General features: G+C 46.0%; 50 protein-coding genes and 1 pseudogene (1 of these 51 cut by a window edge). 18 read left to right on the plus strand and 33 right to left on the minus strand.

Going from position 1 to position 57,671, the window contains the following annotated elements; genetic code table 11:
* Positions 1 to 98 precede the first annotated feature (98 nt).
* From L1076_RS05890 to L1076_RS05900, 3 genes are read right to left on the minus strand one after another with little or no spacing between them, the layout of a single operon-like run.
* Complete coding sequence (locus L1076_RS05890; RefSeq protein ID WP_061035893.1) at positions 99 to 485, minus strand: GtrA family protein; 387 nt, start codon at positions 483 to 485, stop codon at positions 99 to 101.
* A gap of 4 nt (positions 486 to 489) precedes the next feature.
* Entirely contained in the window at positions 490 to 1,896 is a 1,407-nt protein-coding gene (locus L1076_RS05895) for a glycosyltransferase family 39 protein (RefSeq protein WP_063344526.1), read from the minus strand.
* Positions 1,897 to 1,898: 2 nt separating this feature from the next.
* The gene (locus tag L1076_RS05900) at positions 1,899 to 2,939 is read right to left on the minus strand and encodes a glycosyltransferase family 2 protein (RefSeq protein WP_237303345.1); all 1,041 of its coding nucleotides are present in this window, start codon (positions 2,937 to 2,939) and stop codon (positions 1,899 to 1,901) included.
* Positions 2,940 to 3,091: 152 nt separating this feature from the next.
* Between L1076_RS05900 and L1076_RS05905 the strand changes: the two genes are divergently transcribed.
* The gene (locus L1076_RS05905) at positions 3,092 to 3,769 is read left to right on the plus strand and encodes a response regulator transcription factor (protein ID WP_038871919.1); all 678 of its coding nucleotides are present in this window, start codon (positions 3,092 to 3,094) and stop codon (positions 3,767 to 3,769) included.
* Positions 3,766 to 5,064, plus strand: coding sequence for a HAMP domain-containing sensor histidine kinase (locus L1076_RS05910; RefSeq protein ID WP_237303346.1), 1,299 nt, complete (start codon positions 3,766 to 3,768; stop codon positions 5,062 to 5,064). Before L1076_RS05905 ends, L1076_RS05910 begins: the two co-directional genes overlap by 4 nt.
* Positions 5,065 to 5,174: 110 nt before the next feature.
* Here L1076_RS05910 and L1076_RS05915 read toward each other — a convergent pair whose 3' ends face one another.
* On the minus strand, positions 5,175 to 6,413 hold the full coding sequence (locus tag L1076_RS05915; RefSeq protein WP_237303347.1) for a leucine-rich repeat-containing protein kinase family protein: 1,239 nt from the start codon (positions 6,411 to 6,413) through the stop codon (positions 5,175 to 5,177).
* Positions 6,414 to 6,636: 223 nt separating this feature from the next.
* Here L1076_RS05915 and L1076_RS05920 point away from each other — a divergent pair, with 223 nt between their 5' ends.
* The 3 genes from L1076_RS05920 to L1076_RS05930 all read left to right on the plus strand — a co-directional run bounded on the left by L1076_RS05920 (position 6,637) and on the right by L1076_RS05930 (position 10,738).
* Positions 6,637 to 7,533, plus strand: a complete 897-nt coding sequence (locus L1076_RS05920) for a 1-aminocyclopropane-1-carboxylate deaminase/D-cysteine desulfhydrase (RefSeq protein WP_237303348.1) — start codon at positions 6,637 to 6,639, stop codon at positions 7,531 to 7,533.
* A 330-nt stretch (positions 7,534 to 7,863) separates the two neighbouring features.
* Positions 7,864 to 9,198, plus strand: a complete 1,335-nt coding sequence (locus L1076_RS05925; protein WP_237303349.1) for a LysM peptidoglycan-binding domain-containing protein — start codon at positions 7,864 to 7,866, stop codon at positions 9,196 to 9,198.
* Between the two features lie 97 nt (positions 9,199 to 9,295).
* Positions 9,296 to 10,738, plus strand: coding sequence for a hypothetical protein (locus L1076_RS05930; protein ID WP_237303350.1), 1,443 nt, complete (start codon positions 9,296 to 9,298; stop codon positions 10,736 to 10,738).
* A gap of 128 nt (positions 10,739 to 10,866) precedes the next feature.
* Here L1076_RS05930 and L1076_RS05935 read toward each other — a convergent pair whose 3' ends face one another.
* The 3 genes from L1076_RS05935 to L1076_RS05945 all read right to left on the minus strand — a co-directional run bounded on the left by L1076_RS05935 (position 10,867) and on the right by L1076_RS05945 (position 12,885).
* Positions 10,867 to 11,343 carry a GNAT family N-acetyltransferase gene (locus tag L1076_RS05935; RefSeq protein WP_237303545.1) on the minus strand — a complete coding sequence of 159 codons (477 nt, stop codon included), beginning with the start codon at positions 11,341 to 11,343 and terminating at the stop codon, positions 10,867 to 10,869.
* A gap of 21 nt (positions 11,344 to 11,364) precedes the next feature.
* Complete coding sequence (locus tag L1076_RS05940) at positions 11,365 to 11,907, minus strand: hydrolase (protein ID WP_237303351.1); 543 nt, start codon at positions 11,905 to 11,907, stop codon at positions 11,365 to 11,367.
* Positions 11,908 to 12,024: 117 nt separating this feature from the next.
* Positions 12,025 to 12,885 (minus strand): LysR family transcriptional regulator, encoded by an 861-nt coding sequence (locus L1076_RS05945; RefSeq protein WP_237303352.1) that lies wholly within the window; start codon positions 12,883 to 12,885, stop codon positions 12,025 to 12,027.
* Between the two features lie 114 nt (positions 12,886 to 12,999).
* On the opposite strand from L1076_RS05945, the gene L1076_RS05950 reads away from it, so the two are divergent.
* The 3 genes from L1076_RS05950 to L1076_RS05960 all read left to right on the plus strand — a co-directional run bounded on the left by L1076_RS05950 (position 13,000) and on the right by L1076_RS05960 (position 16,118).
* Positions 13,000 to 14,064: an HlyD family secretion protein gene (locus L1076_RS05950; protein ID WP_237303353.1), complete on the plus strand. Its 1,065-nt coding sequence runs from the start codon at positions 13,000 to 13,002 to the stop codon at positions 14,062 to 14,064.
* 9 nt (positions 14,065 to 14,073) lie between these two features.
* The gene (locus L1076_RS05955; protein WP_237303354.1) at positions 14,074 to 15,093 is read left to right on the plus strand and encodes a DUF2955 domain-containing protein; all 1,020 of its coding nucleotides are present in this window, start codon (positions 14,074 to 14,076) and stop codon (positions 15,091 to 15,093) included.
* Between the two features lie 521 nt (positions 15,094 to 15,614).
* On the plus strand, positions 15,615 to 16,118 hold the full coding sequence (locus L1076_RS05960) for an ankyrin repeat domain-containing protein (protein ID WP_050912727.1): 504 nt from the start codon (positions 15,615 to 15,617) through the stop codon (positions 16,116 to 16,118).
* A gap of 106 nt (positions 16,119 to 16,224) precedes the next feature.
* Here L1076_RS05960 and L1076_RS05965 read toward each other — a convergent pair whose 3' ends face one another.
* Both L1076_RS05965 and L1076_RS05970 read right to left on the minus strand, forming a co-directional pair.
* Entirely contained in the window at positions 16,225 to 17,253 is a 1,029-nt protein-coding gene (locus tag L1076_RS05965; protein WP_237303355.1) for a methionine synthase, read from the minus strand.
* Between the two features lie 30 nt (positions 17,254 to 17,283).
* Positions 17,284 to 18,258 carry a DUF1852 domain-containing protein gene (locus L1076_RS05970; protein ID WP_237303356.1) on the minus strand — a complete coding sequence of 325 codons (975 nt, stop codon included), beginning with the start codon at positions 18,256 to 18,258 and terminating at the stop codon, positions 17,284 to 17,286.
* Positions 18,259 to 18,534: 276 nt separating this feature from the next.
* Between L1076_RS05970 and L1076_RS05975 the strand changes: the two are divergent.
* Positions 18,535 to 18,774, plus strand: a pseudogene (locus L1076_RS05975) (amino acid transporter); the annotation flags it as partial.
* Between the two features lie 111 nt (positions 18,775 to 18,885).
* Here L1076_RS05975 and L1076_RS05980 read toward each other — a convergent pair.
* On the minus strand, positions 18,886 to 20,427 hold the full coding sequence (locus L1076_RS05980) for an HNH endonuclease (RefSeq protein ID WP_237303358.1): 1,542 nt from the start codon (positions 20,425 to 20,427) through the stop codon (positions 18,886 to 18,888).
* A 361-nt stretch (positions 20,428 to 20,788) separates the two neighbouring features.
* Between L1076_RS05980 and L1076_RS05985 the strand changes: the two genes are divergently transcribed.
* Positions 20,789 to 21,403, plus strand: coding sequence for a 3'-5' exonuclease (locus L1076_RS05985; protein ID WP_237303359.1), 615 nt, complete (start codon positions 20,789 to 20,791; stop codon positions 21,401 to 21,403).
* A gap of 65 nt (positions 21,404 to 21,468) precedes the next feature.
* Here L1076_RS05985 and L1076_RS05990 read toward each other — a convergent pair whose 3' ends face one another.
* The 9 genes from L1076_RS05990 to L1076_RS06030 form a co-directional block, all read right to left on the minus strand.
* The gene (locus tag L1076_RS05990) at positions 21,469 to 21,897 is read right to left on the minus strand and encodes a CesT family type III secretion system chaperone (RefSeq protein ID WP_237303360.1); all 429 of its coding nucleotides are present in this window, start codon (positions 21,895 to 21,897) and stop codon (positions 21,469 to 21,471) included.
* Positions 21,897 to 22,880: a YopT-type cysteine protease domain-containing protein gene (locus L1076_RS05995; RefSeq protein ID WP_237303361.1), complete on the minus strand. Its 984-nt coding sequence runs from the start codon at positions 22,878 to 22,880 to the stop codon at positions 21,897 to 21,899. Before L1076_RS05995 ends, L1076_RS05990 begins: the two co-directional genes overlap by 1 nt.
* A gap of 194 nt (positions 22,881 to 23,074) precedes the next feature.
* Positions 23,075 to 23,605 carry a hypothetical protein gene (locus L1076_RS06000; RefSeq protein ID WP_042602507.1) on the minus strand — a complete coding sequence of 177 codons (531 nt, stop codon included), beginning with the start codon at positions 23,603 to 23,605 and terminating at the stop codon, positions 23,075 to 23,077.
* Positions 23,606 to 23,736: 131 nt separating this feature from the next.
* Complete coding sequence (locus tag L1076_RS06005) at positions 23,737 to 24,429, minus strand: ABC transporter ATP-binding protein (RefSeq protein WP_042602506.1); 693 nt, start codon at positions 24,427 to 24,429, stop codon at positions 23,737 to 23,739.
* A 22-nt stretch (positions 24,430 to 24,451) separates the two neighbouring features.
* Positions 24,452 to 25,735, minus strand: coding sequence for an ABC transporter permease (locus L1076_RS06010; RefSeq protein ID WP_237303362.1), 1,284 nt, complete (start codon positions 25,733 to 25,735; stop codon positions 24,452 to 24,454).
* Between the two features lie 2 nt (positions 25,736 to 25,737).
* A complete protein-coding gene (locus tag L1076_RS06015) occupies positions 25,738 to 26,967 on the minus strand; it encodes an ABC transporter permease (protein ID WP_038880611.1) in 1,230 nt (409 codons plus the stop codon).
* A complete protein-coding gene (locus tag L1076_RS06020) occupies positions 26,964 to 28,235 on the minus strand; it encodes a TolC family protein (RefSeq protein ID WP_237303363.1) in 1,272 nt (423 codons plus the stop codon). Before L1076_RS06020 ends, L1076_RS06015 begins: the two co-directional genes overlap by 4 nt.
* Positions 28,228 to 29,364 (minus strand): efflux RND transporter periplasmic adaptor subunit, encoded by a 1,137-nt coding sequence (locus L1076_RS06025; protein ID WP_237303364.1) that lies wholly within the window; start codon positions 29,362 to 29,364, stop codon positions 28,228 to 28,230. Before L1076_RS06025 ends, L1076_RS06020 begins: the two co-directional genes overlap by 8 nt.
* 195 nt (positions 29,365 to 29,559) lie before the next feature.
* Positions 29,560 to 30,408: an MBL fold metallo-hydrolase gene (locus tag L1076_RS06030; protein WP_237303365.1), complete on the minus strand. Its 849-nt coding sequence runs from the start codon at positions 30,406 to 30,408 to the stop codon at positions 29,560 to 29,562.
* A 257-nt stretch (positions 30,409 to 30,665) separates the two neighbouring features.
* Between L1076_RS06030 and L1076_RS06035 the strand changes: the two genes are divergently transcribed.
* Both L1076_RS06035 and L1076_RS06040 read left to right on the plus strand, forming a co-directional pair.
* Complete coding sequence (locus L1076_RS06035) at positions 30,666 to 31,205, plus strand: TetR/AcrR family transcriptional regulator (RefSeq protein WP_063345790.1); 540 nt, start codon at positions 30,666 to 30,668, stop codon at positions 31,203 to 31,205.
* A gap of 107 nt (positions 31,206 to 31,312) precedes the next feature.
* The gene (locus tag L1076_RS06040; RefSeq protein ID WP_005438896.1) at positions 31,313 to 31,822 is read left to right on the plus strand and encodes a GNAT family N-acetyltransferase; all 510 of its coding nucleotides are present in this window, start codon (positions 31,313 to 31,315) and stop codon (positions 31,820 to 31,822) included.
* 54 nt (positions 31,823 to 31,876) lie between these two features.
* Here the strand turns inward: L1076_RS06040 and L1076_RS06045 are convergent, their stop codons facing one another.
* The 9 genes from L1076_RS06045 to L1076_RS06085 form a co-directional block, all read right to left on the minus strand.
* Positions 31,877 to 32,311, minus strand: a complete 435-nt coding sequence (locus tag L1076_RS06045) for a hypothetical protein (protein ID WP_038880619.1) — start codon at positions 32,309 to 32,311, stop codon at positions 31,877 to 31,879.
* A gap of 2 nt (positions 32,312 to 32,313) precedes the next feature.
* Positions 32,314 to 32,976, minus strand: a complete 663-nt coding sequence (locus L1076_RS06050) for a TIGR02594 family protein (RefSeq protein WP_237303366.1) — start codon at positions 32,974 to 32,976, stop codon at positions 32,314 to 32,316.
* 264 nt (positions 32,977 to 33,240) lie between these two features.
* Positions 33,241 to 33,786, minus strand: a complete 546-nt coding sequence (locus L1076_RS06055; protein WP_038880624.1) for a GNAT family protein — start codon at positions 33,784 to 33,786, stop codon at positions 33,241 to 33,243.
* 46 nt (positions 33,787 to 33,832) lie between these two features.
* Entirely contained in the window at positions 33,833 to 34,603 is a 771-nt protein-coding gene (locus L1076_RS06060) for a phospholipase A (RefSeq protein ID WP_237303546.1), read from the minus strand.
* A 67-nt stretch (positions 34,604 to 34,670) separates the two neighbouring features.
* Positions 34,671 to 35,105, minus strand: a complete 435-nt coding sequence (locus tag L1076_RS06065; protein WP_237303367.1) for a GNAT family N-acetyltransferase — start codon at positions 35,103 to 35,105, stop codon at positions 34,671 to 34,673.
* Positions 35,106 to 35,126: 21 nt separating this feature from the next.
* Positions 35,127 to 35,756 (minus strand): class I SAM-dependent methyltransferase, encoded by a 630-nt coding sequence (locus L1076_RS06070; protein WP_237303368.1) that lies wholly within the window; start codon positions 35,754 to 35,756, stop codon positions 35,127 to 35,129.
* Between the two features lie 105 nt (positions 35,757 to 35,861).
* Positions 35,862 to 36,374, minus strand: a complete 513-nt coding sequence (locus tag L1076_RS06075) for a protein disulfide oxidoreductase (RefSeq protein WP_039975310.1) — start codon at positions 36,372 to 36,374, stop codon at positions 35,862 to 35,864.
* Positions 36,371 to 38,482, minus strand: a complete 2,112-nt coding sequence (locus L1076_RS06080; protein ID WP_237303369.1) for a protein-disulfide reductase DsbD domain-containing protein — start codon at positions 38,480 to 38,482, stop codon at positions 36,371 to 36,373. Before L1076_RS06080 ends, L1076_RS06075 begins: the two co-directional genes overlap by 4 nt.
* 67 nt (positions 38,483 to 38,549) lie before the next feature.
* Complete coding sequence (locus L1076_RS06085; protein ID WP_237303370.1) at positions 38,550 to 38,948, minus strand: hypothetical protein; 399 nt, start codon at positions 38,946 to 38,948, stop codon at positions 38,550 to 38,552.
* A 139-nt stretch (positions 38,949 to 39,087) separates the two neighbouring features.
* On the opposite strand from L1076_RS06085, the gene L1076_RS06090 reads away from it, so the two are divergent.
* Entirely contained in the window at positions 39,088 to 39,993 is a 906-nt protein-coding gene (locus L1076_RS06090) for a LysR family transcriptional regulator (protein ID WP_039975308.1), read from the plus strand.
* Between the two features lie 67 nt (positions 39,994 to 40,060).
* On the opposite strand, the gene L1076_RS06095 is transcribed toward L1076_RS06090, so the two are convergent.
* The 3 genes from L1076_RS06095 to L1076_RS06105 all read right to left on the minus strand — a co-directional run bounded on the left by L1076_RS06095 (position 40,061) and on the right by L1076_RS06105 (position 47,260).
* The gene (locus L1076_RS06095; protein WP_237303371.1) at positions 40,061 to 43,195 is read right to left on the minus strand and encodes an HD domain-containing phosphohydrolase; all 3,135 of its coding nucleotides are present in this window, start codon (positions 43,193 to 43,195) and stop codon (positions 40,061 to 40,063) included.
* Between the two features lie 178 nt (positions 43,196 to 43,373).
* The gene (melB, locus tag L1076_RS06100; RefSeq protein WP_038870574.1) at positions 43,374 to 44,747 is read right to left on the minus strand and encodes a melibiose:sodium transporter MelB; all 1,374 of its coding nucleotides are present in this window, start codon (positions 44,745 to 44,747) and stop codon (positions 43,374 to 43,376) included.
* Between the two features lie 395 nt (positions 44,748 to 45,142).
* Positions 45,143 to 47,260, minus strand: coding sequence for an alpha-galactosidase (locus L1076_RS06105; protein ID WP_237303372.1), 2,118 nt, complete (start codon positions 47,258 to 47,260; stop codon positions 45,143 to 45,145).
* 834 nt (positions 47,261 to 48,094) lie between these two features.
* On the opposite strand from L1076_RS06105, the gene L1076_RS06110 reads away from it, so the two are divergent.
* From L1076_RS06110 to L1076_RS06120, 3 genes are all read left to right on the plus strand, one after another.
* Entirely contained in the window at positions 48,095 to 49,336 is a 1,242-nt protein-coding gene (locus tag L1076_RS06110; RefSeq protein WP_005438917.1) for a carbohydrate porin, read from the plus strand.
* A 69-nt stretch (positions 49,337 to 49,405) separates the two neighbouring features.
* Complete coding sequence (locus L1076_RS06115) at positions 49,406 to 50,281, plus strand: MalM family protein (protein ID WP_237303373.1); 876 nt, start codon at positions 49,406 to 49,408, stop codon at positions 50,279 to 50,281.
* 90 nt (positions 50,282 to 50,371) lie between these two features.
* Positions 50,372 to 53,464 (plus strand): beta-galactosidase, encoded by a 3,093-nt coding sequence (locus L1076_RS06120; protein WP_237303374.1) that lies wholly within the window; start codon positions 50,372 to 50,374, stop codon positions 53,462 to 53,464.
* 98 nt (positions 53,465 to 53,562) lie between these two features.
* Here the strand turns inward: L1076_RS06120 and L1076_RS06125 are convergent, their stop codons facing one another.
* Positions 53,563 to 54,162, minus strand: a complete 600-nt coding sequence (locus L1076_RS06125; RefSeq protein WP_005438923.1) for a response regulator — start codon at positions 54,160 to 54,162, stop codon at positions 53,563 to 53,565.
* A complete protein-coding gene (locus L1076_RS06130; RefSeq protein WP_237303375.1) occupies positions 54,155 to 56,047 on the minus strand; it encodes a sensor histidine kinase in 1,893 nt (630 codons plus the stop codon). Before L1076_RS06130 ends, L1076_RS06125 begins: the two co-directional genes overlap by 8 nt.
* Before the next feature lie 172 nt (positions 56,048 to 56,219).
* Here L1076_RS06130 and dsrO point away from each other — a divergent pair, with 172 nt between their 5' ends.
* Together dsrO and nrfD are read left to right on the plus strand one after the other, a co-directional pair.
* On the plus strand, positions 56,220 to 56,987 hold the full coding sequence (dsrO, locus tag L1076_RS06135) for a sulfate reduction electron transfer complex DsrMKJOP subunit DsrO (RefSeq protein ID WP_009706991.1): 768 nt from the start codon (positions 56,220 to 56,222) through the stop codon (positions 56,985 to 56,987).
* Positions 56,984 to 57,671, plus strand: partial view of an NrfD/PsrC family molybdoenzyme membrane anchor subunit gene (nrfD, locus tag L1076_RS06140; protein WP_237303376.1) — the 5' portion only. 410 nt of this gene lie beyond the right edge of the window; 688 of the gene's 1,098 nt are visible here — the first part of the coding sequence; it begins with the start codon at positions 56,984 to 56,986; its stop codon lies beyond the right edge, outside the window. The genes dsrO and nrfD overlap by 4 nt, the downstream gene beginning before the upstream one ends.

The following is a 57,671-nucleotide window of genomic DNA, read 5'->3' on the forward strand; positions in this document are numbered from 1 at the left end:
GTATTAGATTAGCCAAACCGTGACTTGAGTCACGTTTAATTTTCTTCATCTCCCTGTTTTTAATGTAGTTATTCAGTATTAAAGCAAATAAGCTAGGATCAATATTCGCTAAATACCCATTTTGTACTGAGTAAGTAGTTACTCATCATGCCTACCAATATTCCGAAAACCAACGCGACGTACACCATATAGTTTTGAGTCCCAAACATAAGCGTCAAACCTTTGAAAGCCGCAAAGTTCGGCACTGCACTAATACAAGCACTCACCATAAACTTTTGCCATTGAGCAAACGGATCGGTTTTTTCTGCTTGAGAGAAAGTCAACCAGCGATTGCCAAGCCAAGTCGTGGTTGCCGCAAACAAAAATGCTATCCCACGAGCCAGCATCAGCTCCAGACCAAACCAATGGAACAACAGCGAAAAGATAAGGGTGTCGACTATAAAGCCGACACCACCAACCAGAGCAAACCTGATTAATTTGTGCATTCCGTTACCCAATCACACAGGTGTAGAGTGAGCGTTTCGATTTTGCTGTGAACTCGTTGGTACAACTCAACGCATTTTCATGAATCATGCTATCCACTTGCTGCGATTTACCAATCAGGTGGAATTTCTTTAGATTGTTTAAGTCATTCTTATCTTCAAGTTTTTTCGCCTGACCATGACTATAGAACTGGCCTGAGAACGGGCGCTTACCAATATAAAAGACCGGAGCGTTGTCATTAATTTGCGCGAAGATGATGCGGTCGCTGCGGCTGTCTGCTTTGCCCATATTCAAAACCAACATCGCAATCATAAGCAGGGCTGGTAACACCGCCGCCGTTCCGGTCAACCATTTAAAATCGTGTTTATCCACCAGCATCGCAATTAAGATACCCAACGCAGGCACACCCGGTAGTACGTAAGCAGGCAAAATATTCCCAGCCATAGTGAACAAGATCATTGGGGAAATCAGCCAACACATCAGGAAGCTAAATAGGCCTTGATGATCAGTTTCAATGGCTTTGAGTACCTTACGACGTTTCCACGCCAAGATAGGCAATACAATTGACCAAGGCGCAGCCGACTGCAGCCAGAATACCCAGATCATCCCACGTGGTTGATCATGAGCAGAGCCATACAGGTCCCCTTCCCAACCGCTGACAACAAAACGCTTAAAGTGCTCACCAACAATAAAGTAATCAATAAAGCCCGGCGTTGCCATTTCTGCCATGATGTACCAAGGCAGAGCAACCGCCAGCATAAGCGCCAAACCCGATACGATAGGAAACCGCTGCCACAAGGCTTTAAAAGCGCCAAAGAAACCATGCTGAATTACAAGCCAAGGAAATACTGCGATGCCCATGATCACTATCGCTACGGGACCTTTTGCCAACAACCCACAAGCCAAACCAAAGAAACCGAGGTAACCCCACAATCGGCTGTGTTTGTCTTTGCCGAGCCAGCAATAGTAAAAGCCGACCATCGCCATGGTCATTGCCAACGTCAGTGCCATGTCGGTCATCACTGCGCCCGCCGCAATTGAAAAGATGCCGCACGTCGCCAATACCAACGCTGCGATGACTGCATTAAAGCCTGCGCGATGCGCCATGAAAGCAACAAAAACAATCGTCGCAACACCCGCTAACCAATGAGGCGCGCGCACTGCAAATTCATTCAATCCAAACAGCTCAATGCCGTAAGCACTCATCCACGTGAATAGGGGTGGTTTCCCCCAAAAAGGCACGCCGTAATCAAACTGTGGGGTAAGCCAATTGCCGGTTTCCACCATTAAGCGCGCCATTTCGCCGTAGCGGGCTTCTGTGGTGTCCATCAAAGGGTAAGCGGCAAGTGAAATAAGACGGAGTAAAAGAGCAAACGCCAACAACAACCACAGATGGGTTTTATTAATACTCATGATTACGCGGTTTCTCCCAGTTTAAACTTCATGGTTTGGATGGATTGATGTTTTGCAGGCTGCTCGTAAACAGACTGAACAAGATAAAGAGGACGTTGCTTGGTCTCGACAAAAATGCGGCCAATGTATTCGCCTAAAAGGCCAATCGACAGCAATTGCACACCGCCCAATGCAAGTTGGACGACCATCATGGATGGGTAGCCAGTGACAGGCTCACCAAACACAACGGTTTTCATCACAATGAATGCACCATAAATAAAAGCACTGACCGCCACTAAGGCACCAGCAAGTGTCGCTAAGCGCAAAGGGCGAATGGAAAACGAGGTAATGCCGTCCATTGCAAGGCCAATCAGCTTGAGGTAGTTCCACTTGGTTTCACCACAGAAACGAGCGTCACGTTCAAACTGAACCGTCACTTGCTTGAAACCAGGCCAAGAAAAAATGCCTTTCATGTATCGGTTACGCTCTGGCAGCGCATTGATGTGTTTAACCACTTTTGCGCTCAATAAACGGAAATCGCCCACGTTCTCCGGCACATCCAATTTCGCCATGCTGTTAAGCACTTTGTAAAAACAAGCGGCCGAGAAGCGTTTGAACCAAGTTTCACCGTGGCGTTCACTGCGCTGCATGTTCACTACGTCATACCCTTCACGCCATTTTGATACCATTTGCGGGATCAACTCAGGCGGGTCTTGCAAGTCGGCATCAATCACGATCACCGCTTCACCTTGGCAGTGCTCCAAACCCGCACTCATGGCGGACTCTTTGCCGAAGTTACGGCTTAATGCAATACAACGAACGTCGCTAGAAGATTGAGAAAAGCTTTGCGCGATCATTAGGCTGTCGTCTTTGCTACCATCGTCGACATAAACGATTTCGCAGCGTTCTGGCATTTCATCCAAAACGGCGGCTAAACGACGATGAAATTCAGGCAAGACTTCTTGCTCGTTAAAGAATGGCACCACAACAGACAAAACTGTTTTAGGCTCAGTGTGTTGGCTCACCTTTGAAAAGGTTGCAGCGTGAATGTTGAAGGTTGACATGCTACTCTTCCACTAAATCCGATGAATGAATCCAGTCTACAAACATCAATGTGAAAGAGATGTTGTTGACATCTTTTTCACGTTCTTAGTGAATAATGTTCGGTTAAGACGAAGTCTTATTTTCGAAAACCCGCCCACTTGGAGAGAAATACATGAAACGCGTACTTTTAGTCGAAGATAATCGAGAAATCGCAGGCATGTTGTTCGATTATTTCGAGTGTGCAGGTATGGAACTCGATTATGCAGACAACGGCGAGCTCGGCCTGAAACTGGCGATGGAAAACACCTTCGACATAATCTTGCTCGATCTCATGTTGCCACGCATGGATGGCCTGACCATGTGTAATAAACTTCGCGATGCGGGCAACAACACACCGGTACTTATGCTGACCGCACTTGATAGCCGTGACGATATGCTCAAAGGCTTCCAACACGGCGCCGATGACTATCTGACCAAACCTTTCGACCTGGATATTCTTGAAGCGCGCATGATGGCACTGATTCGTCGTTACCGTGGCACTGTCGCATCGAGCAAGTTGGAATACGGTGAAGTGTCTATCGACCAAAAAACGCGTAAAGCGTACCGCCAAGATAAACTGCTGGCGCTCAATCCAACCACTTACACCATTCTAGAAATGCTTGTAAAAAGCGCACCAGACGTGGTGACACGTGAAGAAATCGCCTTCCAACTTTGGCAAGAGAACGAGCCGAACAACGACGTTCTGCGCAGCCACATTTACCAGCTACGTAACCAACTCGATAAGCCATTTGAACAACATGTGCTGATCACCGTGCCGAAAGTTGGCTTTCGCTTGGAGCCAGATGCATGATCAATCGCTTACTTGCTAGCACGCAAAGCACACAAAGTATGACAGGGCGACTCGCTCTGTTTTTCTCTTTGGTGTCGGTCGTGATTGGCATTTTTTGTTTTCTGCTGATTACAGGCGCACTGCTTTGGTCTGAGGATCGTGTCGGTGAACGCCGTATCATGATCGATAAAAAAGAAGCCATCGAGCACTTTCAGTCTCACCCTGAGCAAGGCGTGATTAAACTCGACTTTCTCACTACCGCATACAATGACATCCAGCTCATACCAGAACAGTTCCAACAATACCTGATTGGAAAAAGCCGATTTTTAGACGAAGTGGGTGACGAGCCAAGCTCCAGAATGATCTACATGAGCACGTACACTTACAAAGGTGTCGAACACCCCATCATTCTGATTTCCTTAATCGATGAAATCGAAATTACCTCTGAAGAATTCATTATGGTCGTCGCCATGGTGCTTTCTATCGTTGCGGTTTTGATTTTCTTGTTTGGCAGTTTATTGCTCCGTCTGTCGCAACGTTTGATCGAACCAGTCAACACCCTGAAAAACCAGCTAGACCAACATCAAGGTGACCCTTCACAAACGTTCAATGTTCCAGACAGCTCAGCCAAAGAGTTCCAAGCCCTTGCCGATGAGTTGAATGAATACCGTCATAAAATTAATCAGGTCATCAAACGCGAACAAGCCTTTGCACGATACGCGAGCCATGAACTGCGCACACCCTTAACCGTGATGAAAGGCTCAAGCAGCTTACTGGCGAGAAGTGCGAACACGGATTTTCAGACCCGCCAAGTGAACCGAATTCAGGATGCGACGCAGCAAATGTCGACCATGGTGGATGCCCTACTCGGCTTAGTGCGTTATGAACGCAATGCGGACGATTCACCGGTGCGCAGTATCACCGAAGAAGAGCTGAAACAAATCATCTTCCAAAGCCAAGCTCAGGCGGATGAGAAAGCACTCAGCTTTGATGTACAGATCGACGGAAACCCAAAAACGCGCGCGACCAATGCTGTGTTGACCATTATTCTTGGCAACCTGATTCGCAACGGCATCGCCGCGACACCATCGGGATCAATTCATATCAGCATGGGGGAAAACACCATCTCGGTACGTGATGAAGGCGAAGGCTTTTCGACCATTCCACATTCTGATGGGCACGGATTGGGTTTGATGATTGTGGATGATTTATGCCAACGTTATGGCTGGCAATTTAAGATTGGTACACATCCAGAGGGTGGATGTGAGGCAATGATTGTTCTTGCGTCAGAGCATCAAGAGACTTGCTCAGAGTAACTTCCTCAGCACTTGATTCAATTAAGGGGTATCTCATTGGCTCAGTATTAAAACGAGCAATTCGATACCTCTTTCTATCGTCTGTCGACCTTTCGCAGTTAAATAAAGTCTTATGCCGCAAGCGCAGCGAGTCGATTGAATGCCTGTGATGCCGATTCCGACGCTTCACACACAGAAAACACATCTTCGATAAAGCACTTCAACGCTCTAGATTCAATGGCTCTGATTGCGGCTTGCTGCTCGTCTGATAAGTAACCGTAAATGCTCGCCGCACCAAAGTCGCCGAAGATCATCTCACCTTGCTCATTCACCAAAGTATTGTGCGCATACAAATCGCCATGGCACACCTTGTTGTCGTGCAGGTGATTAAATACGTCCACCATCTGCTCCACAATAGAATTGACTTGCTCGACTGTCAGTGTAAACCCTTGTGGGAATGTATCTCGAGTACAGGTTTCCAACGTTGGCGGCAAACCTAAGTTGTAGTAACTGTTTGGGATCAGCTCCATCACCAACGCCAGTTCATCGCCATCATCGACTTGTGCGATGGATTTCACCAAGTTGTTGTGATGTCCAGCTTGCAAACATGCTTCAAGTTCATCATGTGGGTAGCCGTCACTGGTCACTTCACCCTTGAACACTTTTACCGCTACTTCACTCGGGAAGTCGTATTGAACGTCAGTCCAGTTAGCATGAGAAATCACGCCACTCGCACCTTGCCCGAGAACATGGTTAAGTGAGTAACTTTTTGTGGTCACTCTCGGCACACTATTTAGCGACGATGGGTGCTTGCAGAATGGGTTACCTGCAAAAGCAAACCACGCCAACTTAGGCAGCTTCATCAACACATCAGGGAACTGCTCTAGCTGGTTCGCAGAGAGACGAATCAATTCCAAATTAACCAAGTTTTCCATGCTATTTGGCAGTTGCTTGATGCGATTGCCCGCCAGTGCAAGTTTTCTTAGGCGCGATCTTTCACCCAGACTGTTGGGGAGAACTTCAATCTCGTTATCGGTCAGAATAAGCCAACGTAACTGAGTTGGTAGTGAGGCTTCACTCACCACTTTGATCTTGTTGGTTTTAAACCCAACCATCTCAAGGTTTGGCAGCTTGCCCAACACCTCTGGCAGATGGATGAACTGGTTGTTGGAAGCAAAGATGATTTTTAGCTTGGTCAGCTGTTCCAGCTCTGGTGGTAAATCTGACAGTGCGTTGCCAGATAAATCTAACACTTCAAGCGTTTCTGCAAGCTCTAAGATTTCCATAGGAAACTCAGTTAGCCCTTCCGCCAACTTCAGTTGTTTCGTTCCTACTAATTGTCCTGTTTTTAATTGTTCTAGAGTTTGCAAAACCAAGCCTTCTGATTGAGTTGAAATAAGCGGCGTAGTCTACTTGCCTTGAGACAGAAAGGCGAGCCATGGAATTGAATTCCCTGAAATCAAAACAGCCAAAACATCAGGAATAACCGAAATGGTTGTACTGAAACCCAGACTTTTTATCTGGGTTTAATGGCGTTACACTACGCGCCCTTTTTAACGGCAAGGTCGCGTGGTTGGACACGTCAGCAGTAGCATGAAACTCTCTGAAAGCCCGATAACTCAACACAACTTCAACGGTCATACGTTTTTCCTTAAGCGTGATGACATGCTGCATTCTCACTTTTCTGGGAACAAAGCACGTAAGTTTATGGCATTGATGGAAACGCAGAACAGCGACATCAAAACCCTCATCAGTTATGGCTCTGCTCAATCCAATGCGATGTACTCGCTTGCCGCTCTGGCGCAAATCAAAGGCTGGAACTTCGAGTTCTACGTTCAACACATTCCGTCTTGGCTTAAAGACTCCCCTATCGGCAACTATCGAGGCGCGCTCGATTTAGGTATGAATATCACAGCGATGCAGGACATCGAGTCCACTTTGCATCCAACCGAGTATATCGAGCAAGTACGTGGGTTGGACGACACAACCTTGGTTGTCCCAGAAGGTGGAAAAGCGACAATTGCCGAAGCCGGGGTAAAACAACTGGCGCGTGAACTGCTTGATTGGACACGCCTTGAAGGCAAAAAACAGTTTGCCGTAGCGTTGCCATCGGGAACAGGAACCACCGCGTTGTACCTGAGTAAACACCTCAAGCCACATGGAATCGAAGTCCTTACCTGTGCTTGCGTAGGGGATACCGACTACCTGACTGAGCAATTCAATACACTGGAAACTGAAAACCACCCAACCATACTTTCGGTGCGCAATAAACACCATTTTGGCCGTTTATACCAAAGCGACTACGAAACCTGGAATGCCTTGTACGACCATACCAACCTCGAGTTTGACCTGCTTTATGATCCTTACATGTGGCAATGTTTGCAGCCGTGGTTAGCAGAAAACGAGGATAAAACGCTCATCTATATCCATCAAGGCGGGTTGCTTGGCAATGAGTCCATGCTGCCGAGATACCAAAGAGAGTTTGAATAAGCTTGTTAGTACTTCTAATAAGCCACAGCGCTAGTGAGTGATTAACAGTTATTGGTTATTAAGTTTTCGTCAATAATAACCAATAATTAGCGCTTCACGCTTTGCTAAAATAAACCTTAAATATATCTACCCTCCCTTCGCATTAATAATATTTATTGCATCACCTCCTCGCTTTAAAAAACATTATTATCATTAAATACCTTACCCTGCGTGACTTTCGTTCTGACTATAGATTTAGTAAGTAAGCAAAAGGAATTGGTTGTTTTGTCTATAGTGCGTTCTTTTATTTGCCGCTAAGCTATCACCAATTAAATTCAAGAGGCGATATTAATGAAGCGTCCAACATCAACACGTGTGAGGGGAGCTGGCTACGCGCCACTTATCGACCCAGTAACGTCTTCGTCAAGTAACCGCTCACGCACAAACTACTCATCAACGTCAAAGAACGCGACCCAAGCAAGCTACGGTGCGGTCGTTAGCAACAGTCAATCTCAAGCCGAGGCTGGATTCGAATGTCGAATAAAAATTCATGCTCCCAAAGATGACTTAAATACCCTGCAGTCTGGTGTTTTTTCTTTAGCGAAAACACAAAATGAACCGTTGATAAAACGCTGGAGCAAATTGGAGCAAAATCAACCATCACTCTGCACGGTGTTATCTGCCGAATGTTTCGAAGCCGAAGACAAAACCCTTTTACATGAACTTTTTCAAGACATCGGCCTGAATCAAAAATTTAAAATCACCCCCAAGCCAGTTGGTAGTGAATATATTAATGCTGAGTTCTTACCATTTATTCCAGCGGTAGAAACCAAGGGGTTATTAGGATGGGCAGCGCAAGGTTATTACTATTATTTCCATGATGGGAAGCTAATGTATGAAATGGCGATCCTAGGGAATGATAAATTCTCTTGGCAAGTGACGGCTTCTACGGCCAACGGCATGAAAGATGAGCTCATTAGCCCAAAAACGTTTAACATGATACTCGCCCCTGTCGCTATTGAAGGTAAGAAGGCAGCAGCGCAACATATTTTCTATCGTCGCGAAAAACTCACCAATGACGCGCTTGCAGAAATCAACCAAACTTGGCTCGATCAACACGCCACTTTAATCGATATTGCTGCACTTAAAGCTGTGGGGAAGCAGCCTTTGCTGCCACGAACCAAAGCAGCCACTGAATCGGACATTAAACCCGTCCACATAAAAAATCATAAGGTGAGAACAAAAGACGACGGAAAACAAGAATGGTGGACAGACATTGCTCCTCTCTACGGTTTGTCAGCAAAAGCGCTGCTCAAACTCAATCCGACGTTTGAAAGTGATCCTATTTCATTAAAAGTTGGCGATGTGCTAACGGTCAACATTACGCAGCCGGCTCAAGCAACGGGCAATTCTGACCAGAGTTGCCCACAGAACGACTTCATCGTCGGGCGTGCCTATCCGCTTGGGGATATTTGGGGAAAATATTCAAAGCGAGATGTATGGGGAGAGTATTGCGGTGCAAACCAACCATCAACCGTCATCAATATCTTTAACCATTCCAACTTGTCACAGAATACACCTGTGTTGAATGTACAGAAGGTGGAAAATCGGTTGTTACGTGTGGCCGTTTCTTTTATTGAAGACGACATACAACTGACGCATATAACCAGTGTATCAAAGGCTTAACGGCCGCCAGCTGCGCTCGAACAAAGCGCCTACCCAAACGCCAATACGATAAAAATCAGCCTATCATCGCCTGAATTTAAAAAAAGTGAACACGTTTATGTACGGTGAAAATAACCAACCGGCTTCTTCTTCAAGCCAAACAAAAAAAAGAAAAAATGACGCGTCTCACCACTCACAAGAAGGCGCTCCGGCGAAACGATTACGAGACGTTCAAAACTTAGCGAAGTGGAACGAGTTCCAACTCAACTGGCAAAACCACGTTGAAGAAAATAACTTGGCAATCCAAGACAGACCGCCAGAAGCGCTGATTCGTTTTAACTACCGTTATGTCGTTAACGACAACACCGGCGCATTGAAGTACGAGCCAGTCACCGTCGATCAAGTTCTAAATAACTATGATGAGCTAGAGCGCGTTTATTATCGCCGACAAATCAATGACCCAAGCCCAATGCAAACTCGGCAACAAAGCCGCGATTCTGCTTCGGAAAGCATGTCTCAATTTGATATTAAGATCCCACCTCAATCCAACTCAGGTACCGCGTTAATGGTACCTTCTGTCGGAATGCCGGAAGAGTTTAAATCCAAAGAAAAGCTGCAAGAGCTGTATTGGTACACTGAGGGGATGAGTCGCCCCGTCTATCTGTTCGTTCACCAAAGTGAGCTGAACTTATATCAAGAGCAAATGGGGACACTACTTCAAGCCGCTGGCGTAGGTTTGGTTGGGTGGTCATTCGAGTCCGGTACCGTTGGTTTCGGTGCAACAAGAAAAGCTGTCGTGGATTTTTGCAAACTCAACCACCTTAAAAAAATCACCATGATGGACTGCAACGTACTCATGTCTGAAATGGATCTAATCTCAGCCGCAGAAGAGGCAACATCAGAAGTCAAAGACGATACCACGCTGTATATTGCACTTGGCGTCACAAGTGGTGACACCTACGAGAAAGGCGCAAAAGCACCAAACAGCTTGCTCAATGAAGGGGCAGTAAAAGGCCGACCAATCGAACAGTTCACTATGCTCAACCACAATGTGTTGTTTGACCCTGCATTTATATCTTCTTCAGAAGATATTGATGTCTCCAACGAAATGAAGTTCTTCAACAGCATTGATCAGCAAAAATCCATTGCGTTAAAAGATCTGAAGCTACACCAAAAGCTCGATGACGAACTCGAAAGTCAGTATCCAAGAATCAACAAGCTGCGATTAAAGGCAACATCCAACGTTTACAATGACAAGTTTAAAGCACATCTGACTCAAATATCTGAGAACGAAAAAAACCTCGTCATTCAAGTGAAAACGGGTACAAAACCAAACGTACAAAAGCATAACGTGACGGTTCAGGCGTTCAGTGAATACATCGCCTCAACGTTAGGAAAGGATTCTCTGCGTATTCAGTCTCTCGTTATTGAAAAGATGTTGGTGAAGTACAAAGACATGAGCATGGGGTCTGGCTATCAGTTTGAGCCGGAAGGATTGGATGAGACGAATGCCGCACTCTATCCATATGAAGAGTCGAGTCATACACATGACGAAGCGTAAGCCATAATAAGACGTGTTTCCCTTGGCAGGCCGATAGCGCCAGGGGAGATGGATACAAACTCATACTGCTCGCGTTGTGGTGTTTGTTTCTTCCTGAATTTGTCGATAGTAAGGGGGTTATATTCGTACTAAAAACGCTTTTCCATGAATAACAAATCCCAGATCTCGCCATCAAAAGAACGCTCTCCTGATTCACGCGACGTCACTTCAAACCCAAGAGATTCATAACAATTCTTGGCCACGGTGTTACGCTCAAAGACCGCCAACGACAAGACTTGAGCATGATACTGAGTTTGAGACAGTTCGATGAGCTGCGTGAGCATGACTTTCGAAAGACCTTTCCCTCGAAAATCATTGGAAACAAAAACACGACAAATTCTAAATTGGGATTGAGACTCTTTAAACAGCTCAACATAGCCAGCCTGCTTCCCGTCACAAACGAGCATAAACGGGAAGACTTCAGGTTTCGCGCAATGGAGGCTAATCTGTTGGTGGTCTAGAGGGAAATTGAAATTTGGCCCACCCCATTGATAGTTCAGTTGCTCTGAATCAATCCAACGGATGAGTGCCTCGTAATCTTCCTTTTCAAATGCTCTCAGTTCCATCTTCATCTCTGCCATTGTTTATTATTTGATGAGCCCTAAGATCTCTTTAAACTCTAGTGCTCGGCAATCTTCTACCATTTCATACAAACACATTTCTACGCCTGTTAGGCCAACGCCATTCGCAGTCAGTTTTGCAAGCGCGAGCGCTTTGTTGGCTGGCGTTCGAGAAGAAACGCAATCCGTCACCAGTTCCACTTTGTAACCCATTTGACGCAGCGACACCGCGGTTTGATACACACAAATGTGCGCTTCGATACCACAAACCAACCAAGTATCGACTTTGGCGTTTTCTACCGCGAGTTTGAATGTCGGTTCTTTGCAACCATCAAAGGTATGCTTTGCAATCGCCAAGTGCTCTTTCGCTAACACTTCACGAATCGGTTCTACCGTCGGGCCTAATCGGTCTGGGTTTTGTTCAAGCCAAACAATAGGGAGCTTGAGAGCCTTTGCGCCCTTGATTAACTTAGTCGTACTTTCAATCATCGCTTCGCTTTCGTGCATTAGCGTTGCCAGTTTACCTTGCACATCGACAACAATCAGACCGGTGGAATTTTTCGATAACATTCTCATCTCCTATGAGCCGCTTGAAGGTGAATATACTCAAGCGTTTGAATAAAGAGAATGTACCAGAACTGCCGCCTATTCTGATGAGCAAATTCGCAAAGTTATTGTCCGCTCACGCTATTGGAATTTTTCCCGAAACAGTTCGATTAACACTTTGACCTTGTTCGGCAAAAACAGATTGGATGGGTAAATCAACGTCAGATGTTGTTTAGGGTGCGTGAACTCTGGCAATACTTCGACTAACTGGCCGTCTTCTAAAGCTGGTTTAGAGTGCACTTGCGGGATAAAGGCGATGCCGTTACCTGTAATCGCCATTAACCGCAGCAAGTTCAAATCGTCCGACCTAACCGCCACGTGCAATTCTGGATCTAACAATCCGGCATTGTATCGGTTAGTCAGCAAACGATGATGCTTTAAATCGTCCATGCTTTTTAGAGGAGGATGGGCATCTAAATAAGCTTGGGAAGCGACAAAGTGACTGCGGTAAGGCAATAAGCTGAACTGAACATAGCTGTCATCCGAGACTTTCGCCACGCTCGGTAAAAGCTGAAGATCAAACGCTTGTCGCTTAAGATCCACACTCTCTTGGTGGTTCTCAATCTCTACCGACATCTCAGGGTAACGGGTCGTATATTCGTTAATGATCGAATTAAACGCCGCCGAGCTCATCAATGCAGAGGGAATCGCAACACGCACTTTACCCGTCAACTCTTGTTGGTATTCATGCATCATATTCAAACCTTGTTGAATATGCTCTATGGGTTGCCCCACCAGCTCAAACAGACGCTTGCCGTGCTCGGTCAACTCAATGGTTCGCGTGGTTCGAATCAGCAATTGGCAGCCCAACGCTTTCTCTAATTCTTGCAAACGTCGGCTCACTTTAGAGCGTTGTAACTGGTTCGCCTCTGCCGCCGCACTGATACCACCGTGCACGACGGTTTGGCTAAACAGGTGAAGATCATCAAAACTAACGTTCATTGTCCTACTTTTAGGTCATTCATGCGCTTATTGTCATTCTACTGAATTGTGACCAAGTTCTCTATAATCGCCTGTCTAATTTGCTTGCGAGCACCATAGATTCAGGTATCTATTATGACGGCAGATCATAAATTCAAACACTGGATGCGAACACTTATTGTCCTGTTCATTGTACTATTTTTCTACATCATCATTGCGGATCGACACGCACCAATCACGACCGAAGGGCGAGTCCAAGGTTACGTGGTGCAAGTTGCGCCAGAAGTGTCTGGCAAAGTGACCGATGTGCTGATTGCCAACAACCAGTCTGTACACAAAGGCGATATGCTGTTCACCATTGATGCTCGTAAATACAAAATCGCTTTAGAACAAGCGCAGCTTTCACTGCAATCCGCTTACGAAAAAGAAGCAACACTGTATTCGCAGCGGGAAGCTGCACTGGCAAACATTGCTCGTGCTCAAGCGACTTACAACAACGCGCACAGTGAGTACTCACGTCTACAAAAGTTGTCGAAGCAAAAAGTCATTTCTCAATCCAACTTAGACAGTGCCTACGCACAAAACCAAGTGTCACGAGCTGCGCTCAAAGCAGAACAACAAAACTTGAAAGTGATTGAAGCACAACTTGGAGACAAAAAAGGCCAAAGCACCGCAGTACGCATTGCTCAAAACGGTATTGAGAAAGCTCAACTCGATCTAACTAATACCGCAGTCCTTGCTCCAAGTGACGGCGTAGTAACTAACCTGCAATTGGAAGTCGGCACCATGGCAAACACCAACATGCCATTGCTTACCTTTGTACCAACCGGATCAATGTGGGTTGCTGCGGATTTTCGTGAGAAATCGGTAGCGGGCGTCGACAACAGTTACCACGCCATGGTTGCGTTTGATGCTAACCCAGGTTCAGTTTATGACTTCGACCTATCTAGTCGAGATTACGGCGTTGCCGCTGCACAGCAAACCCCAAATGGCGCACTGACCAAAGTCGAAGTGAACAACCGTTGGGTACGTGATGCACAGCGCACTCGCGTGAACCTGACCAGTGAAGAAGCACTGCCTTCCTCTCTGTTCGTTGGTTCTCGTGCCACCATCGTACTTTACCCAGACAACAGTCCGTTTTGGGCATTGATGGCACAAGTTCAAATCTACCTTGCTAGCTGGTTCCACTTTATCTACTAGGCGGCTGCGATGAAAACCTTACGTATTTGGTTTGGCTGCTCAATGGGTTTGGCGTTGAGCATGATCTTTGGTTGGTCTTACGGTTTCTTTGCCGTCATGCTGCCACTGTTCGTGCTCGGCCGTATGGACCACTTCAGTCTGCCATTGGTATTGATGGTGCTGTTCTCGGCGGTTTGGACCACGGTTCAAGCCACCTTTATTCTCGAATACTTGCAGTTCCATCCTACTCTGATGTTCGCGGCAGTGGGCATTATGATGCTGTTTAAATGCATCGCGATGATGAACCCGAAAACCTACTTGTTTGGTTACATGGGGTTGTTGGTTGGCTCGATCGTGCTCAACTTCGCGAGTTACGATTTCATGGATATTGAAGAGTTCAACGTCAACCTTTGGGTAATTTCGTTCAGCAATATCTTTGTCTGTGCCCTCGCCTATTGGCTATTTCCAGAGCCAGAATCGAAGATCTTACAAACAGAAATGACTACGCCAGTAAAAAGCGATATCGACTACATCAGCCAAGTAGCAATGGGCTGGGTGGTAGCAATGGCGGCGTTTTTGGTGTTCCAAATCGGTGATTTGTACGACTCACTTTCGGCGCAGGCTTCGATCCTCATTATCCTAACGCCAATGACATTGGCAGGCTCAATGGCCATGGCGAAAATCCGCATCATCGGTACAGCGCTGGGTTGTATCGCGGGTATGGCGGTGCAGTTAATCTTGGGCAGTTGGTTTGGTCATGGATTGCTGTTCTGGCTGACGTTTACCATCGCTATGGGGCCATTCTGTTTGTGGCTAACGAAAGGACAAGTCAAAGCCGCCATTGCGTTCTCGGCGATGTCTGCCCTGTCTGTTCCACTGACCACGTCATTAGTGCCTGAGCAGAAAGACGCGTTCTTCTCCATCTTGTACCGATTCAGTTCGATATTCGTAGCGGTAATGCTCACCGCAATGGTGATGTGGGTAGTACACCACTGGATTCGCGTGATGTTATTGAAGCATCCAGAGATGAAAAATGTGGAATTGAATTGACGGAAAACGAAGTATGCCGCTCACTTTACTGGGAGCGGAATTTTTATTTAGAACCGGTCACCCTGAACGACGAGTAACGAAGTGATTTAGGATCTACCCAAAGAGTGCTATTAAGTCCTGAGGTTATCGCCATTTTCCAAGCGAGTTGTTAGCAGATTCCTAGTCTCGTCTAGACTCGCTGGAATGACCCTATTTCGGGCTCTAACCAGATAACTGTTTTGTGGGGAGCAACGTATCTACCAACGTCCGTCATCCTGAACAACGAGGGACGAGGTGATTCAGGATCTACCCGCAAAGTGCTGTTAAGGTCTGCAAACTACTGTACTTTTCAATGCGTGCTTTTGCGCCTTACGATGTGCGATGAGATTACAACCCCTGTGAAACGATAACTCTATTAGTTTCAACATTCTTACAAGCTCTTCGCACGATGGCAGAAGCTTCCTTCTTTCTTATTTACTTGTCGCCTCAGTCCGTCTAAAAATCCATCCATTCACCACAAAACTCAAACTCTGGGCGTAACTATGCTAAAAAAGTTAACTGCAATTTTGGTTGTCGTCGCTGCCACGGTTACCGTCTTCGCGAGCTCAGTTGATGATGAAAGACTTGTGCTCTGTGCTTTAGGTAGCAATATTGTCCTCTTCAATGACAGCGCCTGCTTAACCTATATCGAGACCTTCAATCTGAGTGAAAGCTATATTGATTCAATCAACTCTGAGCTTGGCATTATGACGATATTGAACTCAGATCATGAGAATAAGTTCAAAGTCGCCAATGTGCTGTTACAACAAGGGGCAGATATCAACAGCATCAACACCCTAGACGGACTTTCTCTTCCACCTTTACACAGTGCCGTTTTATCTGACGATTATGAGTCGTTTCTATACCTCATTGATCATGGAGCAAGCGTTGAAGCTCTAAGCTCGCAAACTAGCGAAAGCTTGTACGACTTCACGGACAGGCTACTTAAGCAAAATCCGACACCGGCAAGAGCCAATATGTTGGAGTTTATTCAAAGAATGATTTAGAGAAGCTTGTTATTAATCATCGTTCGCAAACAGAAAAACCAAGAGTCTGACTCTTGGTTTTGTTTATCTAGGGGTTGATAACTGAATATTGAGTATTGCTAAAGACTCAACCCACCAACTCTTTTCGAATAATCTCTGCGCCTGCGCTGAGTGCATTGAGCTTCGCAGTTGAAACTTCGCGAGATAGAGGCGCCATGCCGCAGTTTGTGCATGGGTAAAGTTTGTCGGCATCGACGTACTTAAGTGCTTCGCGCAGAGTTTCTGCAACCTCTTCTGGTGTTTCAATCTCGTTGGTTGCTACATCAATTGCGCCAACCATCACCTTCTTGCCTCGGATAAGTTCTAATAGTTCGATAGGTACACGTGAGTTGTGACACTCAAGCGAGATAATATCGATATTGGACTTCTGCAGTTTCGGGAATACCTCTTCGTATTGTCGCCACTCAGTGCCCAGCGTCTTCTTCCAATCCGTATTGGCTTTAATACCGTAGCCATAGCAGATATGTACTGCAGTTTCGCATTTTAGCCCTTCGATAGCGCGCTCTAAACACGCAATGCCCCACTCGTTCACATCATCAAAGAACACATTAAACGCGGGCTCATCAAATTGGATAATGTCGACGCCTGCCGCTTCAAGTTCTTTCGCCTCTTGGTTAAGGATCTTTGCGAATTCCCAAGCCAGTTTTTCACGGCTACCGTAGTGATCATCATACAGTGTATCGATCATCGTCATTGGTCCCGGTAGCGCCCACTTGATCGGTTGTTTGGTTTGCTGACGTAAGAACTTCGCATCTTCCACAAACACAGGTTTGGTTCGGCTCACTGGGCCCACTACCGTCGGTACACTCGCATCATAGCGGTTACGAATGGTCACGGTTTTACGGTTCTCGAAGTCTACGCCACTAAGGTGTTCAATAAAGGTCGTCACAAAGTGTTGGCGAGTTTGTTCACCGTCACTGACAATATCGACCCCTGCCAGTTCTTGCTCTTGTAAAGAGACACGCAGAGCATCGCGTTTGCCATCAATCAGTTCGTCGCCTTGCAGTTTCCATGGAGACCAAAGCGTCTCTGGTTGAGCCAGCCAAGAAGGCTTAGGTAAGCTGCCCGCCGTTGAAGTCGGTAATAATGTTTTCATCGTCATTCCCTTCTAGATTCTCGTTTTCGATTACGCGTAATTTGCAGACCATTGCTCAAGGACCGCTTGATAAGGCTTGATGAAGTGCTCCTCAGCAAACTTCCCTTGCTCTTTTGCAAGCTGGCTGCGCTCTTCGCGGTCATAAACGATTTGGGTTAACGAGTGATCAAGATTCTTCAAGTTCGGTTGGTAGCACTGGCCGGCTACCGCGTTCGCGTTGTAAATCTCTGGGCGATAAATCTTTTGGAACGTCTCCATGGTACTGATGGTACTGATCAGCTCTAGATTCGAGTAGTCATTCAATAAGTCACCGAAGAAGTAAAACGCCAACGGAGCGACACTGTTTGGCGGCATAAAGTAGCGCACCTGTAAGCCCATCTTTTTGAAGTACTGCTCGGTCAATGATGATTCGTTTGGCTGGTATTCAAAGCCCAACACTGGATGCTGGTTGTCAGTACGGCGGTAAACCTTGTTGTCCGACACACTCAAACAAATCACTGGCGGCTTTTGGAAATGTTGTTGATACGATTCCGACTTCACGAACGCTTTAAACAGCTTGCCGTGTAACTCACCAAAATCAGCGGGAATGCTAAATTGAGGCTGGTCTTTATTGTGGTCTAATAGCAGAACGCTAAAGTCGTAATCGCGCACATAAGAAGAGAAGTTGTTACCCACAATGCCTTCGATACGTTCGTTGGTTTTGCGGTCAACAATGTTGGTTTTAAGCACTTCGATAGAAGGGAATGCTTCACCACTGCCTTGGATGTCCATATCCACAGAGATGATTTCCAACTCGACGCTGTAACGATCGCCATTTGGATTATCCCAATGTGCCAAAGCATTAAAACGATTGTCGATCATACGCAGTGCATTGCGAAGGTTATTCTGGCGGCTGTCACCACGAGCTAGGTTGGCAAAGTTGGTCGTGATGCGCGTACTGTCTGATGGTTGGTAGTTCTCATCAAAACGGATGCTCTTAATAGCAAAATTGAAATCGTTATTCATGGTGAGTTGGTATCCTATTTCCTTAGATAAACGCTGACTGATTCCTAACTCTGTTCTTGGGGATGGTTGTGTTTTTTGATTTTCCCAATCGTCAGTATGTGCAGCGTTTACCTCGAAAATTCAGTTCAAAAACAGCTGTCACAGTACCTAACACCAGAGCAGTCTGTTTTTTATACTTGCTTCGTTAATTGAATAACATTGGTAATACTTCACGTTGAACATGAAGGAATTTCATGGTTTGAGGAAAAAGCCTGTCTAGTGCGCATAAGCATACCGTCGATAAAGACTTCCATTGCAGGCGTAACATCTATCTCTACATTAGTGTTGCCTAACACGCAAAACATCTACTGGGTCTTAGCCACCAGCCTAGTGCTCGTCTTTATCGCATTGGCGAGCAACTTAATCTGGGCTATCGCAGGCAAACTGCTTCAATCGCAATTCCAGAAATATGGTAAAGCGATCAATATGACTTTAGCGGCGACGTTACTTTACTGCGCGGTACAGTTGTTTGTTTGAGGTTAAATAAGGCGTAATACTACGCCTTTTCAAATATTTTACTGACTGTAACCAAGAAAAACTAACTTAGTCGCTTGTAGTTTAAGAACACACTATAGTATATATACAATGTCAGTTTTTAGCAGAAGTATTACAGTATGGATGCATCAACGCACCATTTTGAACACTGCCTTTCCCACCATCTTGTTTCCTAACAATATGATCGAAAGAAATTGAGTTTTGGTGTATAAATCCACTACATAACGAACATGTACTACTTCTAGGTAGTGTTTCTTGAATATAAATCTGAGATTTTATATCTGTAGAAAATCTAGGTGACGTAACATTGACTTCGTCATCTCTCGTGAGAAATGCATATTCACCCAAAATTAGGTCAACGATAGTATTTTCATGTTCCTTCTTTTGTAACAAGCTTATAATTAAAGTTATTACTTTCTTTATGTGTTTGTAGCTCTTCATGCCACTGCCGTACTTAGCATTTAGACCAGATAGAAAGTGCTTATATTTGATCAAGAATTTTTCTAAATCACCACGAATAAAACAGAAAGATTTTAATGACTGCTGAGATTTTTCTACATCTTTAATGACATCTACCCAGGCTAATATTGCTGAATAGATATGATTTCCTCTTTTATTATAGAAATATACTAAAGGATGTAGTCCAAGAGATGATGGATGAGAGGAATTAATCCTTCTTAAGAATTTTCTTGTATTTTTCAGATACTGAACGGTTAATTGACCATCTAAATCATCATCAATTTTTTTTGTATTATTTGGAACATCATTACATTTTTTCACCAGATCAAATATAAAACTATTTGTTTGTGGTGAGTTATATTTTTTTACTAAAGGTAGATCTAGCGTACGGATAGCACCAGATATCTTAGGTTGAAAAACAAGTCCATTGATTTCTCGAGCTATATCTTCTATTTCCTTCATGACAGAAGGTTCAAATTGCGACCAATACTGATGACCAGCACCAGCTCTCATAATAGCTCGCGAAGCTATAGCGAATGCCTTTCTTCTGGATTGTAAAAGTTCAATTTCTGTATCGTTTATCTTAGATGCTTTCTGGTTTATTTTAAAAAATGATTGTTCAGCTTTTTCAGCACCACCAGTAACCCACTGTAATTGTATGGAAGTACGACCTAAACTAAGAGCCTTTTCTAACATTTGACGATCGGCGTTGTTGCTATCTGCTGTAGCTTTTTTGTACTCACTATAGGATTTGACAGTATTCTTTATCTTTTCTCTCGTTTTACTAGCAATATCTCTTTGTTCGTCATCAATTTCATCATTATAAAATTGTTTGGATATAGCTCCATCTCCATAGTCATCGTTTATCCAAGCAATTAGTGCCCCGAGTCTATGAGCTCCATCAATTACGAAATTGTAGGGACCTGAATTCCATAAAATGACAGCTGGTATAAGATCACCATCAATAAAGCTCTGAATAAATTCACAAAGCTGGTCATCTGTCCAGTCTGAAGTTTCCCTCTGAAAATCAGGTTTTCGCAAACCTGCATAAAAAAACTCTCCTCTTTCCAAGTCCTTTACACCAACATTTTGGTTAAATGAAGAAACTCTAGAGTTAGTTTCTACAACCTCAAAATCTTCTCTAGAAATTAAGGCATCCAAATTTACATTTGGCATTCAATTTTCCTTATTTTAAATCGTTCTATACTTGACACGTTCTACAGGTTTTCACCCTCTTTAATCCGTACATTGTGCCGAATTAAACGATAACGCTCAATTTACAAGACTAATAGTTTCAATAAGATAAAGTTGTTGCATAACATTAGATTGCTAATTTGCATTGATTTCTACTCGTAAGAAGATGACAAAGCCAATTCTTCCGTAGTAAATCGAATAAAACTAACCGTAGAACGCATCGTCGATCCAGTTAGCATGCCAAATTAAATCTCAGGTCCAGCTATCACTTGAAGTTCGCTCCTTCCCTTTTCCCACACTTTCAACGATACTCTTGCGCCTTATTGTTCAGTTGGAAAACTTCATGCCTCAAGCTAACTCCGTTGTCGTACTCGACTTTGAAACCACAGGTCTGTCTCCGAATATGGGTGATCGCGCGATTGAAATCGGTGCGGTTAAGATCGTTGATGGTGAGGTGGTCGATAGTTTTCAGCAACTTATGAATCCTGGCTTTCGTGTGAGCTCATTTATTGAGGGCTACACAGGTATAACCAATAACATGCTGCGCATAGCACCAAGTTGCGATGAAGTGATGGCATCGTTCAGTGAGTTTATTGCGGGTGAGAATCTTATCGCGCACAACGCGTCGTTCGATAAGCGATTTCTGGATGCAGAGCTAGAGCGAATCGACTGCGGTTACTCTGGTGAGTTCGCGTGTTCTTTATTGGTGGCAAGACGCCTTATTCAAGATGCACCGTCACACAAGCTGGGGGAGTTGGTTCGTTATAAGAACATCGAAAACGACGGCGTATTCCACCGCGCGTTAGCCGATGCACAGGTAACGGCAAAGCTGTGGTTGTTGATGGTAGAAGAGCTTGAACAATCCGGCATTGCAGCGCCAAGCTTTAAGTTTATGCAGACGGTAAGTAAGACAGCGAAAGGAAAAGTGGATCTGCTACTGGCTAAAAGCCGTGCTTAAACCACAAAAAAGTAACGCCCGATCATGCGGGCGTTACTTGTGCCCTATAAATCTAGATCTAGGGTTTACACTGAGATCATATGAGGTCGGATATTGGTTGGCTCTGCGCTTGCTGGCGTTGGCTTTACTCCAGAAATCGCCGCCTGCTTTTCAATAAGATCTTGAATAAAGCACTCTGTCCACGCCTCTAACGCTGCCACATTTAGCATCGCCATCGGTTGTTGCGACCATAAAACGGCGCTGTTTTCTTGATGCGACACAACGTGCGCAGGCCAGTATTCACCAAAGATATTGCTCTTTGCCAGCTGCTCCGATATCGGGTTTGCCTCACCAAGTTCTGCATACAGTACCATCCACTCTTCATTCTGATGCGTGAAATGAAGTTGATACTTTTGGTCAATCAACAGGCTGTAGATACCATCTTGCGCGGTTGGGTTCTCTAGGCCGTTCTTTTCGAAAAAGTGTTTAACTAGGTGATCGAATGTGGTTGTCATTAGTGGTTAGCCTCCAAGTTGACGATGCTGAATTCTCCCGATAAGCCGAATTTCGGTAGGTCGTAGCCTGATTTGTGCCAGAAGTCCTGAACAAACCAGCTGGTGAAATCTTCCTTGCTTGGGAAAGAAAACTCACCGAAGTTCGGGTCAAAGAAGGTCACTTTTTCTCCATCTACCGCGGCGGCAACGGCGTGTGCATTGCTTGGACCTTCAAGGCCGATCTTCTTCAATAGTGATGTTTTAGGGCCGTTATCAACAATCTTTGCCGCAAGCTCTGCTGCACTATTTCGGCCACGGCTTGTTTGTCCATGCACACGTGATAATGCCCCAAGTTCTCGGTAAGGCGATTCGATGTTGTTGCTTCTTAGCCAACCTTCTGTGATCGCTTCTTGGTCATAACCCACCATGCCATCGGTTTGCAGTTGCGCGACAGACTGCATTGTCTCTTTGTTCAACTTACCTTTGTCGCTTGCCGTTCCTGATTGAAATAGCTGTTCGCCAAGGTTAGAGCCTTCTGCTCGTGCCTTCATCCAATGAGCGCTCAGTGCTTCACAACATCCGCCAGAAGTGTTGGTGTCTTTTAGGATGGCGTTTTTGATGCTGCCCGTTACCTGAGAGACTTGCATGCTTACTTCGCCGTTGTGTTTTGCTGCCGAGTTACGCAATGAAGCGGTTTTAGTGCTGACCAGCGCGTGCAAAATACGATCGCCCAGCGTTTGTACCGCTGTTTTGAAGTTTTGTAACTTTGAGCGAGGCTCTGCGCTTTGTTCTGGTGTCGCGCTTTGCAGAGAAAACGAACTGATCGGTGCGGGGTTTGCGGTAGCACCGCTATTCATCTGTTGCAGCATAAAGTTGCGAATGGCATCTGGCGTCATTTGCGTGCTTGCACTCAAACCACCAAGTTGACCTTGGTTTTGTGGTTGGCTGACTGGTGCAGTGATGATTGGTCGACTGATAGGAGAGATATTAGTAATACCTTGCATAACTACCTGCTTTCTTTGTTTGTTTTTGTATGCAGCAAGGTTAACCAAAGCAATGAAGGTGGGCTGTTAGCCATGGTCGTTGTTTTGTTGATTTGTTGATTTGTTGATTTGAGCGAATCTTTCTCTCATATAGAGAAAAGGCTCTTAGAAAGATTAATAGTAACTATTCATATAGAACCATACGATATAAATCACTAATTAATCTTTAAAATCTTATTTGCCATTTTTATTTGACCAGGAAGATAAATCATCTGTAACAAATTAGGCATTGAAAATATGACTACAGCTTTTAATAAATTTAAAATAATATCGTAATCACCAGGAGTAAATTTAAGAGCTGACATTAAAAAAGCTAGAAGGATAAATGCATAACAAAACTTTTGAACAAACTCATCGGGATACCAAGAGTACGTTATTTTCGTTTGATTTTTTTCTTGTTCTAATTTACATCGAAGCTCGCCCCCAATTTCACTCCCCGCAAGAATTGAACTTGAGTTTGTGAGCTCACGAGTATTAAACAATCTGTCTTGATGAGCTTCAAAACTTCGAGAAGTTTTTCTTCGTATTATTAGGATATTTTCCTTCTTCTTAGTCAAGTAAGCACCTTCACTAGGGTTACTCTCATTCAAATAAAAATAATCAGTATTGTTTAACCGAGAAAGAATCTCTTCTATTGGTTCATCGCTATATTTTTCGCTTCTATAAAGTGCGTGATTTATATGCATTACAATATTACAGCCTTGTTTAAAATTGAGATGTAAATTTTAAACAAGGCCGGCTAAAACACCACTTCCAAAATGACCATTTTTATAGGCAAATGGTCTTTATTTTAATAAAGCTCCAAACTGCGAGAATTTCACGCCGGCACTCTATCCGAAATCACCTTGCCATCTTTGATGGTGATGATGCGTTTGGTGCGCTCTGCTAGGGCGTTATCGTGCGTCACGATGATCAAGGTTCTGCCTTCAGCGTGGAGTTGATTGAACAAGGCTTCAATCTCTGCACCAGATTTCGAATCCAATGCACCAGTAGGCTCATCGGCTAGGATGATTTGCGGATCGTTGACCAAGGCTCTTGCAATCGCGACCCTCTGTTTTTGACCGCCAGAAAGCTGGTTTGGTTTGTGGTCGAGACGATCCCCTAGCCCGACTTGCTCTAGCAATTTAGCGGCACGCTGGCGACGTTCTTTGGCTTTAATGCCAGAGTAAACCAACGGCAGTGCCACGTTATCCAACGCTGTCGCGTATTCCAGCAAGTTAAAGCTTTGGAAGACAAAACCTATCTTTTGGTTACGAATACCGGCTAGCTCGTTCGGGCTTAAACTTGCGACGTTTTGACCACCCAATTGGTATTGGCCATCGGTTGGTTTATCTAAACAGCCAAGCATGTTCATCAAAGTCGATTTACCCGAACCAGATGGGCCAAGAATCGACAGAAACTCCCCTTGGTTGATGGTTAAGTCGACGCCATCTAGAGCGCGCACTTCAGCCTCTCCGCTTGCGTAGTATTTGCAAATGTTAGTCAGCTCAACCAATGGGGCGTTTGACATTTTCTCTCCAGAATTCTTTTTATTATTCACTTTGTAGCGCCTCCAGCGGGCTCACTTTTGCTGCTCGGTTAGCAGGTAACCAAGCAGATGCGACGCCAATAAACACCAAGGTGCTAATCACAATTGCAACGACTATCCATGAGAGCTCAGGGACGGGTCTGCCAAGGCGTTCATAAAACATGTTGCCTTCTAAATTAATCGCACTAATTGCGCTAACAAGCGCATAAGTCACTCCTAATCCCAATACGCCACCTAACATCATCGTCATCAGTGATTGCACCAAATAGTGCAGACGAATCGCGGTTGGCGTAGCACCAACGGCCATGCGCACGCCAATATCTCTGGTTGAACGTTTCACGGTTGCGTACATCACATTCGCAATCCCGACGCCCGCCACGGCAAGCGTGACAAAGCCAATGATGCCAAGAAAACTTTGTAGACCAACTAAGAACTGTTGCATGCTTTTCTGTTTAAGAAACATGTCTTCCACTTGGACGACTTGCTCGTCACTCACACTGGCACCATGTTTACGAGCGATCACCTGACGAATGGTCTCTGCGAGTTTTTCACGATCTGCATTAGCATTCGGCTCTACGTTGATACCGCCAATATCACCATTAGTATGAAAGCGTTGCCACGTGGCTAACGGCACAAAACTGGCGTAGTTAATTTGATCACCCTGTTCGATTTCAGCACTGTTTTTCTTCAACACGCCAATCACAGTAAACTCTTCACTGCCAATCTTGACCTTTTTACCCACTGGATCGGCTTGTAACGTCACAGGAGCAAACCAGCTGAAGTCTTCATTAGGATTAAACAGATCCGCAGCGAGTGAATAACCCAAGACAACCACCTTACGCATCTGCTTTTGGTCGAGCGGATTGAGCCAACGACCGCCATCCATTGGGATCAGATTGGTCATGGACGCAAAATCCGTCGTGACGGCTAATGGCTCTTGCCATGAACCTCTATCGTCCACGGTGATACGCTCATCCCATACTGCGGTTGGCGCAACGCTTTTCACCTCTGGTAGGGCTTTAACAACATCGGTATCGTCGGCTTTTAAGGTTAGAAACTTACCTTGGTGGAACACACCATAATCGACAGTCGCCATGCCTCCGGTTAAATAAATCAGATTACCGTTGCCATTTTGCGCGGTTCTCAATACGCCCTGACGAATGCCCTCGCCCACGGCAAGCATTGCAGCGATACACAAGGTCGCCCATGCCACAGCAAGAATGGTTAAACCCAAACGCAGCTTTTCTGCTGCCATTTCTTGAAAGATTTGTCTCATCGGTAGCAACATGATTACGCCCTCGCACTTAATGCAATTACGGGGGTGAGACGCGATGCTCGCCTTGCCGGAAAGTAAGACGCCAGCAACGCCAAAACCAGCGTGACTAACAGTGACCAAGCGATAGAGTCTGGCGTGATAACCGGAAAACCTAACCACTCCGGTAAGGTAATGGAACCAAGCAATGCGACCACTAAATAAGCAACCATTAAGCCGAGAGCTGTACCGACCGCCACCAAAATGAGTCCTTCAAGGATGAACTGGTTGAGTATGGATTTTTGCGTTGCACCAATCGCCAAGCGTACGCCGATTTCTCGCGTTCGTTCTGTCACAGAGAGGAACATAATATTTGCGACACCAAGAGCGCCAACGGCCATGGTCATCGCACCGCTTGCCCCAAGGAAGATTTGAATGCCACGAAAAATACCCGTGATCACCGCTGCGCCCTCACTGAAGTCTGGCAAGTTAATCGCTTCTTTGTCAGTTGGGTCGAAGTGCAATTGCTTGGCATAAAAGTTAACAATGGCTTGTCGGAATGCGTTGCCATCCATACCGTCGACTGGCTTGAGTAGCAGCATCCAAGGTTTGGCATCCCACAAATCAAGGTAGGTAGTTTGAGGGATGAAGACTTTACGGCTATCACCAAATGAAATGCCCGCATCTTCGTCTTTCATAATGCCGATCACCAAAAATGGCACGCCATTAACTTTGGCCATTTGACCGATACTGATTTCACCCATTTTGGCAATTTGGTCGCCCAAAATCGCTACGCGAGTGTGATTGGCAATATCACTAGGCGACAGATTACGCGAACCCGACTCCAACTTGCGTTGAATCAATGAGAAATAGTACGGGTCTATGCCGCTAACAAAACTCGTGAGTTTTTGGCCTTTTTCATTGGTGATGTTTGCATCCCACTTGGCATACACACTGGATGCAGATTTCACAAAGCCAGATTGTTTGATCATATCGACTTTATCCTGCGGGATCTGAATCTGACGTCGTAAAGGTAATCCGTGCCAAGGTTTGCTGGTGCTCGATGGAAACGCGACTTGCACATTATTGACCATAAACGACAACTGCTGAGTTTGATGGCGATAAAAGCCCTCTCCCAGCGCAATCAAAACCACCACAGATATTACGCCCCACGCAATGGCAATGATGGCGAGCATGCTTTTCATGCGGTGTGCCATCAGCGTTTGCCATGTTTGCTGCAATAAGGTTTGCTGCAATAAACTGGTCATGAAATAAACGCTCGAGAGATCAGTGCCATGGTGTCGTCATCTAACTTACCTGCAGTTTGCAACAAGCCGATACGCTGACGCCAATAGTTGTACAAGTTGGTTTGTAGGCTGTTTTTCGCCTCAAACAAGCTGTTGTGTGCACTAATCACTTCTGATACTTCGAGCAAACCCGCATCATAAAGCTTCTCTTTGCTGCGCAGTACTTTCTCACGAGAAGTAACCAATTCGTCCGCCATCAAAACTTGGTTCCAATTGATGTCGACTTGAGTGAACTGCTGGATCACGCGCTTTTGAATATCGATTTCCACTCGACGTAGATCTTGCTTTGCACTTAGGGTATTGAGTGACGCCTCATCGACTCTGGCTCGTGTTGCGCCGTTCAAATCAATGGGCACACTGAGTGTAATGCCTGCATTGAACTCGCCGTCTTTACGTCGGTCATCATCGTTGTAGCCAACATTCCCTTTTAACGTTGGGTAATACCCACCTTGTGCAGAATCTTTGGCAAACTCACTGGCTTTCACGTTTTGCGCGGCCACTAAAAGTTCTGGACTACTGTCCTTCGCGAGCTTTAACCATTGCTCTTGAGAGTCCACCAGCAATGGCGGTTGAACAAGGGAATCAGTACGAATTTGATCGACGTTTTGCGGGATTTGATTGATCAACGCAGCCAGTTCCGCTCGCTTCACTTCTAAGTCAGAACGCGCATTCAAGATACCGGCTCTGTCCGCAACTTGTGTTGCTCGAATCTCTTCGACATCCACCGATTTCACTTTACCCGCGAGGTAACGCTTCTCGATGATCTTCAGCAGTTTGTTGCCTTCTTCCAACTTGGATTGCGCCAACTGCAAATCACCTTGTGCACTCGCAACATCCAAATACGATGAAAGCAATCTTTGTGCTAATTCATTATGTGATTGAGCCAGTTCAAGCTGAGCTTTGATGTAGTTGGCATTCGCTTGGTCTAGATCCGACCACAAGCTGCTGTCCCAAATGGTTTGAGAAAGCGATGCCCCATAACTATTAGTATTGTCGGCAGATTCGCTCCAATTCGCTGATGCTGTCGCACTCAAACCGGGTAAGAGTGAACTACGGCTTGCATCGACACCCACTTCACCAAGTTGAACACCAATTTTGGCTTTCTCGTAATTTGGATCACTTTGCTTTGCCTGTTGCCACGCTTGTTCAATCGAAATTGCATAGCTTGGTAAGCTGAGTGTTGCCGCTAAGATCGCAACACCAATTTTAGATAAGTGCAGCTTAGCCATGTGCGGCTCCCATCATCATGCTGTTATCGATGATCTCTTCATCTAGCTCAACACCATCTAACACTTCTACATTGATGCCGTCCGACAAGCCTAGCTTCACTTCCTGTTTGTGGAAGCCTTGCTCTGAACTATCAGGGATCAATACGTTTGGCGTATCGCCATCAAATTGCAGCGCTCGTTCTGGCAAGGTTAATACGTTCTCAGATTTCTTCAGTGTGATTTGTGCCGTTGATGAAAAGCCTGAACGCAGCAATACTTCTTTCGGGATCTTCAACTCACCCACTTCGACCTCAAATCCGTTATCGAAGCTTTTTGCAGAGGCATTGCCTTCAGGCGAATTTAGGTTTTCTGATTGAATCGCCACTTTGGTTAGCACACCAGAGATTTCCACATCGGGATACGGCGCCACGGTTAGTAGAACTGGCATACCCGGAGAAAGCTGCGCGGCATCATGCTCGCTCACGCTGCCTTTGAAGATCAGACTGTTCATGTCCGCAAGAGACATCATTTCTGTCGCGGCCTGGCTAGATTCAGTTGAGATGATTGGCTCACCGACTTCGACTTTGCGGTTTAATACTGTGCCATCAATTGGTGCGTAAATGGTTGAGGTTAAACGAGCGTCACCAATGGAAGCTTCACCGCTGCGAATTAATTCGAGGTTCTGGCGTTTTTGCAGTACGTTCGCTTGAGCCGATTTCACGGTTGAACGCGCACTGACATATTCGTCGTAGTTGTTTGGAATGATGTCTTGTTTCACCAAGCTTTCAAGGTTAGCCAGCTTTTGTTTGGCTGATTCGAGGTCCGCTTCACTGCGCATTAAGTCTGTTGAAGCATCAGTAAGCGCTTGAGGCGTCGGGTTCGGACGAACCTTAATCAATGGTTGGCCTTGCTTGACCTTTTCACCGACCTGAACGTACATCTCGCCCACTATGCCATCGATTTGTGACTTAATAGATACTGAGTGTGCAGGGACAATATTGCCGACTGCCACCGCTTGTTTCTCGATGGTTCCCTTTTCCACTGCCAACGTCGGAAACGCCTCTGGTTGAGCCGAAGATTGCAGATAGAAATACGCACCGCCGCCAAGTAATGCAACGCTCACAGCAGCGACAAGCCAAGTTTTTGCCATTATTGATTCCAATTATTGTTTTGTAGTCTTGTGACCATCTGATGAACATAAAGTTCTAAGGATACCGTGGTTTGAAGCCGCTAAAACTGTCATATTTGGTAAGGTTTTGTCAGGGCGCTTTGACAATAGGCAAGATGAATAGCTGAGATTGGAATTTGGCTCACTCACAATCATAAACGTTAACAGGGTCGATGATTAAACCTCAACACAACGACCCGTTGGCAAATGCTCCAGACGATCACCAAGCACTTCTTTCAGTAAATGATACGCCTTCATGCCCGTGCAATGGCCCGTGTAAAACTTCTCAACAGGGTATCTAGATAGCGCTATCCCTAATGCTTTGATGTCATCTTTAGTGCCGCCAATGCTATTAAATACGGGTAAGCCCACAAGATGAAAGCCACCCACTACCGCTTTGATCCTGTCGTTTGGAAACAACTCAACGGCCGTTTCAATCATGTTCAATACTCCGCTGTGCGCACATCCAGTAAAGATAACTAAGCCATCCTCCTCCTTAATCACCAAAAGTAGTTCGTGCTCAAAGGTGTCTTTTTCATAACGGCCGTCTTTTGATCGGGTATAGAGGTACTGATTTCCTTTGGGTTGTGGGTACTTGTCGCTGATCTTGGTAATAACATGAACATTCGGAGCAACTTGTGTCGTTTCAGTGACCAGCACGATACGGTCACTTGTTCTCTCCAACAACACTTTGTCGATACCAACATCACTCTTGAAACCAAAAGCTCGAAAGTAGTAATCCTTGTCTCCACACGACTTTAAGTAGACTTTGGCTACATCGTTTTGCTCTAGAAAATGAGATGTGCCGTTGCAATGGTCATGATGCCGATGAGAAATAACCGCGAGATCCACTTCTTGAATATCAATATTAAGTAAAGGTGCGTTGTCGCAAAACGTTCGCCCACTGCCCATATCAAACAACAGTTTGGTTCCTTCAGTGTCGATATGCAGCGATAAACCGCGCTCGACACAGAGATCGGTTCTGTGCTCAAGACGAGCATTATCAACGAGAGTGGTAACGATCATTGTGCCTCCTAATGGCGTTGAACCGCTTTAGTGGATGAGACAATAACGAGGTTTGATGCTTGTAGAAAAAAGTAATGGTAATTGTGTGATTAGACAGAGGTTTACAGTATCCGTTTTCTATCATGCTTGATCTTCACTTCGCTGCTAACACATCAATCAAGCGGTTTTGATCCTATTAATACTTGACGGAGGATCAAGAAACGCACTATCATTTGCAAAACTGACCAGTTGGTCAGTCAGTATGTAGAGTGAGCACGATGGACAAACGACAACAGATCATTGAAGTTGCAACGCAGTTATTTGCGGAACATGGCTTTGAGAAAACGCCCGTCTCCACCATTTGTGAGAAGGCTGAGATTTCAAAAGGTTTGGTGTTTCATCACTTCAAAAATAAAAACGAGCTGTTGAGACAAGTTTTTGTTCATATCACTCAGATCATTGAAGAAACGGATAAAAATGATGAGCATTTATCCAACGAAGAAGGTGGCATTGAAGCGATGATCCACTCGATCTTCGATGGCATGACGGTTCCTGAACATCGCAAGATTTACCAGTTCAACTTTAGTGTGATGGTGCACCCGACAACCAGAGCGATTGTTGTCGACCTGATAGATGAACGCTACCAAGGTTTGCAGGCATCCACTGAAGAAGTCTTCCGCTCGCTAGGGCACACGAACCCGGCAGTGGTGACAAAAATGTTCATCGCAGAGATCGACGGCATTGCCATGAACTACTTACTGAATGAGGACTTCCCTATCGAAGAAATCAGACAAGAGTTCATCAAAAAGTACTGTTAGAAATACAAAAAATCATGCACATGTCGATGCGTGATTTTTTTGACCAAACACACTGACCGCACGGTCAGTCAGTGTGTTCATTAAATTTAAAAACGAAGGAGAAACCAATGAATACACCTTATCAAATTCAATACGAAGCGTTCGCAAAAGCAGGTGGACTATATGACGAGAGACACGCCAAACTCTATGCAGAATTTGCCGACAATCTTATTGCGGATGGTAGCTTTTCAATCGTCTACGAAGGCGTAGCACACGCATGCTATACCCCTATCGTGATTGATGCAGCACCACACCTAAAATGCTATGTACTTGCGCCACTAGCCGTACTACCTGAATACCAAGGCAAAGGCTACGCGACAAGATTGATGGAAGAAGCAGAAAAGCAGTTAGATGCAGACGTTATCTTTGTGATGGGTGAGCCGTTCCACTACGGAAACCGCTACAACACGCCGCACAATGTGTTGCCACCAGTAAGAACGCAGGCTCCTTTAGAGTGTTGGTTTGCACGTGAGCTTACACCTGGCGCATTAGATGGTATTGGCGAATCAACTTCATCAATCAAAGGCCCTTATGCAGAACCATTGATGTGGGGTCATCCAGACGAACAGGTTCAATAACGCCTAAATAACAAAAGCCCAAAACACTTGTTTTGGGCTTAGTTGAATAAGATTCTACTGGTCACAATGTGCAAAGACTCTTTGCTTGTCAGATAGTTTTTTAGCGGCTTCTTTCGCTAACAAAATTTGTTCTTGGGTAGCTTTGAATTCAGAGCCTGTTCCCGGCCAGTAGTACCCTTGCTCATCATGACAAAGAGTGATGATGATTGGGTCATTTCCAATTTTAGGGGAGTCTCCAATCTCTGTGTACATATCGAAAGTGATGTTGGTAGTAATGTGGCCTCGAACTCCATCCAACACCTTAGCTTGAACCTTATAGTAGTTATCTCCACCGTCTTTCTCTGGCCCTTCAAAACCAGTTAGCACCACAACAGCCGAGTATGGAGTCTCACCTATTGCTTCAATCAGGGCCTCACTTGTAGGCGCGTTATCTTGAGAGGCACAAACAAACAAACTGACTAGACCTAATAAACTGATTAATTTATACATACTTAACTTTCTGCACCTGCTTTCACCGCCCCTTTTGTATAGATAGGTAGCGTGCCTTTTGTATCATCATAACTATTAGGAACAACAAATTTATCCCATGCTGTAAGGGGATACTTAGCAATGTTTACTTGATTATTTTGGTTTCCACCCAACATGTAAAGGTACTTTCCATCGGGGCTCTTACCTACGACAAACGCAACATGACCACCACCCCTCCTCGTTTTAATTCCTAATGCACCATGAATTGGACTAGTGACACTTTTACCAAAAGCTTCCCATTCCTTTGCTCTGTATGCCTCTTTCACTGGTTTTATGCCATGTTGTTTGAACACCCACGCAACAAATGAACCGCACCAAGCATTTTGACCTCCAGAATCATCGGTTCCCCAAAATTTTGATGCAGAAAAATACTCCAAGATCCTTGGGTTTGCTTTTGTCCCAGAAACTTCCGTTTGCCCTAATTCACCAAAAGCGGTTTTCATCCAAGTAACTTTGGTTGTTAAACTTTCCACCTGAGGTTTAGAGCTCTTTCTAGGCGAAGTTGACGCGACGCTATTGAGCTTTCTATGTGTTTTCCCATTCACGTCAATACGCCCATCTGGCCTTACCATAAATATCAATCTACGTTGGCAAGCTTTGATCGCAGCTACTGTTTTGGACGACATTGGATTGCGTCCGAGTGAGCCATCAACAACCAGCTTTGGTCTAAACCCAATCGCGTTTTAATGATGGTTCAAAACTTGTTGAACAGCTATGATATCGCTCTTTGCATTAATACCACCGACCCCTACAGAACTACGAATTTTCAGTTGCAACTTTTTCTCTCCCTCAAGCTTGGATTGAGAGAGTAGTTAAGTTTATGGACTAGTTGAACAAATACAACACTGGTACACGATAGACTGCTAAAACGAAATAAGCTGTTGGAAATATTAATTACACACGCTTGCGGCAGACATCACTAAATACATAGACAAGCAGTCTTGTGGATTGGGGCTGAGTGCAGGAAACACCGCATACTCTTTCAACACACCTTGTTTCTTAAATCCACATTTTTCGAGCACGCGAATACTGGCTTGATGGTCGATATGAGGCGCTGTATGAATCTGCTTGACTCCGACACTTTTCAGATACTCAATCCCGAGCTTACACGCCTGAGTCGCATACCCTTTACCTTGATAATTTCTAGAGATCCCAAAGTGAATTTCGCTATGACTGTTTTCAGGGATTGAGACTAAGCAACCAATGGGAACTTGAGTTGCGCTTTCTTCAATTGCGAGTACCAAAATACTAGGGACATCCAGCTCATATTGGGTTCGCCATCTATTGATAGCTTGTAACGTTTGACTTGAACTTTGATGCGCTTGTCGGTTTAGGTACAAACACGCTTGTTCATCACCAAGGTAGTTTTCAAACAAAGGAGCGGCATCTGTTTCTTCAAGGTACCTAATTGCCACATCTTGCGCTTCAACCCTCATTCACTTCCCTCTCGAACAAGTTTCTTTGGGTGTTAAAGGTTGGCCACTAAAAGTCGAACGCAAATCCGGCTCCATACGCACTTTCGTCGAAGTTGTAATTAGAGATTGTTAGGCCGTAACCTGTTTCTGCTTTCATGTAACCTCTTAGCCCTTGATAAACGGGGAAGTTCCAAGATGCGCGATAGAAACCCTTTTCCCAATCTTTTGTAAACACGTTGGATACCGTGAACTTTAGTTTGTGATCATTTTCAGAAATCCAAGCTGCTTCTAGCTCGCCATACCCAAGAAAGTCAACGATATCCGGGTTGTAATGGTGACTACCAACATCAAGCCACGTCTTAAAACGGACAAAGCCAGAGTCAAAGCGCCACTTGTTATCTAGGTATACGCGATTCCAACTGACCTCATCATTGCCACCCGCACCATTGGATTGATGCTCAAAACCAAGCGAAATGCGCCAAGGGTTTAAGTTCCAACGATAGAAGACGGCAGGATTATATTGGTCATCCCTAAAGTAAGCAGAATCATCGTATGCCTCCCAGTTAGAACGCTGGGTGTAAGAGACAAAAAGCCCATCATCACCAAAAACCAGTAGCTTGTATTTCATGCTGATTTGGAACTGAACCATGACATCTTTCGCATCATGACCGTTAGGATTAAGCGGAGCGAAGCGCTCTTGATTCACCTTTGATTCCGTATAGAAAGGCAATAAATAGTTGTCTTCGTGAGCAGAGAAACGTCTCTCCTCTGCATAGACCTCTGTTACAAATATCGATGTAAAAGCAGCAAGTATGCATACTTCTTTACGGTTAAGCATCATCGTCCTTTTTATCTGTAAATCCATGAATTCAATATAGAAGATAATTAGCAACTTATCTGTTGAATCAACCTATCTTGTCTTGATAAACATCAGGTTGCCATATCTGCATAAAGTTCTCGACAGGCTCAATAGGCTTAAAGCCGCACTGTTCATAAAGGCCGTGTGCATCGCGCGTCGCAAGAATCATTCTGCGTAGACCTTGAAGATCTGGGTGGGACACAATTTCAGAAACCAACCACTTACTAATGCCATTGCCGCAGTAATCAGGGAGCACGAAAACATCGGCGAGATAAGCAAAGGTGGCTTTGTCAGTAATAAGGCGAGCAAACGCGATTTGCTGATTCGACTCGGTAAACACACCAAAGCAAAAGGAGTTTCGTATTGCTTTATCTAGCGTGTCCCTTGGCACTCCTTTCGCCCAATAGCTCTGTGAAATGAACTGATGGATGCAATCAAGATCCATATCTTCAAAGGCGGTGCTAATACGATATCCTTGCATGTTGCTCTCCATGACAGTTAATTAACTTTGCTTTCTTAGCTCTAAGAGCAGGTAACGACATACATAGCCAGCACCTGATGTGTAACCAACGAGGTTTTCTAGTGATACGACTTCAAGCCCTGCGTTTTGGCTGAATTCACGGACTTCGCTCTCGGTGTAAGCGGTATGTACAACCGCGCCACTGTAGGTATTTCTTGGCAGGTCTTTTCCATCTGGGTCGTGACATTGGAAACTGATAAAACAGCGCCCGTCAGCATTGAGCTTGTTAGCAATGCATTGAAGTAGCGACTGGGGTTTGGCAAGAAACTCCGTGAAACCAAGCGCGGTTATGATGTCGAAGGTTTGATTGAAAATCGGAGAGAAAGGTTGGTCGAGATTATGAACGTTGACACTTTGATAGAGGTTTGTCTCGCGTGCTTTATCGACCATTTTGGATGAGATATCTAAGCCGTGCAGAGTAACTTCTGGGTAATGAGTTTTGATGACTTCCCCGATGCTGCCTGTGGCACAAGCCAAATCAAGAGCAGAAACTTGTTGGAGATTAAGCGTTTTTAGCTTCCCATCTATCCAACGCGGACCAACATATTGGCTGTCTTCGATTAATTTCTGATACCGCTCAGATACTTCATCATACATTGTGGCAACGTCCATGATTCCTCCTTGATCGTTGAACGCTGCCAATGTAGCACGCCATATTCACCTACACACTTATGTCATTGTAAAAGCGTGAAAAAGGTCGACGTGTTACACATTAGTTTATGCCATCCAGATCCTTGCCAGAATGCCAATTGGCGTTGTGACTCCTGTGGTGATTGAGCTCACCTCTCCATCTTTTAATACATAGATAGTGGGCGTCACACTGATGCTCCATTCTTGCATAATGCTGCTTTTCGGATCGTTGATGTTGTTGAACTGGTAACCTTTCGCCTGCATGAATTGGTCTACCCGTTCTTGCGGACCTGACGCACCTGACACAGTGACGACTTCATAGTAATCACTCAGCCAACTCACGCTTGGGCTAACAAACTTACATGCCGGACACCAGGTTGCCCAAAAGTAGACCACAACGGGCTCTTCATGACTTTTGGCGATCACGTCCATATATTCACCATCAGCCATGACTACGCTTAGCGGCGGCGCTTGCTCTTTAGGAATGTCTTTGGTGCGATACCAATCCATGGCGACCGAAATCACGGTCACCATAAGCACCATTTGCAACGCTTGACTAAGCCAGTATTTCAGCGATTTACGCTTTTTTACTGTGTTCACTTAATCGTGCCTCCACTTGCTTGTTCGATTGCTTTCACCACAACATCGTCAGTCAGAATCACAGGCAAAGGAATACCCTCTGGCGCTGCTGGTCCATATACGATGTTAAATGGCACACCAAAGCGACCGTGTGCACGTAGGAAGTCGGTCACTGAGCCGTTCGGATGTGTCCAATCGCCTTTCAGTGTCGCCACGTTCGGACTTTGCAACAGTGAATAAACCGGATCTTGCCAGATCACACCAATCTTGTTGGCTTTACAGGTCACACACCAATCTGCCGTCACATCGACAAATACCACACGACCATTTTTCACGTGCTCAGTGATGGCTTCGTTAGAGAGTTTTTCCCAAGCCAAATCTTCTGGCAATGGCGTAGCCCAATGATTTGCAGTCACACTGCCTAACACCAAACCACCAGCGATCAGAATCAAAGAGGCGCTGCCTGAGATAGCTAACGCTTTGTTGCCATAAATATGCTTCACACGTGCCATGACCGCGATAAATGCTACCAAGCCAATCAAGATAACCCAGAAGATTGGTAAGTGGTTTGCCATCAATGACAACAACCAAACGCTAGTTGCCAGCATCATGATGCCAAAGACGATTTTTACGACATTCATCCACTGACCCGGTTTTGGCAGTTTTAAGGCAATACCTGGGAAGATCGCCACTAAAATCCATGGCAGCGCCATACCAATCGCAAGTGCGGTAAAGACTGCGAATAACGTGATGACATCAGCACCCAATGCGAAAGCCACCGCTGTGCCAAGGAAAGGTGCAGAGCAAGGCGTAGCTAGTAGTGTCGCAAACATGCCTTGAACGTAATGCCCCACTAACGAGTTATCGCCTTTTGACGCCAACCAAGTATTGGTACCTGAAGAAAGACGAATCTCAAACAAGCCCAACATATTGGCACCGAACAGTGCAGTAACTAAAACCATCACACCAAGGAACCAAGGGCTTTGGAATTGAACGCCCCAGCCGATAGCGCTGCCTGTAAGCTTAAGCACCAAGATAAAGCCAGCTAAGATCCAGAACGAAGTCAAAATACCTAATGAAGACGCGATGAATTGCGTGCGAATTTGGCGGCGTTCTACCCCCTGCGCGGCAACAATACTACTTAGCTTCATGCCCAGAACCGGTAACACACAAGGCATGATGTTGAGAATCAAGCCACCGAGCAACGCAAATAGGAAGATGCTCACCAGTGATGTACTTGGCAACGTCTCTGTGATCAATCCTGTTTTAACAGGTGCCACTTCTTCTGCTAGCAAGTTGCTATCTTTAATTGAAACGAAAACCGATTGGTTATCCAGTTCCACATCACCCAGCCACGTGTTTACTTTGTAGTTTGCTGTCAGGGTATTGCCTTCTTGGTGCAGCCCAAGCAGTTTGAAACTGTAATCGCTGGTGCTTTCATCAACACCATCAACCAGCACCTCTGGTTTTTGCCAACCTTGTGAATTGGTCAGTTTGATTTGTAGTTTAGATTGGTTTGCATCCCAGTTTGCTTCTGTCACATCAATAAATGGCGAAGCTTGAGGCACACTGCTCACCGCTTGCGCATAGCTGAACATCACACCTTCATCGACTTGTAAGTCAGAAGGCATGAAGGACAATTGAATATGGTAATCCGTCAGGACACAAATCGTTGTGCACGAAGAAAGCGTCAATGTCGCATCAATCGTCACAGGTTTAGTCATATCTTCAACGTGCAAGGTCATCGGGAAAAGCGTGTCGCCTTTGTAACCCAGCGTTTCAATACCAAGCAGTTCATATTTCTGCGGATATGGCCACTGCCAATCCACCTTAGTTAGGTTTTGTGATTTTTCCCAATCAATGGATGGCGCAACACCGCCCTCGCCCGGCGAACGCCAGTAGGTTTTCCAGTCGCCGCTCAATTTGACATCGAGATATCCCGTCAGCGTTTTTGCTTTAGGATCGTGTTGGCCAGTAAGGACAAAGCGTGTTTGCACAGGTGGATGCTGAGGGTTGGTCAACCATCCCGTGTCTGTCGTTTGTGCTTGGGTAATTAGCGAGAATAAGCTCAGTGCCAGCGTCATGATAAGCATCAACGCGGCTTGAGTCGTTTTTTTCATGTGGTTCATAGTTATTCCTAGTTAAAAACAAGTGTAGAGAAAAACTGACGATACGAAACTCGTCAGAAATCACTTGTCATTCGCGGAATACACACAGGGTGAGATGGACTCGATACTTTTGGACTATCGGTTCGGTCCATTGTCTTTTGCTGGCGAACGCACAACAGCGCCACACGACAAGCGCGAAAATGCCAACAAATAATACAACGACCAAGGTTTCCAGTTGCTGCTGAGCAAATTGAATCAGCTTTTCAGACAATTCACATTTACTCGTATCATGTCCTTTTTCTGCTTTTACGATTTTAACTTCATCGCCAATGAGCACAGAGGTAGGGCTAGAGTCATATTGCATAGCACAACTGAACATCAAGCCAGAATTTTTCATCAAGCACACAACAATCACCCAGCCGATTAGTGCTAGGAACCATTTTCCCTGTTGTCGGGACGCGGCAGATTGTAGAGTGGATGAGTGCATTCTAACTTCGATAAATGTGGAAACGCGGGAAATCATACGCAAGTTAATATAAACCTCAAGTAGTATGATTTTTTGAACAGCGCGTTTTCGTAACTAACTGTGATAGTCTTATGACTACCGTTTCTGTAAATAATTCAACATGCTCAATAAAGTTAATCTTGCTGATATTCGCTCCTTCGTTTTGATCGCTCAACTGGGTAACTTCACCAAAGCGGCAGAAGCGCTTTCCGTCTCTCGGTCTCATGTGTCTCGCCAAATCAGTGGACTTGAAGCACAAATGGGTGTGACCTTACTGACTCGCACCACGAGAACATTACGCCTCACTCACGCTGGCGAGCATTTCTATCAAGAGTGCGAAAAAGCGCTGCACGACATCGACCAAGCGTTAATCGCTGCTGTTGACGATACTCAAGAAGTGCGCGGCTTGATTAGAGTGAACTGTGTGGGTGGCTACATCGGTGAAGACATCATTGCTAAATACGTCAATGAGTTCATGTTGGAATATCCGAACATCACCGTAGATTTGGATTTCTCTTCACCACGTATTGATTTGATTGAAGACCAATTCGATGTCGCGATTCGCATGGGCGAGTTGGAAGACGCAGGATTCGTCGCACGCAAATTGATGATGATCGATATGGTTACGCTTGCAAGTCCGAACTATCTCAAAACGTACGGCGAACCTGTCACGCCAAAAGAACTGGCGAAGCATCGTACTCTGACAGGCTCAGTCACTCGCTGGAGTTACCGTAACGTGGCTAACCCACAAGAGCACAGCGATGTCATCGTGAAAGGTAATCTACGCTGTAAAAACGGACGTGCACTGGTAATGGGCGCGCTATTCGATAACGGCATCATCCGTGTCCCTCTCAGTTATTGTGATGACGAGGTCGAACAAGGCAAACTGGTTAAAGTAATGCCGGAATGGGAAATTCCGTCGGTGCCGCTATCAGCGATTTACCACCGTGATCGCTACCAACCTAAGCGCCTGCGCACCTTCATCGATTTCGTCAAAACCAAATTTGCACAAGACTTTGATGTTTAAGTTTGGCGCATAAAAAAGTGCGTAAGAACCGAAGCTCTTACGCACATTTTTCAAGCTGGATTGAAGGCTAAGATAACTTTTCTAAATAGCTCTCTATATCGACATCATCGATAAGCTCATCCGGTAAATAGCGCTTGGCGTAACTTAGGTAAGTGCCACTTGTTAACAGCAGCTTAAATACGTCTTTATCAATGTGACCACCGAGTGCCATTTTCGACATAATGCTGATTGCCTCATTCAAGGATTTGGCTTTCTTGTAAGGTCGATCGGCCGCGGTTAATGCTTCAAAGATGTCAGCAACCGCAAGAATACGCTCCGGAATCGACAGGTCTTCGCCCATCAATCCACGTGGATAACCAAACCCTTCCATCGCCTCGTGGTGAGTCGTAGCATAACGAGGTACACGTTCTAACTCTGGCGGGAATGGGATGCTCTCTAGCATCTTAATGCCGCTGATCATGTGCTCATTAATCTTAAAGCGCTCTTCTGCTGATAACGTACCGCGCTGCACCGCCAAGTTATAAAGTTCACCATGGTTGTAAAGCTTCTCTGGCACCGTCATATTAATGCCAAACTCAGGGTCAAGATCAAACGGCTGCTCACGCTCAATCACATGCTCAGGACGGTCAGAAAGCAGCTTCTCCGTTGCTGGCGTTGGTTGTGGTTGATAGCGTGTTTCTTCTAATGGCGATAAGCCAAGCCCGCAATCGAAGTAACGCGTCCACTCTTTCTCAGCCAACTTGTGTAAACGTTCGATGCCTTGATCCGACATAAACTCCGCCCCCACGTTCGCACTGGCGACAAATTCGAACTCTTCTTTCAGCGCAGCAAATTCTTGTTCAAGTGCTTGCTCAGGTTGTTCATCGACACCCATAGCTTTTAGTTTTTTGAGTAGATATTGAATCTGCGCATCTCGCCACAGCACCTCAAAGCGCATGCGAACTTCGTGAATTCGATTGTAGTTAGTTTCTAGTTTACTGCCTTTATCGACCACGTATTCCGGCGTGGCGATCTTACCGCAATCATGAAGCCAAGCGGCAATACGGAATTCACGGCGCTCCTCGTCATTGGCAAACTCAAAAGCTCCAAACACGCCTTGGTCAGATTTCTCTGCTTCGTCCGCAAGCATCAACGCAATCTCCGGCACACGGTTACAGTGACCTGCCGTATAATGTGACTTTTCATCGATGGCGCGTGCGATAAGTTGAATCACGGAATCAAAAAACTCATTTTGCCTTTGTTCAAACTGCTTAAGCGAGTTGCTGCCTCGCATCAGCGAAAGACTAAGTTGATGAATTTCTTCAATGCGAGAATGCACACGCTGCACTTTGTCGTATTCGCGATCACGTACAAACCTGACTTGCTTTCTCAATGCATTGATGGGGTCTGAGATCGGTTTTGCCATTTCCCACGCGACGGGAATGAGTAGTGCAAGAACAAACAACGATGCGCCCACAGCATATAGCGTCACTTCATTTACGCCTGACATGACGTAAGACTGTGGAATCACGACAGCAAAGTAACGCTCTTCCTTATGAGTGAGTTTGGAGACAAAAACATACTTGTCTTTCCCATTGAGCGTCACTAGTTGAACGGAATTGATGAACTTAGGATCTTTGGCAAATTTGACCAGCTCTTCGTATGGCGTAAAGGTATAGGTCGACACTGCTGCCTTACCCTCAAACCATTTTTCACGCAGCTCTTTTCTTTGCTCTGGCGTAATCGCGTCAATAGCGCGGTTAATGATCTCAACTAAAGGTCTTTGTTCCTCATTCGCCAAGTAGTAAAACGCGTTGGAGAGGTTTGAATCCTTAACCAAAGTGATGGCTAAGTTCTGACGAAATGTTTCGCGTATTTTGTTGGCCAATATTTGACGGATGTCGAGCACAGCGACGATGTCACCATTCAATACCCCGTCGATCGCATCGTGCAAAGAAGCGTAATTGACGATGGTCATTTGTGGGTAAGCTTCTAACAAGTCATCTTGAATGCTCCACCCTTTCAGCAAGCCAATTCTTTCGTTCTTCACTTGCTCTAAGGTATTGATGTGCTTGTTCTCTTCTGTGGTGAGCAAAGCAAACTTTGCGTGATAAAGAGGTTCACCGACGACACCGATGCTCGAAAGGTCATCTTGGTCGGCAATCGATTGAAGAATGTCGATATTGCCATTTTTAAAATCGTTGACGAGCTCATTCCAACGTCGACCGTTCACAAACTTAAACTTTAAGCCGGTCATTTCAGAAATCATCTTGAACAAATCAATCGAGAAGCCATTTGGGCGACCGCCAACGGTGTAATCAAGCGGAGCCCAATTATTTTGGTTCGACACTTTCAATTCTGGCGTTTGGGCGACCAGTGCTCGTTGCTCATCAGTTAAGTTCACCGGAGAGACCAAAGGTAAGCGATCTTCGATGTCGACCATCTTGTTAGTTGCAATCAATCGGCCATTGGCTTGATAAATAAACGCCTCCGCTTCTGGCGCTTTCTTGTTTTCGACAAAACGGTTGGTGAGTTGCGCCTCTAACGAGGAGAGAAGAATGTCCACACCCACCACAGTATCGGATTCTGGCACCTTAATGGAAAAGGTTTCCCCAGATACTTTTAGAGTGTTGAACAAATATGGAGAAGTATTGTAAATGTCATCATGGTCAGCATTTTCAAACCAGCTGCGTTGAGTCGGGATGAAGTTACTAAACTCATCTAAAACATGGCGTGATACAAAGTTTTCATCATAGTAAATACTTACCTTACGGCGATCTCGCTTCTCCCCGCTGTGCGCGATCAACAACCACTTGTCCCCTGGTTGAGCACCTATGCGTGAACGAATTTCCTCTGAGGAAAGGTTGATCAACTGGAAGAAGTCGTTGTTCGCTTTGGCAACAAAAATACTATGAATGCCGGGTTCTCTTACCAACAATTTAGACAAAGGGATAATGATGCTCTCTTCGGGCGTATCTACCCCGATGAGCGACACTAGCTGCGCGCCGCTTCGTGCCACGTTCTCAGCTAAATTTTGTAGATTAGATAAATGACTCGATACACCTGTCGCGATGGTTTGATATCGGGTGAGGGTGTGTTGCAGCTCAGTTTTCCTTGCAAAATGGTATTGCAAAGTAATCGCCACACCTGCTGTCACTAAGGTACAGAAGACAAACATCAACCCTAGCACTGTCCTTAACGAAATCCGTTTACGTTTCTTCATCGTTTCAGCTTGGAGTAATCCAAGCGCCTTAATCCTTTAACCAACTGAAATTATTGTCTAAAAATTGAATTTAAGCCAATCACGAAATTTTATCGAAGCAAACAAAAACGCCTCCATCGGGAGGCGCTTTATCTTAGTGACTAAATTGAGTTGGGGTACTTAAGTGAAAACGTAACGATTATGCTTGTGCTGGAACGCTTTCAACTTGAGTTTGTTGCTCAGCTTCTTCTTTGTTGAAGCCTTCGTGTAGATGGTAGTAACGTTGGTAAATCACGCCACTGATGGTCATCATGATGGCAGGCAGACCAATCATCATAAATTCTAAGCCCATAATGGTGCTTGCTGATTGCTCTACGTTTGGTACGTAACCCACAACAGACAGACCAACACCCACAATGAAGCCACCTGCTGCGCCCGCGAACTTCACAAGCATGGTTTGTACTGAGAAGATAACGCTCTCGCTACGACGACCTGTTTTGTGCTCACCGTAGTCCACAACGTCAGCCAGCATTACAGTTTGCAGCGCGTTCGCAATACCCACGCCAAACTTAATTGCTGCACCCGCCATACCAATCATTAGCGCGTTAGCTGGAGCGATAAAGCCCATCAACAGTAGAAGTACACAAGACAGAATTGGGAAGCCACACGCGATAGGCCATAGAAGCTTACGTGGAAGGAATGCCGCAAGACGTGGGAATAAGAACACACCCGCGACTTCTGCCGCACCTGCGACCGCCATGTAAACTGGGAATAGCTCTGCGTTACCCAGTGCGTAAGAGAAGTAGTAAATCGCAAAGCCACCAACCAATAGGTTCGCAATTTGGAAAGACAGAACCGTGCCGATTAGCGCTTTAAGCTGGTCGTTTTTACCGATGATAGTCAAAACGTCTTTGAAGCTGAATTTCTCTGCTGGTTTTGCGTTAGCTGGTGCCGCTTTCTCTTTTACGTTACGAGCAATTAAGAATGCGCTCATCACAAACAGAACCGCAATCAGCATCGCAACATTGAAGAAACCGTCGCCTTGGTTGCCGTTACCTAACTCGCCCACAATGTGCAGACCGTAAGTACCAGTAATGAACCATGCAAGGCTCGCGAACAAACGTGGCCATACCACAAGCTTTTCACGTTCTTGGCGAGAGCTTGATAGCGCTGGAATCATTGACCAGTATGGGATATCCATAATGGTGTACGTTAGGCCCCAAAGGATGTATGCCGCCGCTGCGTAGATGTAAAGCGTAGTGCCTTCAAACATGTGAGTACTGAAAAGGCCGACCAGCACTACTGCGTTTAAAAGCGTACCAATCACAATCCAAGGACGGAATTTACCGAATTTTGAGCGCGTGTTGTCAACAATCACTCCCATCATTGGGTCAGTGATGGCATCGATAACACGAGCGGCTAAGAAGATAGTACCAACGAAAGCAGCAGACAAGCCGGCTACGTCAGTGAAGTAGAACATTAAGAAGATGTAGATAGGTGCACAGGCAAAATCTTTACCGAGTGCGCCAAGGCCGTAGGACAGCTTGGTTTGTAGCGTAATTTTATCAGACATAATAGTTCCTTAGTGTCGTACTGCTATTCATTCCCCTAACTAGAATTCATAACGTCGACGTCTTTTATTTATATTTCGATGCTAATGCTACTCACACACTGAATGCCTTACTGTGATCAAAAACCGCTTTATGGAAACGTTTACAGGCAAGTTTTCAAAATGAGACATCGAACAATATTTAGACCTATTAATGCGAGGAGATCGTGTTATTTACGTCATTTTATCAACACTTTACGCTCATTAAGCGTGAGAACGATTTCAAAGCGGCCAATTAAAACCAACGCAAAAAGCCGTACAAACTTGATGTCTGTACGGCGATAGAAAATCAATGAGAAATGATGAAATCGTCTAAATAACTATGACTCTAAATAGGCAAGGTTCTAAATAGATAAGGCTCAGTGAATACGTTCGAACTTCACCAACATGGCACTTTCCGCGTCAAGGATTGGCATGGTTAAGCCAACCTCTTCACACCATGCGCCAGATAGCTCACAACCGGATTCAGTCCAAGGCGGTTGGTAATTCACGATGTCATCGTAGTTAGACGGTTTGTCCAGTACCGTCACTCGATATGTCGCTTGTGGATCCAAGCCCGGTACACGCAAATGCCCACTTAAAGAGTTCGTTGGCATCGCGAGCTGAGCAATCATCACCACGGCTTCCGATTGATCGTTTGAGACAACCGCATGAATTTGATGTGCTTTATCGTCCGTTGGGATTCGCCAAGTTCTGCCGCTGTGTAGCAATGGGCGCAGCATCTTGTGCAGCTTGATGTAGCGCTCAAAACCTTCTTTTTCCGTTTGTTCTTCTTTCACTGGGTCAAGCTCAATCCCCATATGACCGAACAGCGCTGTAAGCCCACGGAACTCGATACTGTGACGACGGCGCGTGCTATGACAGTGGCTAGCACCAATATGGCTGCCCATCACTTCCGGCGGGAAGAAGTAACTCATACCGCGTTGAATGGTTTGGCGCTCAAGTGCATCGTTATTGTCTGAAGCCCAGAATCGATGCGTACGTTTCAGAACCTCAAAATCAATACGACCACCACCTGCCGCGCAAGATTCAATCTCCACTTTCGGGTGCTTTTCACGAACTTTATCAACTAACTGGTAGTAACGTTGGGTTTGATTGTGCGCCGCAGCCTGACCTAAGTGCGCAGGCTGAACCACTTCACGGTTCATATCCCACTTGATGTAAGCGATATTGTAAGTCGAGAGGAAATGATCCAATCGCTCAAACAAGAAGTTAAACGCATCATCGTTTTGCAGGTTAATCACGTATTGGTTGCGACCGGTTGGCTGATCGTAACCGTTTACAGCCAGCAACCAATCAGGATGCGTACGGAACAATTCGGAATCTTTGTTGATCATCTCTGGCTCAAACCACAAGCCAAATTCCATACCCAATTTATTTACGTGTTCCACAATCGGGTGCAAGCCATTTGGGTACTTGGCTTCACACAGGAACCAATCCCCTAGCCCTGCCTTGTCACCGTTACGCCCTTTGAACCAGCCATCATCAATGATAAAGCGTTCTACACCCATCTCTGCCGACTGAGTTGCCATCGACATGATGTATTCTGGATCGTGGTCGAAGTAGATGCCTTCCCACGTGTTGAGGTGGATCGGGCGAGGTTTGTCCGTGAAATCACTCGGCAAAATCATTTCGCGTACATGAGAGTGGAAGTGATGGCTCATACCATTCAAACCACAATTACTGTGGCTCGCGTACAGCCAAGGCGTTGTAATGCTCTCACCTTCTTTTAGTGCTACTTCACCAGGTAAATAAATGACTTCAGCTTGCATGTAACGGCGGCCATCGGCTTTCACATCTACACGTAATCTGTGGTTACCACTCCATGCGAAATGGAAGCCCCACACATCGCCATTCATTTCATCAAAGTGAGTCGTACCAGCAACAAGCGCAGGATAATGCTCATGAGAAGTACGTCCACGACGGTTTTCTTGTTGGTAGCCACCTTGTAGCAATGGCTGGCGCACCGTTTGGAACTCATGAACCCAACGGCCGTAGTAAGTCATCAACTCATTAGCACGAGCTGGCAAAGGCAACGTATTGGCAAGACGGTTCACATGATAAACGCCTGCTTTTTTGTTGGTGAGCGTATGACGCGTTTTCACTACATCGTTGCTATCAAGCTTAAGTTCGGTTTGTAAACGAAGGCCTGCGATTGCATCTTCGCTCTCAATCACAATACTGTCTTGCTGTTGTTCAATATGGGAGATGACAAACACTGGAGCCCAATCTTGACCATCGCGATGCCCTTCCACACCAGGGCTGCTGAAAACGCCACGACCAAGCTCTGGGTGTAGAGTCATGGATACGTCGCTGTCCAAACGACCGTATGGCACGGGACGATGTAAAGCCATGCGGAAACCACTAAGGTCACCACTTACTTTTTGTCCCCAATGCAGAATCTCTGCATATTCGCCCAACTCTACAATCAATTGAGTTTGCTGACCGGTTAGCTCAATCAGTGTTTTGTCCGTCATCTTGTCTTACCTTGAAACTGGAAATTACGCTGCATCATAATGAAAAAAACAAAAGAATCTGTGAGCCACACCAAAATCATGGAAACGTTTACAGTTAATTTTTCAAACTTGTGCCATCACCCGCTACGCCTTATTCCTTCTTATATTACGCTACGATCAGCTCCAAAAATCTCAGATTCTTTGGTGACCGAGTTCTTTAAAGCACTGCACGTAAACTCGAATACCAAACTGATTTATAAAGAAATTTTCGTTATTTAATTCATTACCTTACAACAACAAAACCATAAATAAGGTTACAGACCGCTCAGTTGAACGCCTCACCTCTTGAAGTGGTTAACCGACAACCGTATTCTTGAGGCTTCGAGATTCTTTATGAAGTGTCTCTCTTGGGTCCTAACTCAAAATCCCAGTTTGACGATACCGCAAATGCTCGTGTGCAGTGCGCCCGCGAACCACTTGTTGTATATACTTCCTTGTCTCACATGCCCAGTTGATTTCAATTGGGCTCTCTTTCCTCTTCTTCCTGACAACTCCCCCTTAGATAAAAACCATTTAAATCAGCCCCTTAAACAAAATAAACTTCCATCTTCCAACTCAAACACCGTCCAACCAAAGTAAACGATTCCAACTTACACGGTCAGAAATCAATCGAAAATCGCGCTTAAAACCTCAATTTAAGAGATCGCAATCACACAAAATAGTAATAAACCCCTCATTACGACAAAAATGCCAACCTCATCATGAAAACGTTTCCAGAGTTTATTTACACTGCGCAGCGAGTTAGGACTCAAACCAATAAAAATTAAATCCATAAAAATAGAATGGAGACACTTCATGAAACAAAAGACGCTTGTAAGAGCGCTTGGGTTAACCCTCGCCCTAGCACCGCTTGCTGGTATGGCTGCAGTGGAGAACATCACTTACTTCGGCTACGCCAAGTGGGGCAACATTTACACCGATAACGATGAACACAATGGTGGCAAAGGCGAACGCAACGATGTGATTCGTGCTGGTCAAGGTTACGGTAACTACCGTTTGGGTAACGAACTGAACTGGTGGGAAGCGGGCCTCAAAGCCGACGTTTGGCAACAAGGCGACGCGTACTTTGATACCACACTTTACCTTGGTAGTGGCGAAAGCTGGGGAGACGTTAGCTTGATCCAAATGTGGTCGGCAGGTCATGGTCTGTTTGAAGGCCAAGCGGATGCGACTGTTTGGGCGGGCGAACGTTTTTATCGCCGTCATGAAGTGCACATGATCGACATTAAATACTGGGACACATCGAGCACAGGTATCGGTATTGAAAACTGGGATCTTGGTTTTGCTAAAGGTCACATCGCATGGATGGCGCCAAACTCTAGCGCAGATGGCCGCAGCTTACACAACATCGACGCACGTTTGAGCGGCATTGAACTGAGCGACAGCGCAGATCTTACGGTCGGTTTGAACTATGTGTTCACGCAAAACTCTAGCTATGACGAAAGTGACATCACCACTTCTGGCGCCATGCTTTCTGCACTTTACCGTCAAGCTTGGAACTATGGTTCAAACACATTCGCTTTCCAATACGGTACGGATGCGCTTGCGGGCGGCTTGATGAGTGCTGAAGGCGGCTCAAACCGTAAATACAACACAGGCGTGGAGCACGATGGTTACAGCTGGCGTATTTTCAACTCTGGCGATCTTAACGTGAATGAAGATTTCCAAGTGATGTACTCCATCGCTTACCAAGACAAAAACCTGGATAACAACGAAGGTGAAAAATGGTTCAGCGTGGGTGCTCGTCCTCAGTACAGCTGGACAGAATACATGGCAACCGCACTTGAAGTTGGCTACGAATCAGTGGAAGCACAAAACGGCGCTGGCACCAACGACATGTACAAAGTGACGGTGGCGCAAATGTTCCAAGCAGGCAAAGGCGTTTGGGCTCGTCCATCTTTGCGCTTGTTCGCGACCTACTCAGAGAAAACCGATGAGTGGAACCGTGGCGGCGAAGTCTACGGCCATGCTCGCAGCACTGGTGGACAAAACGTCGACGAAATCACCTTCGGCTTTAACGTCGAAACATGGTGGTAATCCAAACCCGCTACTATTTATGAACCCAACGGGGTGAGTAATACGCTCACCCCACAAAGGACAACGCAGATGAAACTAAAACCGCTAGCAACTCTATTCATGGCTCTGTCTCTTGGCGCGTGCAGTGGATTACCAGAGCAAACCTTCAATACCGATTTGAGCCAACCGCAATGTTGCTCAACGTTAGATGCTTTGCCTCTGACCGCCCTATCGATTCCTTTCCACCAGCAGGTGGTTATGGATGCAAATCTGCCAAGTGTTAGCAGTGCGGTTTTACTTTCTTCAGATTCTGCTTCATCCAAACCGCTCCCAGTGATGAGCTATCAAATCACTTCTGACGCGCCATTCTCGCTACTTGTTCGCTCTTATGTAGATAACAATGCGCTATTTGCTGCGAACGTTCTTATTTATGACGCGAAATGGCAGCTTCTAACCGAATACTCCGCAAAGGACTTTAACTACCACACAACGAGTATGCGCGGCCTAGAACGTGTTGAACAAGTGATCACGATAAACCCACAACTTAATGGCGCGAAATACGTGGTCATCGCTTCAGATTCGACACTGCTTGGCACCGAATTGACTCGTAAGCACCCAGAAGAAGTCTACGCAGAAACACAAAACGTCATTGGCAGTAAACAGCTTCCGCTCACAGCGCAGTTCCAACCTTTTGGCGTTATTGATGTCACGGCGAGCGCCTCTGACAACAACGCGGTGTTAACGCTTTTGGCGGAATTGGGCACACAAACCAACGACACTGCAAAAGCAGAGTTAACTCCTGCCACATCGCCTGAAGCACAAGATGAATGGACGTTGTACCAATCTCAAATCGATGCAGCGCTCAAAGACAACGACGTAAAACAAGCTGCGGCGATTGCCAACCAAGCAGCTGAGCAAGGCTTTACCCAAGCAAAAGATTATCTCGTGAAGCAATTAGCGAAATAACGCTTCACAACAAGAACAAAGACACTCTCGCTACGGGCTCAAACTCCGTAGCGAAACAAGATTAGAAACAAAAAGTTAAGTAGGAAAACCATGAAGGCATTTTCAGAAATTCTCCAAAGACGCGACTGGGAAAACCCGCAATCAGTGAACATTCACTGTCTTAAGGCTCACAGCCCTCTTTCCAGTTTCCGCGATATTGACCATGCCCGCGACGGTATTCAAGCCCAGCGTCAATCGCTGAACGGACAATGGAAATTCAAACTGTTTGATGCGCCAGAGCAAGTTGACGGCGAGTTCATCGAGTCACAATTCAATGACAAAGACTGGGATGAGATTACTGTCCCTTCCAACTGGCAAATGCAAGGTTACGACAAGCCTATCTACGCCAACGTGAAATACCCATTCGAAGTAAACCCGCCGTTTGTACCAAGTGATAACCCAACGGGTTGCTACCGCACTAGCGTGTCACTTTCAGCAGAAGATTTAGCCAATACGCAGCGCATTATCTTTGATGGTGTGAACTCGGCTTTCCATCTTTGGTGTAACGGCACTTGGGTTGGCTACAGTCAAGATAGCCGCCTGCCTTCTGAATTCGACCTAACACCTTACCTTGTTGCGGGTGACAACAGCCTAGCCGTCATGGTGATTCGTTGGAGTGATGGCAGCTACCTAGAAGACCAAGATATGTGGTGGCTAAGCGGTATCTTCCGTGACGTGACTCTGCTGTCTAAACCACAACACTGCATTGAAGATGTGTTCATCACACCGGATTTAGACGCGTGTTACCGCGATGGTTCACTGTCGATTGTGACTTCGATTTCTGCGCCGGACACCTACCAAATTCAAGTGCAGCTGTTTGATGGCGAACAAGCCGTGACAGAGCCACGCATCGACCGTCCGCACAACCGTCGCATTGACGAACGTGGCACATGGGATGACGTAGTATTCCAAACATTGCACGTACGCGAGCCAAAGAAATGGACAGCGGAAACACCGAACCTTTACCGCTTAGTCGTTTCACTATTGGATGAAAACGGCACGCACCTAGAAAGCGAAGCGTACCCTGTTGGCTTCCGTAAAGTCGAAATCACCGATGGCCAATTGAAACTAAACGGTAAGCCTTTGTTGATCCGTGGCGTAAACCGTCACGAACATCACCCAGAGCTTGGTCATGTGATGACGGAAGAGGACATGATCCGTGACATCTGCTTGATGAAACAATACAACTTCAACGCGGTACGTACAGCACATTACCCGAACCACCCTCGTTGGTACGAACTGTGTGACCAATACGGCTTGTACGTGTGCGATGAGGCGAACATCGAAACGCATGGCATGCAACCAATGAACCGCCTATCGAGCGATCCACAATGGACGCACGCTTACATGAGCCGCTACACCCAAATGGTGATGCGCGATAAGAATCACCCATCGATCATCATCTGGTCTTTAGGTAACGAATCCGGTCACGGCAGCAACCATAATGCGATGTACGCTTGGTCTAAAAACTACGACCCGTCTCGCCCAGTGCAGTACGAAGGTGGCGGTTCAAACACCACGGCAACCGACATCATTGCACCAATGTACGCGCGTGTGAACACAGTCATCGAAGATGAAGCCGTGCCTAAATGGGCAATCAAGAAATGGGTGTCGTTACCAAACGAAACTCGTCCTCTGATTTTGTGTGAATACGCACACGCGATGGGCAACAGTCTGGGTAGCTTTAATGACTACTGGGATGCGTTCCGCGATTACCCTCGCCTACAAGGTGGCTTTATTTGGGATTGGGTAGATCAAGGCTTGAGCCAATGGGATGAAAACGGCCAACACTTCTGGGCTTACGGCGGCGACTTTGGCGATGAAATCAATGACCGTCAGTTCTGCATCAACGGTTTGATCTTCCCAGATCGCACGGTTCATCCAACGTTGGAAGAAGCAAAATACTGCCAACGCATGATCACTGTGTCACTGCAAGAACAAACCAAAGACGCATGTACACTGTTAGTGACTAACGAGAACTTGTTCCGCACGACCGATAACGAGCAATTGAACTGGTCTCTGTTGGAAGATGGCAAAGTCATCCAAACGGGTTCATTGGCGCTTAACGTAGAAGCAGACAGCCAAGCAAGCATTGAGATTGCCCTTAATTTCACGCCAAAAGCGGAAGCGCAATATCACTTAAATACTGACATTACTCTGATTGCTGCAACGCCTTGGGCAGACGCAGAACACCTAGTCGCTTCTGAGCAAATGTCACTACGCAATACAGCAGGCCTTGTTCTACCTACATTAGAAACGCAACCGGCGCCAATGCTAACGCAGCAAGACAACACCGTTTTGGTGTCTAGTGTGGATGAAAAACATCAATGGCGTTGGGATAGCCAAACTGGCTTGATGACCGATTGGCGTGTCGGTGGTGAAGCACAAATGCTTGCGGCACCACAAGATAACTTCTTCCGTGCACCATTAGATAACGACATCGGTGTGAGCGAAATCGACAACGTCGATCCAAACGCTTGGATGTGTCGTTGGGACATGGCGGGTATCGGCCAGTGGGAGCGCCAATGTGTCGCTTGCCACAGTGAAACTCTGGCACATGCGGTGAAAGTGACTTCGACGTTCGCTTACCACTTTAATGGTGAAGTACAGGCGATCACGACTTGGACGCACACCCTGAGCAATAACGGTGAGATGGCATTGGCTGTCAACGTGAAGCTAGCTGATGATTTACCACCAATGCCACGTATCGGTTTGGAACTTGAACTGCCATTGAACGAGCAAAACGCTCCGATCACATGGCAAGGCTTAGGTCCATTTGAAAACTACCCTGACCGTTTGGCAGCGGCGCGCTTCGGCCAGCACACACAAACACTTGAGCAAATGCACACACCATACATTTTCCCAACCGACAGCGGTCTGCGCTGTGGTACGCAATGGCTGAAAGTGAATGAGTTAGAAATCACGGGTGACTTCCAGTTCAGTGTGAGTCAGTACGCTCAGCAACACTTAGCAGCAGCGAAACACACCAATGATTTGGTCGCAGAAGAGAAGATTTACGTGCGCCTAGACCATAAACACATGGGCGTTGGCGGTGATGACTCTTGGAGCCCAAGTGTGCACAAGGAATTCCAGTTAACGGACAATCAATACGCTTACAAAGTGACGTTTAAACCTGCTCAGTAATCGATTGATACCCTAAACACAAAACACGTCAGTGTGGCTTTAATCCCCAAGTTTCGGCTTGGGGATTTTTTTATTTGAGCATAAGTTTTATGCCTGTTTTATTGCGCCAGTTTGCCGTAGATGTAAGCCAGCTCTGCCACGGTTTTCGCCGAGAACTTTTTCAACAGACTTGCGCGGTGTACTTCCACCGTTCGCATCGCAATACACAGCTCATCAGCAATGCGAATATTGCGCTTGCCAGCGATGATCAAACGCAGAATGTCTTTCTCTCTTGGCGTCAGTGATTCGTACGCCGCTTTCGCCCCCGCAATATCCAAATTCGCCGCAGATTGAACTTGGCCTTTCAAAATCGCTTGTGCCAGCTCATCCCCTTTTACTGGCTTTTGGAAGAAATTCACCGCGCCAGCTTGCAGCGCATCCACCGCCATTGGGACATCGCCATGTCCGGTTAAGTAAATCACTGCCAATGGACTTTTGGCTTCATTGAGAATTTGGTGCACTTGTTGGCCACGCAAATTCGGCATTCGGCTATCCAGAATCACGCAGCCCGCTTGATGGATATCTACTCCGTCGAGAAATGCCTGCCCATCGGCAAACGTCGTCACAGAGAAGTCATGTTCTTCGAGCATAAACGCCAACGAATCTCGCACCGACTCATCATCGTCGACCACAAATACGGGCAGTTGCTTATCACTCATTCACTTCTCCTGTGTTTCTTTTTGTTTGCTCTTCTTCGTTGCGTTTTGTATTGGCTGTTTTCATGGTTTGATACGGCAAGGTTAATACCACCAAGCAACCATGTGGCTGAGTAGATTGGATGACGAATTCACCACCATGCATCTCCATCACATCACGACAGATCGCCAGGCCCAGCCCTAACCCTTCCTGTTTTGTACTCACAAAGGCGGCGGTTGGGTTCTCATGCTCCAAACCCGTACCGTTATCCAACACTCGAATCGACATACTTTGGGCTTGATAATCCGTGTGAAGCGCAATTTTGCCTTGATAACTATTAGGGTGATTTTCTGCGTACATCACACAAGCATCTATCGAGTTGTTCATCACGTTCACCAACACTTGCTGTAGACCAACGGCATCAGCTTCGACCAATTGAGGTTGTCCTTCGGTGCTGCGAACCACTTCAATGCCTTGCTTCTGCAAGCGGAAATTCAGCAACTCAACCGTATCAGAGATCAGCTGCTCCATATCGCACGCAGCCATGTCGACACTGCGCTTTTTAATTAAGGTTCGCAAGCGACAAACGATCGCGTCGGCACGTTCTACTTGGGTCTGGATCTTTTCTAATACCGGCACGATATCTTCATGAGGACGCTTCTTAGCTAATCGTAACAAGCCACCTTCGCTGTAGTTTCGGATCGCCGCTAAAGGTTGGTTTATCTCGTGCGCAAGACTGCTGCCTAATTCGCCCACAATGGCCACTCGTTGTGAGTGCTCTAGCATTTCGCTCTTCTCTTTTAAACGCAGTAAGGTTTTCTCTAGCGCTTGTTTACTCTTGCTGAAACGATACTCCAGCCAGAAGTGGTAAATGTTCAACACAATCACAAATAGAAATAACGCCCACGCCCATTCTTGATGGAAACGTAGCCAGCGTAGCGCCTCTTTCCACCAAGGTTGTTGCAATGGGTGCAAGTCCATCGCTTGGTAGAGTTTATCTATCGACAACAAACTGACTGGTGATGTCCAACCGGATGCTTTAGCAGCAATCGCAGCGGGATTATCGGCAGGCATCGCAAGCAAGGCTCGACTGATCTTCTTGGCTAATTGAGACGATCCACGTTCCGTTTTCGCAAAAGACCAGTTTGGATATAGGGGCGTCGATACTGCACACTCGGTTTGAGGAAGTTTAAGCGGACTTAAAACCCGAAGTTGCCCCTCTTCCAATAACCCTTCACCTTCCATTTGTTCAACCAAACAAGCTGGAACCACCGCCGCTTCCACATTGTGGTCACGCAGTTGGTAGAGGTTGGCATCAATTGGGAAGCCTAAAAAGCGCACGTCCGAGAAGAAGTCATTCGGATCTAATCCTTTCTCTATCACTTGATAACGCAATGTGAGGTAACCGCCAAAGGCTTTCTCTGACACCGCCGCAATCGGCAAACCGGAAACATCATTGAGAGTGGAATAAGTCGAATCAGAACGCACCACCAACGCCGACCCAATGCCGTAATTGGAGTTTTCTGGCGCTTGGCTGGTCAACGTCGCGATCCAAGACAACGCGTACTGACGCCCCAAACGCACTGCTTGTCCGGGGTTAGTGAGAATGAAGTCCATGCTTTGGTTTTCGACTGCGTTGGTCATGCCATCGAGATCTAACGGATGGAGAACAAACCGCACTTCAGGGATCTGTTGATTAAGCCAGTAAATCGTCGGTTGCCAACGCTGCTCCGCATATAAATGGCCCCGTATGGCTAGCACACCCACATCGACTTGCGGTTTAGAGAAAGCGCTGGAATCTAATGTCTGCATTGGTGCTGCATGTGCAAAAGAAATCGTGAGGCAGCCGAGCATAAGACTGATAAAAACAATCCATAAGCGAATGAAGTTTAGCGATTTTTTCAGCATGAATTGTTTCTTAATCCTCGGTATTGGGAAGCATCAGAATAACAGCAACATAGCGGAATCCACATTTGTTTTAGATCAACTTTGCTCTCGGTATGTGGAAATCCACTATATCGGCAAACGGCTGCAATTCTGACAATGAAAACAAGCTCTAATCAATCTTAGCAGGTGAGTTATGGATTCCACCAAACGCCGTTTTCTCAGTGCCGTTACCGCAGGCGCTGCGCTGATTCCGATCGCCGGAATTGGCACAGCCACAGCAGGCACGGTGATCAGAAACAACAATGAACCAGACCGTAAAGGCCAAGTCGGTAAACGCTACGCCATGGTTGTCGACTTGCGTAAATGCGTTGGCTGTCAAGCTTGTACTGTCGGTTGCAGCATCGAGAACCAAGCCCCTATTGGCCAGTTCCGGACCACAGTAAAACAGTATGAAGTCACCCTCGATGATGGCTCAACCGCGACGGAAGAAGTGAAGTCTTTCATGCTGCCGCGCTTGTGTAACCACTGTGATAACCCGCCGTGTGTGGCCGTTTGTCCAGTGCAAGCCACCTTCCAACGAGAAGACGGCATCGTGATGGTCGATAACAGTCGCTGTGTGGCGTGTGCTTACTGCGTTCAAGCCTGCCCTTACGATGCGCGCTTCATCAACGAAGAGACCCTAACTGCGGACAAATGTACTTTCTGCGCACATCGCCTTGAAGAAGGTTTGCTGCCAGCTTGTGTGGAAACGTGCGTCGGTGGTGCTCGCGTGATTGGTGACATCAACGATCCGAATAGCGAAGTTCGCCGCCTGATGACAGAGCACCAAGACGACATCAAGGTGCTTAAACCAAACGAAGACACCAAACCTCACGTGTTCTACATCGGCATGAATGAACGCTTCACTCAACACATTGAAGGTCAGCCTGCGATTTACGATCCACAAGGAGAAAAAGCATGAACATAACCGAAGTGCTCGTACAGCCTCAGGCCATCGCTTGGCTTCCGTGGGCAGTGCAATATTTCTTCTACATCGGCTCAGCTTATGCGGCGGCTATTTTGTTCTTAATCGCGCTGTTGTTTGAATCTCACACCAGCCATCGTCTGCGCGCTGCATTGGTGCTGACTCTGGCGATTGGCGCAATCGTTGGCCCGCTCGCGTTAACAGGCGATCTCCACCAGCCGGGACGCGCGTGGCATTTCTACGCACACCTAACGCCATGGTCTTGGATGTCATTAGGTTCGTTATTCTTACCTCTGTTCTCCGGCTTGGCAGTGGCAACGGCATGGCTATATCTGCGTAATGATTTGATCAACCTTGAAAACCAACCGGGTAAGGTATTTCCGCTACTTGCGAAGCTCTCGCTAGGTCGTTGGAAAACCAACCGTAAGCTGATGATGACAGCGTCGATTGTGACGGTCCTATCTGGCCTCACCATCGCGCTATACACTGGCGCAGAGATTGCGATCGTGAAATCTCGTTCGTTGTGGCATCAACCTGCATCACCTGTGCTTTGGTTTGTGACTGCGTTTATTGGCGCGGTCGGCTTTACCTTACTTATTTGGCTTTTGATTCCATCGAAGTCGGACCGCCTGACCTTCGGAGATACTCGTTTACTGCGTCAGACGACCGCAATTAGCGGCG

This window comes from Vibrio sp. MMG023 (genome assembly GCF_021654215.1).
Lineage (GTDB): Bacteria > Pseudomonadota > Gammaproteobacteria > Enterobacterales > Vibrionaceae > Vibrio > Vibrio jasicida.

What these genes read in the sequence shown, in the direction of transcription:
- L1076_RS05890 (WP_061035893.1), bottom strand. Translation starts at nt 485, where the DNA reads ATGCACAAATTAATCAGGTTTGCTCTGGTTGGTGGTGTCGGCTTTATA.
- L1076_RS05895 (WP_063344526.1), bottom strand. Translation starts at nt 1,896, where the DNA reads ATGAGTATTAATAAAACCCATCTGTGGTTGTTGTTGGCGTTTGCTCTT.
- L1076_RS05900 (WP_237303345.1), bottom strand. Translation starts at nt 2,939, where the DNA reads ATGTCAACCTTCAACATTCACGCTGCAACCTTTTCAAAGGTGAGCCAA.
- L1076_RS05905 (WP_038871919.1), top strand. Translation starts at nt 3,092, where the DNA reads ATGAAACGCGTACTTTTAGTCGAAGATAATCGAGAAATCGCAGGCATG.
- L1076_RS05910 (WP_237303346.1), top strand. Translation starts at nt 3,766, where the DNA reads ATGATCAATCGCTTACTTGCTAGCACGCAAAGCACACAAAGTATGACA.
- L1076_RS05920 (WP_237303348.1), top strand. Translation starts at nt 6,637, where the DNA reads ATGAAACTCTCTGAAAGCCCGATAACTCAACACAACTTCAACGGTCAT.
- L1076_RS05925 (WP_237303349.1), top strand. Translation starts at nt 7,864, where the DNA reads ATGAAGCGTCCAACATCAACACGTGTGAGGGGAGCTGGCTACGCGCCA.
- L1076_RS05930 (WP_237303350.1), top strand. Translation starts at nt 9,296, where the DNA reads ATGTACGGTGAAAATAACCAACCGGCTTCTTCTTCAAGCCAAACAAAA.
- L1076_RS05935 (WP_237303545.1), bottom strand. Translation starts at nt 11,343, where the DNA reads ATGGAACTGAGAGCATTTGAAAAGGAAGATTACGAGGCACTCATCCGT.
- L1076_RS05940 (WP_237303351.1), bottom strand. Translation starts at nt 11,907, where the DNA reads ATGTTATCGAAAAATTCCACCGGTCTGATTGTTGTCGATGTGCAAGGT.
- L1076_RS05945 (WP_237303352.1), bottom strand. Translation starts at nt 12,885, where the DNA reads ATGAACGTTAGTTTTGATGATCTTCACCTGTTTAGCCAAACCGTCGTG.
- L1076_RS05950 (WP_237303353.1), top strand. Translation starts at nt 13,000, where the DNA reads ATGACGGCAGATCATAAATTCAAACACTGGATGCGAACACTTATTGTC.
- L1076_RS05955 (WP_237303354.1), top strand. Translation starts at nt 14,074, where the DNA reads ATGAAAACCTTACGTATTTGGTTTGGCTGCTCAATGGGTTTGGCGTTG.
- L1076_RS05960 (WP_050912727.1), top strand. Translation starts at nt 15,615, where the DNA reads ATGCTAAAAAAGTTAACTGCAATTTTGGTTGTCGTCGCTGCCACGGTT.
- L1076_RS05965 (WP_237303355.1), bottom strand. Translation starts at nt 17,253, where the DNA reads ATGAAAACATTATTACCGACTTCAACGGCGGGCAGCTTACCTAAGCCT.
- L1076_RS05970 (WP_237303356.1), bottom strand. Translation starts at nt 18,258, where the DNA reads ATGAATAACGATTTCAATTTTGCTATTAAGAGCATCCGTTTTGATGAG.
- L1076_RS05980 (WP_237303358.1), bottom strand. Translation starts at nt 20,427, where the DNA reads ATGCCAAATGTAAATTTGGATGCCTTAATTTCTAGAGAAGATTTTGAG.
- L1076_RS05985 (WP_237303359.1), top strand. Translation starts at nt 20,789, where the DNA reads ATGCCTCAAGCTAACTCCGTTGTCGTACTCGACTTTGAAACCACAGGT.
- L1076_RS05990 (WP_237303360.1), bottom strand. Translation starts at nt 21,897, where the DNA reads ATGACAACCACATTCGATCACCTAGTTAAACACTTTTTCGAAAAGAAC.
- L1076_RS05995 (WP_237303361.1), bottom strand. Translation starts at nt 22,880, where the DNA reads ATGCAAGGTATTACTAATATCTCTCCTATCAGTCGACCAATCATCACT.
- L1076_RS06000 (WP_042602507.1), bottom strand. Translation starts at nt 23,605, where the DNA reads ATGCATATAAATCACGCACTTTATAGAAGCGAAAAATATAGCGATGAA.
- L1076_RS06005 (WP_042602506.1), bottom strand. Translation starts at nt 24,429, where the DNA reads ATGTCAAACGCCCCATTGGTTGAGCTGACTAACATTTGCAAATACTAC.
- L1076_RS06010 (WP_237303362.1), bottom strand. Translation starts at nt 25,735, where the DNA reads ATGTTGCTACCGATGAGACAAATCTTTCAAGAAATGGCAGCAGAAAAG.
- L1076_RS06015 (WP_038880611.1), bottom strand. Translation starts at nt 26,967, where the DNA reads ATGACCAGTTTATTGCAGCAAACCTTATTGCAGCAAACATGGCAAACG.
- L1076_RS06020 (WP_237303363.1), bottom strand. Translation starts at nt 28,235, where the DNA reads ATGGCTAAGCTGCACTTATCTAAAATTGGTGTTGCGATCTTAGCGGCA.
- L1076_RS06025 (WP_237303364.1), bottom strand. Translation starts at nt 29,364, where the DNA reads ATGGCAAAAACTTGGCTTGTCGCTGCTGTGAGCGTTGCATTACTTGGC.
- L1076_RS06030 (WP_237303365.1), bottom strand. Translation starts at nt 30,408, where the DNA reads ATGATCGTTACCACTCTCGTTGATAATGCTCGTCTTGAGCACAGAACC.
- L1076_RS06035 (WP_063345790.1), top strand. Translation starts at nt 30,666, where the DNA reads ATGGACAAACGACAACAGATCATTGAAGTTGCAACGCAGTTATTTGCG.
- L1076_RS06040 (WP_005438896.1), top strand. Translation starts at nt 31,313, where the DNA reads ATGAATACACCTTATCAAATTCAATACGAAGCGTTCGCAAAAGCAGGT.
- L1076_RS06045 (WP_038880619.1), bottom strand. Translation starts at nt 32,311, where the DNA reads ATGTATAAATTAATCAGTTTATTAGGTCTAGTCAGTTTGTTTGTTTGT.
- L1076_RS06050 (WP_237303366.1), bottom strand. Translation starts at nt 32,976, where the DNA reads ATGTCGTCCAAAACAGTAGCTGCGATCAAAGCTTGCCAACGTAGATTG.
- L1076_RS06055 (WP_038880624.1), bottom strand. Translation starts at nt 33,786, where the DNA reads ATGAGGGTTGAAGCGCAAGATGTGGCAATTAGGTACCTTGAAGAAACA.
- L1076_RS06060 (WP_237303546.1), bottom strand. Translation starts at nt 34,603, where the DNA reads ATGCTTAACCGTAAAGAAGTATGCATACTTGCTGCTTTTACATCGATA.
- L1076_RS06065 (WP_237303367.1), bottom strand. Translation starts at nt 35,105, where the DNA reads ATGCAAGGATATCGTATTAGCACCGCCTTTGAAGATATGGATCTTGAT.
- L1076_RS06070 (WP_237303368.1), bottom strand. Translation starts at nt 35,756, where the DNA reads ATGGACGTTGCCACAATGTATGATGAAGTATCTGAGCGGTATCAGAAA.
- L1076_RS06080 (WP_237303369.1), bottom strand. Translation starts at nt 38,482, where the DNA reads ATGAACCACATGAAAAAAACGACTCAAGCCGCGTTGATGCTTATCATG.
- L1076_RS06085 (WP_237303370.1), bottom strand. Translation starts at nt 38,948, where the DNA reads ATGCACTCATCCACTCTACAATCTGCCGCGTCCCGACAACAGGGAAAA.
- L1076_RS06090 (WP_039975308.1), top strand. Translation starts at nt 39,088, where the DNA reads ATGCTCAATAAAGTTAATCTTGCTGATATTCGCTCCTTCGTTTTGATC.
- L1076_RS06095 (WP_237303371.1), bottom strand. Translation starts at nt 43,195, where the DNA reads ATGAAGAAACGTAAACGGATTTCGTTAAGGACAGTGCTAGGGTTGATG.
- melB (WP_038870574.1), bottom strand. Translation starts at nt 44,747, where the DNA reads ATGTCTGATAAAATTACGCTACAAACCAAGCTGTCCTACGGCCTTGGC.
- L1076_RS06105 (WP_237303372.1), bottom strand. Translation starts at nt 47,260, where the DNA reads ATGACGGACAAAACACTGATTGAGCTAACCGGTCAGCAAACTCAATTG.
- L1076_RS06110 (WP_005438917.1), top strand. Translation starts at nt 48,095, where the DNA reads ATGAAACAAAAGACGCTTGTAAGAGCGCTTGGGTTAACCCTCGCCCTA.
- L1076_RS06115 (WP_237303373.1), top strand. Translation starts at nt 49,406, where the DNA reads ATGAAACTAAAACCGCTAGCAACTCTATTCATGGCTCTGTCTCTTGGC.
- L1076_RS06120 (WP_237303374.1), top strand. Translation starts at nt 50,372, where the DNA reads ATGAAGGCATTTTCAGAAATTCTCCAAAGACGCGACTGGGAAAACCCG.
- L1076_RS06125 (WP_005438923.1), bottom strand. Translation starts at nt 54,162, where the DNA reads ATGAGTGATAAGCAACTGCCCGTATTTGTGGTCGACGATGATGAGTCG.
- L1076_RS06130 (WP_237303375.1), bottom strand. Translation starts at nt 56,047, where the DNA reads ATGCTGAAAAAATCGCTAAACTTCATTCGCTTATGGATTGTTTTTATC.
- dsrO (WP_009706991.1), top strand. Translation starts at nt 56,220, where the DNA reads ATGGATTCCACCAAACGCCGTTTTCTCAGTGCCGTTACCGCAGGCGCT.